The following is a 57,671-nucleotide window of genomic DNA, read 5'->3' as shown; positions in this document are numbered from 1 at the left end:
CGGCCCGTGCATGCAACACGAATCCAGCTGCACGATGCCGTCGGCGTTGGGCAGACCGCCGTAGCCGACGCTGGTGTCGGCCGGGTCCAGCTCGCAGTTGTTGACGCCCGCGACCAGCGCGTCGAGCACGTCGGTGCCCCTGGTGATCAGGTTGAACGCCTTCTGCACGCCGGTCTCGGTGCCGCCGTTCTTGTAAACGTTGCCGTTGTTGGACGCCACGACCACCGGCTTCACGGTGTTGGTCACGACCGCTGGCGCCTGCCCGAACACAGATGTCGAAGCGCCCAGGGCAACCCCTGCCGCAGTCCCGGCCTGAACAAACTCTCGACGACTCAGTTTTCTTGCCATGGAACACCCCTCCGCGGCCGATGCTACATCACCATGACCGCGGATGACGCCGACCAATAACCAGGGCCACAGATGACACCGATGACGCAGAAGGTCTGAAAGGCTTTGAGATCTGCGTAATCTGCGTCATCTGCGGCCCTGGCCGAATATCATCGTGTCATCTGTGAAGAAACAGGATCTGGTCTTTCTCTTCCTCATCCTCTGCGTAGCAGCCACTCTGCGTCTGTGGGCTCCGTGGGATGACGTGCTCGGCGGCGCCCGCGTCAACTTCCTCGAGACCGATGCCTGGTACCACGTCCGTCTCGCGGAGAGCCAGGTCCGCAACTTCCCGCATCGCGTCACCGTGGATCCGTACGCGTCGCCCAACGGCCAGTACGTCGCCGTCGCCCCGCTCCTCGACACCATCATCGCGACCGCGGTCGTGCTCACGCGGGGCACCGCCGCGTCCACCGCTTACATCGAGCGCGTCGCCGCCCTCGTGCCGGCGGTGATCGGCGTGCTGGCGGTGGCCGCGGTGTGGGCGCTGGGCACCATCGCGTTCGACCGGCGCGCGGGCCTGATCGCCGGGCTGCTCGCGGCCGTGCTTCCAGGCCACTTCCTGGATCGCACGCTCGTCGGCTTCGTCGATCACCACGCGCTCGAGGTCCTGCTGTCGTTCTCGACATTGGCGTGCCTGGCCTCCACCTTCGCCAAGGCTACGGTGGACAAGTGGCAGTGGCTGCCCCGGGCTGTCGCCGCCGGCGTCTTTCTCGGGCTGTACCTGCTCGCCTGGGGGAGTGGCGCGTACTTTGTCGCGATCCTCGCCGGCTGGGTCGTGCTCGCGCCCCTCATGGGTTTCACGCGCGAGGCGGTCGTGGCGGCTGCTCGCGCCGCGGTGGTCACCGCCGCGGTCGCGCTGGTCCTGGTTCTAGCCCTGCAGGACCCGGGCCTCTTCCGCTACAACACGCAGATCACCTCGTTGGTCGCATTGCTCGGCGTCTCTGCACTCATTGGGTGGATGGCGACGCAACCCGAGACCAGTTGGTTTTCTGTGTCATCTGCGTCATCTGCGGCTCTGATATTGCTATCGATGTCATCCGTGGCCGCGCTGGCGGTATCGGTGTTGGCCCCGGATCTCGTGCGGCAGGTGACGATCGATCTCGCGCGGTTCCGCCCGGATCCGACGCGCATGGCGGTGCTCGAAGCGCGGCCGCTCTTTCTCTACACCGGCAACTGGGTCTGGACGCAGCCGTGGACCTTCTTCCGCAGCGGCTTCTACACCGGCATCGTCGCCGTGGTCTTCCTGGCGGCGAGCTTGTGGAAGTCGCGCCGGCTCGATCACCTGCTCATCGTGATCTTCACTGTGGTGAACTACGCGGCCACGATCGGCCAGAACCGGTTCGGCTACTACCTGGTGCCGGCATCGGCGCTGGTGGTGGGATGGCTGTGCATGCGCCTGCTCAACTGGGGCGGCGTGCCGCACGCCGGGAATCCGCAGCCGAAGGTGAAAACCTGGCTGCCCATGCAGCGCGAGGTGGCGGTCGTGCTGGTCGCGGGAATTGCCGTCGCGCCCAACCTGGTGCCGGCCGCCCTCACCACCACGCGCGCGGGCGGCATGCCCGACTACTGGGCCGCGACCATGCAGTGGTTGCGAACCCAGACGCCCGAACCGTTCGATGCCCCCGGCTACTACCTGGCTCGCTACGGCACGTCCAATCCTCCGGCCCGCTACACGGTGATGAACTGGTGGGACCAGGGCTATTGGCTCGTCCAGGCCGCGCATCGCGTGCCGGTCTCGAACCCGACGCAAGGTGGCGCGCCGGTGTCGGCTGCGTTCCTGACCGCGACGGATGACGCCGCGGCGCTCGACATCCTGACGGCCGCTCGCGCGCGATTTGTCGTGGTGGACTGGGAACTGCCGTTCCGTGATGCCGGCAGCGGTGCGCTCGCCGGGCGCTTCCAGAACCTGGCGGACTGGGCCGGCATCCCGACCTCACGCTTCTACTCGCTCTGCTACACGCGCGACCGCGACACCGATCCGTGGCAGCCGAGTTGGATCTACAACGAGGCCTACTACCAGACGATGGCGTACCGGTTGATGGTGTTGGGCGGCCGCTCCGCGGCGCCGGTCAACAGCACGTGGGTGGTGCGGAAGCGCCAGTTGCGGGACGACACCGGACGCGAGTTCTGCGAAGTGTCGAACGCCCAGTCCTACGCGACCGCGGAGGAGGCGAAGCAGGCGGCGGCCGCCAGCGGTCCCGAGTTCGTCGTCGTTGGCCGCACCCCGTGGCAGCCGGCGTTTCCGGTGCCCGCGATTACCGGCTTGCGGGTGGCGCAGGAATTCCGGGAGTCGCAACAGAAGCCGAACGAGAGTCCCATGGTGCGCGTGTTCGAAGTGATCGAACGCTGATTTGGTGATCTCGTGAATTGGTGATCTCGTGAATTGAGGGCCAAATCTCCAGATCGCCAAGTCACCAAATCACTAAATCCGCTCACTCTGCGCGGAGCGCCGTCGCCGGGTCTGTGGCAGCGGCCCGCCTGGCGGGTGGCCAGCAGGCGGCGGCGAGCACGACGGCAAACAGCACTGCGGTCCCGCCGAAGGCAATCGGATCGATGGCCGGCACGTTGACCAGCAGGCTTTGCGCCAGCGTGCCGATGACACCCGCCAACACCAGTCCGATTACGCCGCCCGTCGTCCCCAACCACGCGGCCTGGGTCAGCACCATCGAGCGCATGTCGCCCTCGGATGCGCCCAGCGCCATGCGGATGGCGATTTCTCGCGTGCGTTGCGTGACCAGGAACGCCATCAGGCCGTAGAGCCCCAGTGCCGCAAGCAGGACGCCGATGGTGCCGACGCTCCCGGCGATCCAGGCCGTGAGCTTTTGCGGCAACAACCCAATTGCCGTGGCCTCCTCGAACGACTGGAGCAGCACGATCGGCACGTTCGGCTCGACCTGCGCGAACGCGGCGCGCAGCTCGTTCGTGATTGGCCGGCCTTCCGCGTGCTTGATGAAGAACTCGACTCGGTTCATTGGTTGCTGCGCCATCGGCACATATACGAACGATCGCGGTCCGTCGCTGATGTAGCGGTACTTGGCGTCAATGGCGACGCCGATGATCAAGATGGGCCGCCGTTCCGTTTCGCTCACGCCCTGTTCGAAGACCCTGCCGACGGGCGATTGCCCCGGCCAGGCGCGCTTCGCGAACGTTTCGTTGATGATGCCGACCATGGTGGATCCGTCGCGGTCGGTGTCGGCGAACGGGCGTCCTTCAACGATTCGCATGCCAACGGTCTGGAAGTATTCGGGTGACACGACGTCCCAATCCGCCTCCCAGGTTCCGTCGCGGTCCGGGCCCTGCCTGCCGGGCACATACACCCCCCCGAGGCCGAAGCCGCCGCCTTGCAGCGGAATCATCCGCGCCGTGGCCACCGAGGTCACGCCCCTGATCGAGCGCAACCGCTCCTGGAAGCGGTGCGTCAGCGCGGCGGCGGTCTGACCGCGATACCCGGACAGTCCGACGTCGACCGAGGCAATCTGGATGTTGGCCGTGTCGTATCCGGAATCGATGTGCGCGGCCGCCTGCAGCGTCCGCACGAACAGGAAGGCGGTGACGACGAGCATGAGCGACAACGCAACCTGCGCGGTGACGAGGGCGTTGCGCAGGCGGAAGCGCTTGCGGTCGGCTGTCGCGTTGGCGCCGTGCAGCATCGGCGCCAGCTCGCCGCTCAGCGCGTGACGCGCCGGCGCCAGGCCGAACAGCACCGCGGTGGCCAGCGCCATGCCCATGGCATAAGCCATCACCCGCAGGTTGACGCTCAAGTCGAGGTTGATCATCACGGGCAGCGCTGGCAGAAAACTCTCGAGGGCGTTGATCAGCCACATAGTGAGCGGGAGCGCGGCGACCGCGGCGGCCGCGAACAGGACCGCGGTTTCCGTTAGCAACTGGCCGATCAAGCGGCCGCGGCTCGCGCCCACGGCAAGGCGCGTCGCCATCTCGCGCCGGCGGCCCGCCGCCCGGGCCAGCAGCATGCCGGCGACGTTGCTGCAGGCAATGGCCATCAGCGTGCTCGATAGCGCGAACAGGAAGCCGAGAAAGGCGAGGAATGGCAGCCGCATGGGACCGGGGACGCGGCTGATCGGCAGCACCGAGATGCCGTGACGCCGGTTGGCCCGTGGTTCCGATGCCTTGAACGCCTCCATGAGGGTATTGAGTTCGGCCTGCGCCTGTGGGCGGCTGATACCCGGCTTCATACGCCCCAACGCTACGTGCCAGACCGCCCGCGGATTGGTGAGCATGTCGGAATTCGCGGCGCCGCGCACCGTGGCCATCATCGCCATGGGCACCCAGATCTCGGTGCCAATCATCGACGCGCCCTGGAAACCGGGCTCGGCCACGCCCACCACCGCGAAGTCGCGGCCGTTGAGACGGAGGGGCCTCTGCAGCACGTCAGGGTCGCCGTTGAACCGCCGCATCCAGAATGCGTGGCTCAACACCACGACCGGCTGCGCTTCGGGTACCACGTCTTCATCGGCGCGGAAGAACCGGCCGAGGGCCACGCGGGTGCCCAGGGTGTCGAAATAGTTGGCCGACACCATGGTGGCGAAAATGCGCTCGCTGGTGCCGTTGCCGCCCAGGCTCATGGGGCCGCCGCCAAAGTCCACGGCCGACATCGACGTAAGGCTTCGTGAGTGCTCGCGTAAATATGCGAAGGCCGGATGCGACATGTTGTCGAACCCGCTGCCCTCGGTGGAGCGGCCGATGTCGATCACGTCCCCCGCCGAGCGGACGCCCGCCGTCTGGGAGAAGAGCAACGCGTCGCCCAGGCTGAAAATCGTGGCGCTGGCGGCGATGCCAATCGCCAACGACAGGATGGCGGTCAGGGAAAAGACCGGCGTGCGCAGGAGCAGCCGGACGGCGTACCGCAGGTCGGACAGGATGGCCATGCCCCCAGTAGACTGAGATTGAGTCGGGAATGTTTCAGGGGCTCGAGATATGGCGTCCGCCGCCTGACGCCTCGCTTATTGCAGCTTCACGAGCGCCTGATACGAATCCACCCACAATCCGCCGTCAACGGCCGAGACGAATCCAAACGGCCAGTTGGGCTCAACGGTGGGACGTGAGAACGACCACAGGATCTCGCGCGTGTCGAGGTCGATGGCATTCAGGCGGCCGCCCGGGAGCACGGGAACCGTGGGCACAGGCTTGCCGCCTTGATAAACGATGCGATCCTGGACTTCCGATGCCGGCTCGGCGCCCGGATGGCCCTGGAAGTAGAGGACCTTGCCCGCAACCGCGGTCGAGGGATTGTTCGTGCGGTATTGCCCCTTCACTTCCCATGCGGTTTGCCCGGTCGCCTTGTCGAAGGCAATCAGGAAACCGGACGTGATTCCAGCCAGCACCGGACCAGCGTCCACCAGCCCACTCAGTTCGACGGCGCGCACGCGGCCTTCCACCGGCCGGCGGATCTCGACGGTCCAACGGCCTTTGCCGGAGGTCACGTCCACTGCATGGAGCGTCGATGCGGCCGTGCCGAACAGGGTATTGCCGGAGACGATCGGCTGTGTGAGGCACACGCCAACGTTGTTGCCGGCGACCGGCGCCGCTGGATAGCGCCAGCGTTCCTTGCCGGTGACCGCGTCGATCGCAAACAAGTGGGTGTAGTAGCTCGCCGCCTTGTTGGCATCCGCCGCCGTCACCAGGACCGCCGCACTCACGTAGACGGTGCCGTCGCGCCACACCGGCACGGCCTCACACGATCCGCTCCTGGCAAACGGCATCGTCCACTTGGTCCTTCCGGTGGCCGCGTCAACGGCATGGAAGACGCGATCCTCGCCCATGACGAAGGCCGTGCCTGCGCCGGCAGCCACCGCCGCGCCTTGCGCCGTCTGCGGACCGCGCCAGGCTTCTTTGCCCGTGCTCAACGTCACGGCCACGAGCGTGTGTGCCATGGGAGCGATCACGAGGTCGCCGGCAATTGCCGGCGCGGTCGCGACGAACGGATTGCCTCGCGCCAGTCCGATGGGCCGCGCCGTCCATTTCAGTTTGCCGCTCACGGTATCGATGGCATACAGGCCGCCGCGATTCGAAGAGTTGCCGGCCACGATCGTCGTGCCCGAGACGACGGACGGCGCCCAGTCCCTGAAACCGGGATTGACCGCGAACTTTTCAACCGGGCTGGTACGAAGGGCAGCGATCGGGGATGACGCCGGCTGAGCCAACGCGGTCGCGGTGCAAAGCATGGCGGCCGCCAGCTCCGCCAATCGACGTCGAGCGATTGTGATGAACACGTCGGCAGCATACGCGGTTCCTGGTTCCGCGACCGGCGAGCGGGGAGCGATAATGGAGACGTGAGCCGTCTTTCATCCTTCCAGCGCCTCGCCCTGTGGACGACGGCGACCACCTATTTCCTGATCCTGGTCGGCGGCCTGGTCCGCGCTTCGGGCGCCGGGCTGGGCTGCCCGGACTGGCCCCGTTGCTTCGGCGGGTGGGTGCCGCCGATGTCGGCGGCCGACCTGCCGCCGCAGTTCGAGCCGTCCCAGTTCAACCAGACGTTGATGTGGACGGAGTACCTCAATCGCCTGCTCGGCGTGACGGTGGGGTTCCTGATCCTGGCCACCGCGGTGTCGGCGTGGCGCCACCACCGCCGCGACCCGCGGATTCTCTGGACCACAATCGGCGCCCTGCTGCTCACGGGATTCCAGGGATGGCTCGGCGGCCGCGTCGTGGCGCACGAACTGGCGGCGTGGATCGTGACGGCTCACATGATCGTCGCACTGGTGATCGTGCAGATGTTGTTGTACGTCACGGTGAGGGCAACACCGCGGCAGGGTCAGACCCCTTCTTCAATCGAGCGCGGGGTCAGACCCTGGGTCCTCTCGCTCATCGTGGTGACGTTGATTCAAATCGCCCTCGGCACGCAGGTGCGCGGCGGCGTGGACGCCGCCTTCGACGCCGGCGTGGCGCGCAACAGCGCACTGGCCACCCTGGGTTCGATTAGCGTCATCCATCGCGACGCCGCCGTTGTTGTGCTGCTGGGCGCCTTCCTCCTGACGTTCTGGCTGGTGACCATGCGCGACCGCCACACTGCGTTGATTCGCTGGTCCTGGGTCGTGCTGGCCCTGGCGGCGGGGCAGGTGGCGCTCGGTGTGGTCATGGCGTATGTTTCTCTGTTACCGGGCGCCCAGGTGGGGCATCTAACCCTGGCAAGCCTGCTACTCGGCGCCGAAACGGTGATGTTGCTCGTGAGCTGGAGAGGATCGGCAGCGGTAGCGCCCTCCAGGAGGGCGGGACTTTAGTCCCGCCCATCCGGTAGAATTCGCGCATTGAGGGGAACAATGAAACGCATCAGCTTGTTAGTGTTCACGCTGGTCGCCACCAGTGTCGGCGCGCAGACCACCTATGACGAAGCCGCGCTCAAGGCGTTCCACGCCGAGCGCGAAAAGGCCCTGCTCGCCGACAACGGATGGTTTACCGTGGCCGGGCTGCACTTCCTGAATCCGGGCGAGAACAAATTCGGGTCTGACCCGCTCAACGACATCGTGCTCGAGTTCGCCGATGTGCCCAAGCAGGCGGGCGTGATCACGATGACCGGCAACACCGTCACCATCAAGGCGGCCGACGGCCAGACGCTGACCTACAACGGCAAGCCGGTGAAAGACGGTCCGCTGCGCCTCTCGGAGAAAGATCGGCCGGCCGATCTCATCACCTACAAGAGCACCTCGTTCTTCCTGCACTTCAGCGGCCCGCGCCTCGCCATCCGCGTGCGCGACCAGAAGGCGCCGCTGCGCACGGGTTTCAAGGGCCTCAAGTGGTTTCCGGCGAACCCGGCCCTCAAGGTGACGGGCACGTTCACGCCGCTGGCCGCGCCCAAGGTCATCCAGGCGCCGACCATCCTCGGCGACCTCGAACCGTTCACCGTGCCCGGCAACGTGGCGGTGACCATCGCCGGCAAGACGGCCAACATGGAAGCGTGGAAGTCCGGCGACCGCCTGTGGTTTGTCTTCCGTGACCTGACCAGCGCCGACGCGACGTATCCCTCGGCGCGGTTCCTCTACACCGACGCGCCCACCGCCGACGGCAAGGTGACGCTCGACTTCAACCGCGCGCAGAACCCGCCGTGCGCCTACAACCCGTGGACCACGTGCCCGCTGCCGCCCTCGGCCAACAAGCTGCCGGTGCGCATCGAAGCGGGTGAGAAGCGGTACCACGCCGAGGCCACGTCGAGTGCGGCCGTGCTGAGGAAGTGATCGCGACGGGACTGGACCCGAGCTTCTTCGCCTACCTCTCCTTCACCTTCATCCTCGTCGTGACCCCGGGGTCAACGACGGCGGTGGTGGTGCGCAACACGCTCGAGGGCGGCCGGCGTGCCGGCTACGTCACCGCCCTCGGCGCCGCGGCCGCCAACAGCGCCATCGCCACCGCCTGCGGACTCGGCTTGTCTGTGCTGGTCGCGTTCTGGCCCGGCTCGCTTTACGCGATCAAGATCGGCGGCTCGGTGTTTCTGGCCTGGCTCGGCCTGTTGAGCCTGTGGCGCGCGTGGCATGAGCCGGACGGCGGCATCCGGATGTCGCCGAATCCCGATGCGGCGCCGGCACGTTCGCACGCCGGCGCGTACTTCGGCGACGGACTCGCGATCAACCTGCTGAGCCCCGTCATCATCAGCTTCTACCTGTCGGTGGTGCCGACGTTCATTCCCGCCGGCGCGTCGCGGCTCTACTACCCGCTGCTCGCGTCATCGCATGTGACGATGGCGTTCCTCTGCCACTCGGCCTGGGCCACGGGCCTCGACGCCATGCGCCGCTGGTTCATCAGGCCATGGACGCGGCGCGTGCTGCAGACTGCCACAGGCCTCGCACTTATCGGCCTGAGCGCTCGCGTCATTCTCTGAGCACCCTCGCACCCTCGCACCCTAGGCACCCTAGGCACCCTAGTCCTCCTTGACCCTGGTCCACCCAATGCTGATCACTTGGCGCGTCTTCCTGGACTGCGCGAAGGCCACCACCCGAAGATGCTCGCGTTTCGCCTCGGACTTGAATGGCAGCGTCATGGCCGCTCGCCCGGCGCCTTTCGCGACGTCGCTCGACCGCAGCAGCCTGACGACGCCCGAATGATGCAACGTGCGCGAGGCATTCTCGCCGCGCTTCACGTCCACCACCAGGTCATCCTCGGCCACCGCCCACCACAACTCCGCGCCGGCGGCGCCGATGGCTTCGACGCCTGGGCCGGACGCGGTCATGGAGATCTCGCCGTCCTTCCAGGTCGCTGCGACTGTGATCTTCGGCTTCGGCACCCGCCCGGCATCAGTCAGCGCCTTCTCAATCCGGGGCGCGTCGCTGCCGACCAACTGCGAGACGCCGTCGATGATGAGTTGCGGCGTGTAGATGCTCTCGATGTTGAACCCGCGGCCGTAGGACGTCTGGCGGTTCGTTAACTGGTTGGACCCAAACGGATCGCGCCAGCCCTGGTGATCCCAATAAGTGACGTGCTCGCTGAGCGCGACCACGTAGACGCCGTTGATCGGTTGTTCTTTCAACAGCGTCTCGAGCAGATGATCCGCGGGCGGGCAACTCGAGCAACCTTCCGACGTGAACAGTTCCGCGAGCACCAATGTGGGCTCGGTCTCGCCGCCGGCGCGGGTTGACGCCACGCTCGCCGTGCCGGCAATCACGAATACAATCAGCCAGGCCCAACGCTTCATGGCGCCATCGTAGCACCAGGCACCTTGGCATTAGCCGCCAGGCACCCTTAGGCACCGTACGCACCCGAGGCACCTTGAGCATCCCCATCGATCCCGACCCCGACCCCGACCTCGTCGCGAAGTTCCTGCGAGACGCGGCCCATTACCCCGGTGGACGCTCGGCGGGGGTGGTGCGTCCGCGCACGGTCGAAGAGGTGGCGTCATTCCTGAGGGCTCTCCCGACGGGCGCACAGGTGTTGCCGGTGGGGGCGCAGTCGTCGTTGACCGGCGGCGCGACGCCCCTTGGCGATGTCGTGCTGAGCACCGGACGCCTCACGCGGTTGGAGATGCAGGGCGACCACGTTCGCGCGGGCGCGGGCGTGACCCTGCAAGCGGTGCAGGATCTGCTGGCCCCACGCGGTCGCTGGTTCCCGCCGGTGCCAACGTATTTGGGCGCCACCGCCGGCGGCGCCGTGGCCACTTGCGCTGCTGGCGCGGCCACGTTCAAGTACGGCACGGTCCGCGAGTGGGTGGATGGCCTGACGGTGGTGCTGGCCAACGGCGACATCCTGGACATCACGCGCGGATCGATCGTCGCCGACTCGGACGTGCTCGAGTTCGCGACGTCATCGGGATCCCACCGCATCACGCTGCCGGCGCTGCGCATGCCCGATGTCCCCAAGCGTTCCGCCGGCTACTTCGTCGCGCCAGGCATGGACCTGGTTGATCTATTCATCGGATCCGAAGGGACCCTCGCTGTGATCGCGGAAGTGGTGTTCCGGACCGCGCCGCTACCGGCCGCACGCTGTCACGTGTTGGTCCCCGTCTCGGATGAGGACGCCGGCATACGCCTGGCCGGAGACCTCCGCGCCGCCTCGCAGCAGACCTGGCGAACCAACGACCCGCTCGGCATCGACATCTCCGCCATCGAGCACATCGACGCGCGGTCGATTGCCGTGATCAGGGAAGACGGCATCGACAAGAAGCTCGACATCACCCTCCCATCCGGGACTGGCATCGTCCTCCTGATCGAGATCGAGCTCTCGCGGGAGGCAGCCGCAGCCGACTTGTGGAGTCAACTGGCCAATGCACGGGAGGAGGGCGCGGCTGATTCACCTCTCCGCAGGTTCTGCGCGTTGCTCGATCACCATGGCGCCCTGGACGATGCGGAGATTGCGCTGCCGGAGCATCGCGCCCGCGTGGTGGCGTTTGCGGAGTTGCGAGAGGCCGTGCCCGCGGGCGTGAACCGGCGCGTGGCGCTGGCGCAGCAGCAGATCGATCCGGGCATCTACAAGACCGCCGCTGACATGATCGTGCCGTTCGACCGGTTTGCCGACATGATGCGAACCTGCCGGCGCCTCTTCGAGGAGCGCGGGCTCGACCTCGCAGTGTGGGGACACATCTCGGACGGCAACGTCCATCCCAACGTCATCCCGAAGAGCGCGGACGACGTGAAGAAGGGGCAGGAGGCGATCCTGGCGCTGGGCGATGCCGTGATCGCGATGGGGGGATGTCCGCTGGCCGAGCACGGTGTCGGCCGCAACGCCATCAAGCAGGAACTGCTAAGGCGGCTCTACGGAACCGAAGGTGTCGATGCGATGCGCGCCCTCAAGCACAGCCTCGATCCTCACGGCTCGCTCGCCCCCGGCGTGATCTTCCCGGCGAACTAGCTGGCCACTCCGTTCCTTCCGCCGCCGCTCTACATCCGCAATGCAGCGGGCGGCTACGACCGTGCTGCGAAAACCTACGTGAAGTCGTTTCGGGCGGATTGGTTGTTCTCGTATCAACCGATGCCGGGCACGGTGCTGTTCGCGGGGTATGGCAACACGCTGGCGAACCTCGATGAAGATCCGCGCACCGCGAGGCTGCGGCGGACCAGTGACGGGTTCTTCCTGAAACTGAGTTACCTGTTCAGGCTGTAACAGGAGTCCAGGATCTTCTGTTTCGGTTTCCTCTGACCTCTTGTTACGTGCGCCGCATGCGGTTCACGGCCTTGACCATCAGGAACACGATCCACGCCAGGATGAGAAATTGCACCACCTGCGTGATGAAGGATCCGTAAGCAAACACGGCCGCGCCCGCCACCTTGGCCTCCGCGAGCGAGGCGTACGGCGCCGCGGCCTTGGTGCCTTCACGCAACACCACGAACAGGTTGGTGAAGTCGGTGCCGCCCAGCGCGAAGCCGACCAACGGCATCACCAGGTCATTCACGAGCGAGTCGACGATCTTCTGGAACGCCGCGCCGATGATCACGCCCACGGCGAGATCCATGACGTTGCCCTTCGCGATGAACTCTCGGAATTCGCCCAGCATCGGTTGCACCTGTTCCCGTCCTGTGTTGCGGCCCCGTCGACAAGTGTCGCCCCGTCACGTATTGCCGCCCCGCCGGTTACCGTCCCGTGAGCTTCAAATGCCCGATGTGATGCCGTCCGTGCCAGGCATATAGCTGCAGGAACCACTCCAGCGTCACGGGTCCATGGTCCGGGTGCACCGCGGCGCGCGCGAAGTCGGCGTCGGCCAGCGACGCCAGCATCACATGCCAGCGGTGGTGCAGGCCGTCGAGAATCTGCACCGACACCGCCGGATCCTCGGTGGTCGAGTCGGCGAGCTTGGCCCATGCGGCCTCGTTGTAGGGTTTGATCGTCGGCTTGTCTTCGGTGAGCGCGAGACGGAAGCGGACGAAGGCGTTCATGTGACTGTCGGCAATGTGGTGCACGACCTGCCGCCCGGTCCATCCACCCTCGCGATAGGGGCGGTCGACGTCGGCCCCGGGCAGCACGGCCTTGAGTTCGGCCGGAAAGCTGCCGATCGTGGTGATGGAAATACGCCGTGTTTCGGGTGTGACCTGGGGATCGAAGACAAACTTGCCGGTCGGATAGCGTGGGTCCATGGCCGAATGATGCCCTTCCAGTCAGTGAAATTTCAAGCGTAAAGTGTTGATTCTAAACGATAAAGCTCTGCTTAACCCGGCACTATAGCACCTCGGCACTCAAGCACCGTTTTGTGACCCAACCATTTCCCCCTGGACCCGTCCAAGTGACAGGGATGGATGAACGCGACGCGGCAGTAGTCGCCAAGGCCCGCGACGGCGACCGCGATGCGTTTCGGGCGCTGGTCGATCGCCATTCCCGCTACCTCTTCTCGCTGGCGCACCGGATGACCGGCAACGCCCAGGATGCGGAAGACGTGGTGCAGGAAGCGTGGCTCAAGGCGCACAAGCAATTGAGCCGGTTCGAGGCCCGGGCCGACTTTAGGACCTGGCTTCACAGGATCACGGTGAACTGTTCGATCGACCTCATTCGCGGCCGGCGCCATCGTGAAGACGCCCACGATCCGGTGGATCTCGAACAGGGCCCGCTCAGCGAGCGCGGCGCCGAAGCGCAGCCGACGCCCGAGCGTGTGGCCGCCAGCGCGCAAATCTCTGATCGCGTGAACGAGGCGCTCGCGCTGCTGACCGCCCTCGAGCGCGCCGCCTTCACGCTGCGCCACGTCGAAGGCATGTCGATCGAGGAAGTGGGCGAGAAGCTCGGGATGAAGACGAGTGCGACCAAGCACAGCATTTTTCGCGCCGTGAAGAAGATGAGGAACGCGCTCGGGCCGTTCGTGCAGCCGTAACCGTATGAACAACCACCTTTCTGAAGAAGACCTGATCCTCCATTACTACGGTGAGATCGATCGCGCGGATGAGACGCGCGTCGATGCGCACCTGGCCGGGTGTGGAGAATGCCAGGCCGCGAATGCGCAACTGCGTCGCGTGCTCACGCTGGTCGAGACGGCGGCTCCGGTGGAGGCGCGTCCCGGCTTCGAGCGCGATGTGTGGGCGCGGCTCGAGCCACAGCTTCCACCTTCGCGCTCCGCGCTACGGTGGACAAGCTCCCTCTTCTGGTTCCCGCAGTGGGCGCTGGCCGGCGGCGTCGCCGCGCTCGTGTTCGTCGCCTTCATGGCCGGCCGGTTCTCCGGTGGAGTGCCGGCCGGCGTCTCGCCCGACACCGCGGTGGCGGCCGACGCGTCGCCCGATCGCGTGCTGCACGCAGCCGTCGGCGACCACCTCGATCGCACGCAGATGATGCTCGCCGAACTGGTGAATAACGACGCCGACCAGGCCGGCGTGTTTGCCGGCGAGCAGGCGCGCGCCTCGGATCTGGTGGCGGCCAATCGCCTCATCCGCCAGTCGGCCACGCAGTCGGGCGACACCGGCGTCGCCGACGTGCTCGAGGATCTCGAGCGCGTGCTGCTGGAGATTGCCAACGCTCCGGCGGATGTCACGTCTAACGAGTTGTCTGACTTGAAATCGCGCATCACCGCCCAGGACCTGCTGTTCCGCGTGCGCGTGATTGCCTCGGAGATGCGTAACCGAACCCGTAGCGATCGCGAGGCTGGCGATCGGCCTCCGCAGCGGCTCCCCATTTCGTAGCGCCGCGGAGTGAATTGCGAAACTGAATACCGGTTGCCAGGAGGGCGGCACTTCAGTGCCGCCGTACCGCCCTGGCGCCGAACGGACATGGAGAACGAACGATGAGAGCAGTAATCAACACCTGTCGGATTGCGCTGGCCTGCGGCGTGCTGGCGATGCCGGCGATGGCCGTCGGCCAGGTCATTCCCCCGCCGCCTGCCATGCCCCCTATGCCGGCAATCCCCGCGATGCCGGCCATGCCGCCCATGCCCGACCTGTCGGCCCTGCCAAGGCTGGCTGACCTGCCGCGGCTGGCGGACTTCGCCAACCTGGCGAACCTCGCCGAGTTGCCGGCCGTGGTCGATGCCGCCCGGCTCGCCGAGGTGGTGGCCATCGATAGCGCGCGCGCCGTGCTGGCGCCCGGCGTGTGGCGCGTGGACGAACAGCGCTCGCCTGAAGAACAAGCGAAGCAGCGCGCTGAAGAGGCGAAGCAGCGGGAAACCGAGCGCCGGCAGCGCGTGGACGAGGCCTATCAGCGCGCCCAGGAATCGCTCGAGCGGCGCCAGTGGGCGCGGGCGGCGGAGCAGTTCACGTCGGTGATCGACGCCCAGAACGCGACGCGGGTGGACGCGGCGCTCTACTGGAAGGCTTATGCGCTCGACAAGCTGAGCCAACAGGCCGATGCCCTGGCCGCGCTTGGCCAGTTGATCAAGACCTACCCGCAAAGCCGCTGGGTGGCCGACGCCAAGGCGCTCGAGTTGCAGGTCCGCCAGAACGCGGGGCAGGCGCCGCGGCCAGAGGCCGAGTCTGACGAAGAGCTGAAGCTGCTCGCCATCCAGGGGCTGCAGCACTCGGATCCCGAGCAGGCCGTGCCGATGCTCGAGAAGCTCCTGCAGGGAACGGCGTCGCCACAACTGAAGGCGCGCGCGCTGTTCGTGCTGGCGCAGAGCAACTCGGTCCGCGCCCGCACCGTGCTCGCGCAGGTCGCCCGCGGCGGCTCCAACCCGGACGTACAACGTCGCGCGATCCAGTACATGGGCGTGAACGGTACCCGTGAGAACCGCGCGGTGCTCGCCGAGATCTACACCGGCGCCACCGACGTGGACATCAAGCGCCAAATCCTCCGCTCCTTCATGGTGGCCGGCGACAAGGAACGCGTGCTGGCGGCGGCCAACACCGAGAAGGTGCCCGAGCTGCGGCAGGAAGCCGTGCGCCAGCTGGGCGTGATGGGCGCGCGTGAAGAGCTGTGGCAGATGTACCAGAAGGAATCGGTCGTTGACGTGAAGCGCCAGATCCTCCAGTCGCTGTTCGTCGGTGGCGATGCCGCGCACTTGATCGAGGTTGCCAACACCGAGACCAACCCCGACCTCCGCCGCCGCGCGGTCTTGCACCTGGGGACGATGGGGCGCGACAAGACCGGCGACGCGCTGGTCGGCATCTACGCGAAAGAGAAGGACGCCGACATCAAGCGCTCGGTGATCAACTCGCTGTTCATCCAGAACAACGCCGAGTCGCTGGTCGCCATTGCCCGGAAGGAAAGCGACCCGGCGATGAAGCGCGAGATGGTGTCGAAGCTCTCGTTGATGAAGTCGAAGGTCGCGCTCGACTACCTGATGGAGATCCTGAACAAATGAGGGCGCTGGTTGCGACTCTCGCGCTTCTGACCTTGTCGCTGCCGGTTGCGGCGCAAACGCCGCGGTTGAGCAACGGGCGTCTCGAAAACCACACGGTGTCGGCAGGCCTCGCGAAAGACCTGCCGGCCCTCGCCGCCAGGCTCACCGAGCCCACGTGGATTGGCTACGCCGTGCCGGTGATCGACGGCGACCGCCACATGTGCGACTTCTGGAACGACAACTTCCGCAACACGGTGTCGACTGCGCCCGTGCTGCTCGAGCCGGCAGACTTCTTCTTCGTGCTCTACCGTGTCGAGGGCGGGCAGGTGTCGCGGATTCGCAGCTACTCCGCGGAGTGTCCGCTGGATGCCGGCGGCAAGGCGGTGCACTGGTTCACCAACGTGTCCGCCGCCGACAGCCTGAGCTACCTCAAGACCTTCGTCGCGCCATCGTCCGCCACCAACCGCCTGGTTGACTCGGCCGTCACGGCCATCGCCATGCACGAGGGGCAGGCCGCGCTCGACAGCCTGGTGGGCCTGGCCCGCGATCACGCCAGCACCAGGGTCCGCGGCTCGGCGCTCTTTTGGCTGGCACAGCGGGCAGGGCAGAAGGCGGTGGGCACCATCACCGCCGTCATCGACAACGATCCCGACACCGAGGTGAAGAAGAAAGCGGTGTTCGCCCTGAGCCAGCTGCCCAGGGACGAAGGGGTGCCGCTGCTCATCCAGCAGGCCCGGACCAACAAGAACCCGGCCGTGCGCAAACAGGCCATGTTCTGGCTCGGCCAATCGAAGGACCCCCGGGCCCTCAAGTTCTTCGAGGAAGTTCTGCGGTAGGAATTCCAACCCTCCGGTGACCTCGAACCATCCAAAGGCTCGAGGTCACCGTTATGCGAAGACTCGCCGTTCTAACCCTCACTCTTCTGTCAGCGCAGGTCGCCTGGTCCGCTGTGATCCAGGCCCAACCTGCCACGTATCGTGGTGACTGGACCGCGGATTCCCGCAACACGTGGCGGGACGACGATGGGGGGCCGCGCGTGCAGTTCAACCTGCGCGGCAACGCGGGCGACAGTCGATGGGGCTTCGGCGTCAAGCTCCGCGACCTCGCGGGGCTCCCCTCGTCGGCACTGTCGAGCACGGCCAACAACATCCAGTTCAGTTGGACGCGCGAGGCCGGCACGTTCCGCTTCACCGGGTCGTTCGACCAGGGCCGCGGCAGCGGCACCTACACGTTCACGGCGGACCAGGCCTTTATCACCAACATGAGTGCGGCCGGCTACCGCAACCTCTCCACCGACGACATCGTGCGGCTCGCGATGATCGACGTGACGGTGGCCCACGTGCGCGGCCTCTCGCAGGCCGGCTATCCGAACCTGCCGATCGACGAGGTGGTGCGCACGCGCATCCACAAGGTGACGCCGGAGTTCATCCGCGACCTCGCGGCGGTGGGTTACAAGGGCATCCCGGTCGATGATCTCGTGCGCATGAGCATCCATGGCGCGACGCCCGCCAACATCAAGGCGCTGCAGGCCGCCGGCATCCGCGGCCAGTCGGTTGAGGAGGTGGTCCGCCTCCGCATTCACAAGGTCACGCCCGAGTTCATCAAGGCGCTCGACACCCGCGGCTATCGCAACGTGCCCGCCGAAGACCTCGTGAAGATGCGCATCCACAAGGTGACGCCCGAGGAGATGGATCAGCTGAAGGCGCTCGGCTTCGGCGGCATGAGCATCGACGAGCTCGTCAAGTTCCGCATCCACAAGGTGACGCCCGACTACATCCGCGCCATGCGCGAGGTCGGCTTCGTGACCATCTCGGAAGAGCAGCTCGTGCGCATGCGCATCCACAAGGTGGACGCCAAGTTCGTCCGCGACGCCCGCGCCGATGGTTTGGCCGTGCAGTCGCCGGGGGACGCCGTCGATCTCGCGATTCACGGGCCGCGCTGGCGCAAGCGCGGGTAGCGAGTGATGTCAGCAGGGCGGCACTTCAGTGCCGCCCCTGGCGGGAGTAGAATCCCCGCATGCGCACCAGAATCCTCGCCACCGTGGGCCTGCTCGGCCTGGTCCTGACGCTTCTCGTCCAGACGCCCGTCGCCGCCCGGCAGGGCGTCCCGGCGCCCGAACAATACTTCGGGTTCAAGATCGGCACCGACGGCGAGCTGGCGAGGTACCCCAAGATCCTCGAGTACTTCCAGCTGCTGGCGAAGCAGACCGATCGCGTCAAGTACGAGGAGCTGGGCAAGACGACGATGGGCAACAGCTATCCGCTGCTGCGGATCAGCTCGCCGCAGAACCTGGCGAAGTTCGACCGGCTCGTCGAGATCAACCGGCGCCTCGCCGACCCGCGCGGGCTGTCGGACGCCGAGGCGCGCACGCTGGCCGCGGAAGGCAAGCCCTTCTACTTCGTTTACGCCACCATCCACTCCACCGAAGTCTCCAACGGCCAGGCCATCATCAACATCGTGCACCGGCTGGCCACCGAGAACACCGTGCAGATCAGGGAGATCCTCGACAACTCGGTGGTGTTGATGGTGCCGTCGCAGAATCCCGACGGGCAGCACCTCGTGATCGATCACTGGTACAAGACCAAGGGCACCCCGTTCAACCGGGTGTATCCGGACCTGTACCACAAGTACGTCGGACACGACGACAACCGCGACTGGTTCATGTTCACGCAAAAGGAGACGCGCCTGAACATCGAGGCGGTGCAGAACAAGTACAAGCCGATCATCTCCCACGACATGCACCAGCAGGGACCGAACGGGTCGCGCATTTTCGTGCCGCCGTTCACGGATCCCTTTGACCCCAACATGCATCCGCTGCTCGCGCTGGGACAGGCGACCGTGGGACAGGCCATGGCGTCGGCGTTGATCGGTGAAGGCAAGGAGGGTGTCGCGTGGACGGAGAACTACGACATGTGGTCGCCGGCGCGGCAGTACATGGTCTATCACGGCCAGCCGCGCATCCTGACCGAGATTGCCAACAGCAACCTGGCGGACGCTTACGTCAATCCACGGAAGGGGCAACCGCTCGGGCCGCAGGATTCGCGGGCGACGTTCCCGGTGCCCTACTCGAAAGACACGTGGACGCTCGGCCAGCAGGTGGACTACGGCGTCACGGCCGCATTGGCCGGCATGTCGCACGTCGCGAAGTACGGGCGCGAATGGCTCTACAACTTCTACACCGTTCACAAGGACTGGGTGAACTACAGCAAGGGGCCCTACGCGTTCGTGGTGCCGGCCGCGCAACGAGATCAGTTCGCGACCTACGAGATGCTGGAGATCCTGGAGTTCGGTGACGTCGAGATCCATCGCGCCACCGCTCCGTTCAGCGCCAACGGCAAGCCCTACGCCGCGGGATCCTATGTGGTGAAGACCGCGCAGCCCTATGGCGGGTTCGCCAAGACCATGCTCGAGAAGCAGGTCTACCCGGACCTCCGCATCTTCCCGGGAGGGCCGCCCGAGCCGCCCTACGACGTGACCGGCCACACGCTGTGGATGCTGACCGGTGTGACGGTTGACGCGATCGACAAGCCCTTCGACGCGTCGCTGGAGATGGTGAAGAAGGTCGCGCCAGTGCCGACCGCGGTGGGAGCCAGGCCGAAAGGCGCGTATCTCGTCGATCCCGGATCGTACGGGTTCTTCAAGGCCGTTGCCGAGCTGCAGAAGGCCAACGTGCCGGTGTATCGCGCGGCCAGCGCCTTTGATGGCCACGCCGCAGGCACGTGGGTGATCCCGTCAACGCCGGCGGCGCAGCCGATCATCGAGAAGGCCGCGAAGGAGCTGGGCGCGCCGGTCACCGGTGTCGATCGCGTGCCCGCGGTGGATGGCTTCCGCCTCAAGCCCGCCACCAAGGTGGGCCTGTGGAAGGGCGCCGGCAACATGCCCGGCGGCTGGCTGTTGTGGATGCTCGAGCAGTACGGCATCAATCACGAGGTGGTGAAGTCCCAGGACTTCGCCGGCGACCTCAACGCGAAGTACGACGTCATCCTGCTGCCGTCGAACACCACGAAGGCCCGCATTGTCACCGGCCTGGATCCGAAGAGGAACGACCCGGCCGAGTGGTCGTGGGCGTTTGGCGTGGGTGAAGAGGGCTGGAAGAAGCTGCACGCGTTTGTCGAGAACGGCGGCACGCTGCTCGCGATTGGCTCAGCGGTGGAGACGGCGCGCGAGCTGCTCGACCTTCCGATCGAGAAGGCGCTGCCGGAAGGCCGGCCGCGGTTTGGTCCGCAGGCCGCGCCCGCGGGCGGTGGTGTGGCGGCATCGACGGACGCGACGTTGCGCGACGCGTTCAGCAGTCCCGCGCGACTCATGCAGACGCTCCGCGATCGCGTGGCCGATCCGGAGTCGCTGTTCTTCTGCCCCGGCTCGCTGCTGCAGAACGAGTTCGACACCAACAACCCCGTGGCGTGGGGCATGCCCGCGGCGTGGCCGGTGTTCTTCGAGGGCGACCAGGCCTATCGCCTGCGGCCGGGCTTTGGCATCGAGACGCAGGTGGTGTCGCGCTACCCGACCAAGGACATCCTGCAGAGCGGGTGGTTACTGGGCGAGGAGTACTTGCGCGATCAGGCCAACATCCTCTCGTTCCGCATCGGCAAGGGCTACGTCGTGACCTATGGCAGCCAGGTGGACTTCCGCGCGCAGCCGCGCGCGACGTTCAAGCTGATCTTCAACGCCATCTTCCATGGGCCGTCCACGGCGGTGACGGCCGGGCAGATCGGCCGATGATCTCGTGATCTGGGGATCTTGTGATTTGGTGATTTGGAACACTGATTGAGGGATGTGGTGATTTGGTGATTTGGAATCGCCAGATCGCCAGATCGCCAGATCGCCAGATCGCCAGATCGCCAGATCGCCAGATCGCCAGATCGCCAGATCGCCAGATCGCCAGATCGCCAAATCGCCAAATCGCCAAATCCTGATCCCAAATCACCAAATCACCAAATCCCCAAGTCACTAAATCCGCATCCCCGCACCCGTGGTACGGTGGGGCCATGACCTCGGCACTCGCGACCCAGCCGCTCACGCTGGCCGCCGCGCTCCTCGGCGTGCTGGGTGGCATCCTCCTGGTCGCCGGGCTGGTCGCCCTGCTGCGGAAGCGGCCGTTTCGCTTCATCCTGCGCACACTCATGGGATTGCTCCTGCTGTCCCTCGGCGCGCTGGCCGGAGCAGTCGGGGTCGGCATGCAGGGCTATCGCGCGCTGACGCGCGAGGATCTGGCGGCGCGCATCGTCGTGCAGCCGCTCGGGCCCCAGCTGTTCTCGGCGACCGTTCACATCCCCGGGCGCCCGCAGGCGAGTTACTACGAGCTGGCGGGGGACGCGCTGTATGTGGACGCGCACATCCTCAAGTGGCGCCCGGTGGTCAACGTGTTGGGCCTGCATACCGCCTACGAACTCGATCGCATTGCCGGCCGCTATGACGACGTCGAGCGGGAGCGATCCGCGGCCCGCACCGTGCACTCACTCGCGCCGGATCGTCGGGTTGACCTGTTCGGGTTGCGCACCCGCTACGCGTTCCTGGCGCCGCTGCTCGACGCCGAGTACGGATCGGGCACGTTCGTGCGCGTGACGGAGCCCGGCGAGTTCGAAGTCCGTGTCTCGACCACGGGACTGTTGATGCGGCCGCTTGAAGTACCCTGAAAGGGTGACCACCGACCTGGTCCGACGGCTGCTGGACGCGCTGTCTCAACCCCTTCCCGGTCTCGACGCCCAACTGCGGATGGCGCCGAGCCCCCGCTTGGGCTGGAATCCCCTCGAGTTCCCCGAAGGCAGCCGTCAGGGCGCGGCCCTCGTGCTGATCTATCCGCACGACGACACGTTTCACATCCCGCTCACCGTGCGTGGCGCCGAACTCCGGAACCACACCGGGCAGGTGTCGTTGCCCGGCGGCCGCGTGGATGAGGGCGAGACGTTCGAGGCGGCGGCGGTGCGCGAGGCGCAGGAAGAGATCGGGGTGGATCCGGAGTCGGTCGAGATCCTCGGGCGGTTGACGCCCCTCCACATTCCCGTCAGCGGCTACATCCTGCACCCGATCGTCGGCCTCACCCGCGTCCGGCCGTCGTTCCAGCGCGCCGAGTGGGAAGTGGCGCGCATCATCGAGGCGCCGGTTTCGTTGTTGTCGGATCCCACGGTGATCAAGCGCGAAAGGCGTCAGCGCACGGTCAAGGGCGAAATCATCGAGGTGGACGTGCCGTTCTACGACATCGATGGCGAGAAGGTCTGGGGGGCCACGGCCATGGTGCTGGCCGAGTTTTGCGCTATCCTCCCTGCACCATGAGGCGCATCGCATTTGCCTTCGCGCTGGCCGTGTCGGCGGGCCTGGTCGGCTCCGGCCAGTCGGCCACCGACACGCTGTTCGAGAAGTTCTTCACGGCCGAGAACCCCGCCGACGCGCAGGTGGCCGCCGATCAGATCGTGGTGGCCGGCGTGGATTTCGACGCGGCTTACCAGCGCCTCCAGAAGGGCCGCTTCTACGGCGATGAGAAGCGCGGCGAGTACTCGCTGCGGTGGAAGTCGAAGTCGGGACCGTTCTTCAACAACGTCGTGGATGTGCCGGCGGATTACGACCCCGCGCGCAAGTGGCAGTTGCGGGTGCAGCTCCATGGCGGCGTGGCCCGGCCCTCACCCAATGCGCAGCCTCCCGGCCGCCCGGGAGCGCCTGCCGGCGGCGCGAATGGCCGCGCGCCGAATCGCATTGAGGGCGAGAAGCAGATCTACCTGCATCCCAGCGGCTGGGCCGCGGCGCAGTGGTGGGACGAGGATCAGATCGACAACATCCTTCGTGCCGTTGATGCGTTGAAGCGCAAGTACAACGTCGACGAGGCCAGGATCTACATCACCGGCATCTCCGACGGCGGCACCGGCGTCTATTACGTGGCGCTCAAGGAGCCCAACCTGTGGTCGTCGTACCTGCCGCTCAACGGCAGCCTGTCGGTGCTGCGCAATCCCGACAACGGCGCCGACGGCGAGATGCACGGCAACAACCTGATCAACGCGCCGCTCTACGTCGTCAACGGCGAGAACGACCCGCTGTATCCGGTGGCGCAGGTCGAGCCGCACGTGAAGTGGCTCGCGGGGATGGGCGTCACCCTGACGTTCCGGCCGCAAGCCGGCGCGGTGCACAACACCGCGTGGTGGCCCACGGAGAAGGAGCCGTTCGAGGCCTTCGTGCACGAGCATCCGCGCCGGGCCTATCCGACGGCGCTGTCGTGGGAAACCGAACGCGTGGACCGTTTCAATCGCAATCGCTGGCTGCAGATCGACCAGCTGCGCACGGATGCGTCGCGCCAGACCGAGCTCAAGGACCTGGGGTTCTTCCGCCACCTCAAGCCGTCGGGGCGCGTTGACATCAGGAAGAACGCCAACACCTTCGACGCCATCGTCCGCGACGTGGCGGCGTTCACGCTGCTGCTCTCGCCCGACGCCGTCGATTTCGGCAAGCCGGTCATCGTGACCGTGAATGGCAAGCAGGTCTTCAGCGGCGCCGTGAAGAAGGACCTGCCCACGCTGCTGCGCTGGGCCGCCCGCGACAACGACCGCACGGCGCTCTATGGCGCCGAACTGAAGATTACCGTTCCCTGACCTCATCGCAAGGACCGCAATGATTCGCTACAAGACGATTGTGCTGACAGCGCTCGTGATCTCGATCGCCGGGCCCGCCGTGGCCCAGCGCCGCGCCTTCGACCTGACCACGCCCCGGCCCATTCCGGCGGCGGACAAGGTCTGGATTGAAGAGTTGACGTGGATGGAAGTCCGCGACGCGATGACGGCCGGCAAGACGACGGCGATCATCACGGCCGGGAGCACGGAGCAGAACGGGCCCTACGTGCCGACCGGCAAGCACGTGTTCGTGCTGCGCGCCACCGCGGAGGCGATTGCCCGCAAGCTGGGCGACGCGCTGGTGGCGCCCGCCATTCCGTTCGAACCCGGCAACTTCTCGACCACGCCCGGCACCATCCAGGTCCGCGACACCACCTACGACGCCCTGGTGGAGGACCAGGCCGAGAGCCTGAAGGCCAACGGCTTCAAGCACATCATCCTGATTGGCGACAGCGGCGGCAACCAGCGCGGCCTCGAGCGGGTTGCGAAGAAGCTGTCGGCCGCGTGGGCGGGCAGCGACGCGACCATCCACTACATCAAGGAGTACTACGACAGCTGGACGGCCGCCGATGGCGCGTGGGACTCGCTGGGTGTGCCGAAGACCAAAGACGAGGGCATCCACGACGACTACAGCGTGAACAGCATCATCGCAACGGTTGATCCGGAGAAGATTCGATTCAAGCAGCGGCAAGACACCGGCAAGGCTTCGATCAACGGCCAGACCCTGCTGCCGCTCGAAACCACCATCGCCAACGGCAAGAAGCTGGTCGAGATCCGCGCCAACATCACCGTTGAGGCGATCAAGAAGGCGCGGTCGGCGAAGTAAGTAGTGCCAGGAGGGCGGCACCGTTGGGTCGTGCCGGGAGGGCGGCACTTTAGTGCCGCCGATCGCCCGGCATTCCAATTGCAATTTCGATCGGCCATGGGCCGACCACCCCGCCTCGATCGCACTTCTTACACCGGACGTTCGACGTACTTGGTGACCTCCGTAACCCGCGACCGGGTTAAGGCCTTTCACGACATCGAGTTCGGACGATTCGCCGAACACGCGTTGATCGGTCACGCCACCAGTGCAAAATTCGCAATTCCTGCGTACTGCCTGATGCCCGATCACGTCCATTTGGTCGCCACTGGCCAGACGCCCGAATCCGACCTCCGGCGCTTCGTGGCGCGATGGAAGCAGGCAACGGGCTTCGCGTGGAGCCGGCTCGGGCACGGGCGGTTGTGGCAGGCGGGATATTGGGACCGGCTTGCGCGATTCGACGAGCCCATAGACGAGATGGTGCGATATGTCGTTGAGAACCCCGTGCGCGCGAAGCTCGTGGCGGATTCGGCGCTCTACCCGTTGACGGGGTCAACCGTCGGTCGCCGCCATCCTGACGGGAATCGGCGGCACTAAAGTGCCGCCCTCCTGGCACTTCTTGTCGTCAACATCCCGACAAACCCAATCGCGCTGGCGACGAGGCCCCACAGGTTCGGGTTGGACCATCCCGTCCGGTCGGTGCCGAACTGCACCGCCAGCAGCACGGTCATGCCGCAGATGATCGACGCCAGCGCCTCGCGCGTGCCGGCACGCTTCACGAACAGCCCGCCCACCACCGGCACCAGCAGCGTCGCGCCGATGATCGAATAGAAGATCGACAGTGCCGTGATGATTTCGCCCACCACGAAGATCGCGAGCGCCATGCCCGCGGTGCCGCCGGCAAGGGCCGCCAGCCGGGCCACCTTCAGCACCTGTTCTGGCCGCGCGGCCGGGTTCACAAGGCGCTTGTAGAGATCCTGTGACAGCGACGTCGAGAGCATGAAGAGAATGGCCTCACATGCGCCGACTTCCGCTGAGAACACCGCCGCCAGCGCCATGGCGCCGAGCCACACCGGTAGGCCGTGCAGAAGCAATGTCGGCAACACCTCGTCGCGAGCGGCAATGCCGGGGAACGCTGCCCTCGCGGCAAGTCCCAGTAACACCGGGATGAACGCGAACAGCATGAGCGCGACGGCATTCATGCCGACGCCGGCGCGCACGTCGCGTCCGCTCTTCGCCCCGTAGGTCTTCTGAAGCAGGCCAGGCGACACCACGAAGTTCGGCCCCGAGAGCAGCAGCAGCGTAAAGCCGGATCCGGCGCCCGCGGAGAACAACGGGTTGAAATACTCCTCGGGCAGCCCCGGCAATTGCGCAATGCCCCCGAAGCCGCCCGCCGCGCGCATTAGGATGGGAATGGCAATGGCGAAGCCGGTGAACTTGACCACCAGTTGCACAACACTCACACCGACCGAGCTGAGTAGCCCGCCGGCGCTGAAATAGCCCGTCATGGCGGCGCCGCCGATCAGCACGCCCGCCCACTTCGGCAGACCGGCGACCACCGCGAAGACGGCGGCGCCGAGCAACAGCTGGCCGGCGAGGATGAACAGCGCGCCAAACCAGATCAGGGCCGAGATGATCACGCGCACGCTCTGTCCGTAGCGATCCTCGAGAAAATCGCCGACCGTCATGTAGCCGCGTTCCGACGCCAGGCGCCACATCCGCGGACCGACCACCAACGCCAGGATCAACGAGCCCATCGCGGCGGAGCCATTCCAGAACCACGCGCTGACGCCTTGTTGATACGCCAATCCGGTGGCGCCGACCGTGGCGCCCGCGCCGATGTTGGCCGCGAGCAGGGTGGCGGCGAGGTACGGCCACGACAGGGTGCGCCCGGCGACGAAAAAATCGGCCGGACCGCGTACGCGCCGGGCGATCCACAGCCCGAGCGCCGTCAGCGCGGCCGAATAGGCGATTAGCAGTGCAACGTAGACGTTCACGGGCGCCGCAAGTCGCGCACAGCCGGAATGTTGGGCAGGCCCGTGGCCTGGCGCACGCCGCGCAGGATGGCGTCGGCCATCACCTCCGCCGCCAGGCCGCCGATCAGCGACACGTTGGCATCGCCCGCATGCGATCCGGTGGCGATGGCGAAAATGGTATCGCCGTCACCCATGGTGTGGGCCGGGACAATGGCGCGGGCGAAGCCGTCGTGCGCCATGTCGGCCATCTTCTTCGCCTGCGCCTTGGTCAGCTTCGCGTTGGTCGCCACCAGGCCGATGGTCGTGTTCTCGCCCGGACGCGGCTTCTCGAGCGAACCATTTCGCATCACCACCCGCGCATCGAGAAAAGTCTGGCCATCCGCGCCGCGCGCGCCCGCGACCAGGCGCCCGGTTGCGGGATCGACGATGTCGCCACCGGCATTCACCGCGACGATGGCGGCCACGGTGAGCCCGCTCGGCAGGGTGATCGAGGCGGTGCCGATGCCGCCCTTCATGGGCTTGCCGCCGCCCGCGAACTTGCCGACCGTGGCGCCGGCGCCGGCGCCGACGCTGCCTTCCGCAATCGCACCGGTGGTCGCCGCCTTCGCGGCCTCGTATCCGCACGATGCATCGGGCCTGATCAGCGGCTTGCCGGCGATGGGAAGGTCGAACAGCACGGCCGCGGGGACGATGGGAACGTAGGCGCCGCCGAACTGGAAGCCCACCTTGCGTTCTTCGAGATAGCGCATCACGCCGCTGGCGGTGTCGAGTCCGAACGCGCTGCCACCCGACAACACCACCGCGTGCACCTGCTCCACGAGGTTTGATGGATCGAGCAGGTCCGTCTCGCGCGTGCCCGGCGCCGACCCCCGCACCGAGACGCCGCCGGTGGCGCCTTTCTCGACCAGGATGACCGTGCAGCCGGTGGGCTTCTCGGCGAGCGTGAAGTGCCCGACGCGGATGCCGTCGATGGCGGTCAACCCAGATGGCCGCGCCTGACCGGCCACAGATGACGCAGAAATAATCACCAGGGCCGCAGATGACACGGATAACGCAGATCTTAAGGCTGTCTGCCGCATGGCGTCAGGATACACGGTCACCTGAAGATCCTCTGCGTAATCTGGGTCATCTGTGGCCCTGGTGTTACTTCGGTTCTGTGTTCCACCAGAACTGCTTGGGCAGCGGCTTCGCCACCGGCCAGATCACGTTCAGCGTGTCGCCCTCGTAGAGCTCGCCGTTCTTCATCACGTAGCGAATCGAATTTGTGTTCCTGATGTTCTCGAGCGGGTTGCGATCGAGCACGAGCAGGTCCGCCAGCTTGCCCGGCTCGAGCGAGCCGACGTCCTGCTGCAGCCCGATGGCCTCGGCGCTGAACAGCGTGATGATGCGCAGTGTCTCGTGCGGCGTGAGTCCGCCTGAGGCGAGGTTCCACGTCTCCCAGTGCGCGCCCAGGCCTTGCAGCTGGCCATGGCTGCCCAACCCGGCGCGCCCGCCCGCGCGGATCACGTCGGTGACGCCCTTCGCGATCAGGTTGTGCCCGTACTCCTCCGGCAGGAACCACTGCGGCCGCCGGCGCACCATGCCGTCCAGCAGTTCCCACGGAATCCATTTGCGCAGCTTCGGATCCTGCGCCGGGTTCTCGTTCTCGAACCAGTAGTTCTCGGACCACGGCGCGCCGTAGGCGACCAAAATGGTGGGCGTGTAGAACGTCTTGGTCTTCGCCACGAACGTCGTCACGTCCTTGTAGAGCGGCGCAATCGGGAGGCTGTGTTCCTGGCCTGAGTAGCCGTCGGCCATCTGCGTCAGGTTCAGCTTGAGGTCGAGCGAACCCTCGATGGTGGCGGTGATGCCGTATTCCTTGCAGGCCTCGATGATCCACTGGCGCACGATGCGGTCGCCGGCCACGTACTGCTTCAAGGTGTTGGTGCGATACGCCTCCTTGTAGCGCTTGACGAAGCGGAACGCGGCATCGCGGTCTTCGATGCCCGAACCTGCGAACACGCCCGGCCCGGTGGCGTAGATGCGCGGGCCCGGCATCAGGCCGCTGTCCACCATGTCGGCGTAGGCGAACACGTCCGGCGTCGAGGTTTGCGGATCGCGCGTGGTGGTCACGCCGTAAGCGAGGTTGGCGAGGTACTGCCAGACCTCGGTCTGGTGCAGGCCGCGCGGCGCCCACATGTGCGAGTGCGCGTCCACGAAGCCGGGCATGATGGTCTTGCCGGCGACGCTGATCGTCCGCGTGCCGGCGGGTACCGTGAGCGAGCCGCGGCGGCCCACCGCGGCGACGCGGTTGTCGGTGACCAGGACGTCGCCCTGCGCGATCACCTCGTCGCCCTTCATCGTGATGATGCGCGCGCCGGTCAGCAGCACCGAACCCTTCGGCTTCGATCGCGGCATCTCGACGACCACCTCGGTCTTCTGCGGCTCGGTGGCGGTGAGGTCCTGCCGGAAGAACTGCGCGCCCCAGGCCCAGGTCACGGCGGTGCCGTCGGCGGTCCAGTCCAGGTAATCGCCGCCGTCGAGAGACATCCGCTTGACCGGCACGGTGGTGTTGTCGGCGCGCCCCTGGATGCGCACTTCCACGGTCTCTCGGCCGGCCCGCGGGACCGTGACGAGGTAGTGCTTCTCCTGCAGGCTCACGAACGCGCGCGAACCATCCGGCGACAGCCGGATGTCGTCGGCCGCCGGCGGATTGTTGCCGGGACCCACGCCGGTGATCCGCAGGTGGGTGCGGCGATCGTAGCCGTCCATGGTGATCGACTGCAGCCCGCGGTTCGTCGTCAAGTACACCCGCGACGAGTCGTTGCGGGCGAAGTGCGGGCCGCGGCCGCTTTGCGCCGATCCGACCAGGGTGGAGGCGCCACCGGCCACCGGCAGCCACCGGATCTCGAGCGTGTTGGGCGGGCTCACGCCGCCAATTTCGCGCGGCGACTCTTCGTCGCCTTCACGTTCGTTCTCGGGCGGCGTGTCCATCAGGATCGAATAGAGCTGATCGGACGCCGCGCCGGCCAGGAACACGATGCGCGTGCCGTCAGGCGTGAACGTGGGGTCGAGGTAGTAGCCTTCGCTGCGCGTCAGGGTCTCCGGCTGCCCGCCGGCGGCCGCCACTCGCTTGATCAGTCCGCCGGTCGTGGTCCACGTGGTGTAGACAATGGAACGGCCATCAGGAGACCACGATGGCATGAATTCGCCCTCGACGATCCCGGCCGCACTAGTGAGCAGCCGCGGACTGCCACTTGGCATGTCCTTGATGTAAAGCCGATTCATCGCGCTGAACACCATCTTCGAGCCATCGGGCGAGAGCGTCGGCCAGCGAATCAGTCGCGCGCGGACCGCGGGGCCGTCTTCCACGCGCACCGGCGTGTACACGCGCGGGGCGATCTCGGCCTGCACCTTCGCGGTGAACGGGATCGGCGTCGCGGCACCGGTCTCGAAGTCGATGCGCTGCAGCTTGCCGCCCACCGGCACGATCAACGACTTGCCGTCCGGCATGAAGTCGTAGCGGGGCAGGGTGTCGCGGCTGGCGCGTGATTCCTGGTCGTCGCGCGTCACCGGATACGCCAGCCAGCGCTCGGCGCCGGTCTCGAGATTGCGCACCCGCAGGCCAGTCTGCGACTTGTGACGCGTGCCGAACACCATCCACTTGCCGTCCGGTGACAGGGCCGGGCGAATCGCGCTGCCCTGGGCGTTGGTCACCTGCGTGACGTCGCCCGTCTCGCGGTCGTGGCGATACACCTGCCACAGCGGGAACCGCGCGTTGTAGGTGAAGGTGCCCGTGCGCTGGGTGTAGTAGATGAAGCGGCCATCGGGCGTGACCACCGCGCCCATCTTGTTGGTGGGCGGCGCGGGCGGCGGGCCCGGCGGCGCATCCGGTCCGGGCTGCGGCGGCGGCGCGGGGCCCACGCGCACGCCGGTGCCGCCATCGCGGTGGTACATGAACAGGCCGAACGTGCCGGGCTCGGGCGGCCGCGACTTCGACACGATGATGTACTGGCCGTCGGGGGTCCACGCCGGCGACACCATGATCTGCGGCCGATCGTTGGTCTTGCCGTCCTTGCTTACCGCGCGCGGGTTTGATCCGTTGGCGTTCGCGATCCAGAGGTTCTCAACGCCGGTACGGTCGGTCAGAAAGGCGATGGTGCCGCCATCCGGCGACCACGTCGGCTGGCTCTCGAACGACAGCCCGCCCATGATGCGCGCGGCCTCGCCGCCGCCGATCGGCATGGTGTAGAGATCCCCCAGCAAGTCGAACAGGATCGTCCGCCCGTCGGGCGACACGTCCACCTGCATCCACGTGACCTCGTCGGTCGTGAACTCGATGGTCTCGGCCGTCTTGAGCGTGAACCCTTCGCCGGGCTTCGCCGCGTCGTCGGCCTGGCGGTCCTGGCCGCGCAGCGTGGCGAACCCGATCAGGCAAACGGTCAGCAGGCAGGCGGGCAACGTTCTGGTGCGCATCGCGAAAGTATAGGGGCCTCGATATACTTCGCGCCATGAGAACTCTCAAGGCTTTGGCGACCGCAGTGACCGGTGCCGCGCTTTGCGTGATGACGGCTGGCGCCGTGACGCGCGTGCCGTCCGGTGACGGGCAGTTCTGGGACATCCAGGACACCTCGCCGTGGGCGCAAGACAGCGGCGGCATTGCCACCGGCGGCCGCGCCAACCCGTTCAACGGCTTCGGCTACCTGAAGCTCCAAGTGCGCCGCCCCGACAACACGTTGCTGATCAGCAATCATTACCTGCACGGCTTCGGCCTGCACCACGACGGCGGCGGCCGCTTCGATTCGGTCATGCCGGTGCTGAGCGAGGGCATCCTCGCCTCGCGCGCCATCACGACCACTAAAGACACCGCCTATCTCAGGTATTTCGACGCCTTCACCAACACGGCCTCCGAAGATCGCATTGTCCGGGTCGCCTGGGGCGGCGCGGTTGGCGCCTATGAGGATGGCGGGCGGGTGGCGGTGGCCACGACCTCGAGCGGCGACCGGCAGATCGACATGGCTGACAGCTTCGTCACCGTGATGCAGAACGCGAAGGCCGCCGACAATCCGATGGACGGCCCTTCGGCCCATGGGCCCTCGGCCCATGTCCTTGGCACGCGGCGCGGCCCACTCACGTCGGTGGGCGACATGTATGGCGATCCGTTTGACGGCGTGTGGCCGGGTTTCGACACGTCGCACATTGGCTACGTGTTCACGCTGCGGCTGCGTCCGGGCCAGACCGCCGCGCTCGTGACGTTCGTCGTGAAAGGGCTGAGCGAGGTCTACGACCCTCGCGGTGGCTATCCCATTCCGATCAAGGACGCGCTGGTCACCGGCGAGGCGGTCTATGCCGGCGCCGACGCAAAGGTTCCGGCGGCGGGCTCCGAGATTGCGCGCGTCACCGAGATGGCGAAGCAACTGGTCAAGGAGCCGGACCTGCGCGGCCTGACGGCCCTCCAGCGATCGCAGATCGTGAATTGGCCGGCGAGCGCGCCGGCGCCGGCGGCGTTCACCGTGTTCGAGAAGACCGTGTCGGAACTGCAGGACGCGATGACGCGGAACCTCATCACCTCGGAAGACATCACCCGCGAGTACCTGGCGCGGCTGACACTCTACGACCGGCACGGGCCGGCGTTCCGCGCGGTGCTGTCGATCAATCCGCGCGCCATTGCCGATGCGCGCGAGCGGGATGCCGAGCGAGCAGCCGGCCGCGTCCGCAGCCCGTTCCATGGCGTCCCGGTGGTGTTCAAGGACAACATCGACGCCACGGAGCTGCCAAGCACGGGCGGCTCGCTCGCGCTGCTCGACCACCGGCCACGCCTGGATTCACGGGTGGCGGCCGGCATGAAGCAGGGCGGAGCGGTCGTGCTCGGCAAGGCCAACCTCGATGAGTTTCCCTTCGGCGACTTTGGCATCAGCTCGGTCGGCGGCACGGTCGGCAACGCCTACGATCCGTCGCTGAGCACCGCTGGATCGAGCGGCGGCAGTGCCACCGCGGTGGCCGCCAGCCTGGCCGCGCTCGGGTTCGGCACCGACACCTGCAATTCGCTCTCGAACCCCAGTGCCTTCGCCTCGCTGGCTACCATCCGTGTAACGCGCGGTTTGACCAGCCGTGCCGGCGTCATGCCGCTCAACACCTTCAACGATGCGGTGGGACCGATGGCGAAGTCGGTGCGTGACGTGGCCCTGGCCCTCGATCTGGTGACCGGCGCGGACCCCGAGGACCCGGTCACGGCCGCGGCGGCATCGCACATCTCCGGATCGTTCGCCCAGGGCCTCGATGCGGCGTCGCTCAAGGGCAAGCGCATCGGCGCGCTCCGCCAGCGGTTTGTCGGCTTTACCGGCGAGCGGGAAGTGGCGGCCAACATGGAGCGCGTCATCAAGGAGTTGCAGTCCGCCGGTGCCGTGGTGGTTGACGTCGCCATTCCCGATTACGACGCGAAGTATGCGGCGGCGCGCGGGGCGGCGCCGGGATCGCTGCGCGCGGCATGGACGGCGTACCTGTCGCGCGGCGCCAGGCCCGGCGACAAGGTGCTGACCATCCAGGACCTGCTGGCCTCTGGCAAGCTGGCGCCCGTGAGCGCGCGGCGGTTCGAAGGCGCACTCGCCCCTGCGCCCACCGGCGCGGAGCTCGATCAGGCCACGCGCCGCTTCCTGGCCGGCCGCGAGACGTTCCGGCAGATCTTCGTGGACCTGATGGATCGGCAGAAGATCGACGCCATCCTGTTCCCCGCCAACCAGGCGCGCCCGCACACGCACGAAGGCGGCCTCGAGCGCTACGGATCGGAACCTGGCACGTGTGAGGAAAGCGCCGCCACCGGACTGCCGCAGGTGACCGTGCCCGCCGGCTTCGTCGGCGGACGCTACCCGGTGGGCATCTCGCTGCTGGGCAGGATGTGGGATGACAGGCGATTGCTGGAACTGGCGGCGGCCTACGAGCGCGCCACGCGCCATCGGCGGCCACCGACGACGGTCAGATAGCGCGGGAAGCAGAAAGGGATGATCCCTAGTACAGGACTGCGTTTTCGCCGAGGTCCGCGATCAGCTTCTTGAAGTGCGCCACAATCACATCGCGGCGCTTGAGCACGGCTTCGATCTCCGATGTCGTGAGGGAGTCACGCGCCGCCTGCTTGATGCCGTCCCTGCTCAGGGCCTCAATCCGGGGCAGCAATGCGCGATCGATTTTGGCCAGATCCTTGGCGTAGAGCAGTTCCGTCTGCAAGCGGAAGGCGCGGGTGAAGTCGATCATCATCACCTTCCACTCCGGCGTGATCAGCACGTTGCCCAGGTTGCGGTCGGTGTCGCGGGTGAGCGCCGCAAACACGCGCATGCGGTACATCTGCTGGTTCCAGTCCGTGGCGTTGGGCGGCGGGATCTTCTTTTTCAGCCGCTCACCCTCATCCATCAGGGTGTCCACCCACCAGCTGAGTGACCCGCTCTTGCCCGCCCACCGGCGTTCCACGTGCACCGGCATCATGTGATCGAGACCCAGCATCTCCGCGATCGCATACGCGCCCAGGTTGTAGCGATAGGCGTCAACGAAGTTCATCTCGACCGCGGCGTTCCGGCCGCCGCCCGTCAGGTTGGCCACCGTTTGCCGCAGGTCCACTGCTTGAAACGCGGCGTCGTGGGTCAGCGTGCCGTCGGTCAGCGTGAGGCGCTTGGGGCTGGTGACGCCCTTGCCGATGTCGCGTGAGCGGGTGATCTTCGCCGTGAGCAGGAAGTCGCGCATCTGCTCGCGCGTGAGCGCGGCGGCAGCCGGCGGCGAAGCCGGCTGCGCGACGGACGGAAGGGGGACGAGTAGCGAACCCGAGAGCAGGACGGCGACGAGAACGTCGGCCCCCCTCATGGCGTGAGGACTACTGGTAGATCTTGGTGAAGTTGATCGAGGCGCCGCCTGCCTGGGGCTGTACGCCGAGGGCGAACTTGCTGCCGCGCACGTTCATGGTGACCGTGCGGGCCGCGGCGAGGCCGAAGCCGGCGCCCATCACGACGTCGGTGGCGTGGTGGCGGTTCCAGGCCATGCGGGCGAGGGCCACGTACGAGCCGAATGCATACGCCGGCACGCCGGCCTTCCAACCGTAGTGCCGATGCAGGACGGCCGCCGTGGCGAACGCGCTGGCCGAGTGGCCCGAAGGGAACGACAGGTTGTTGCTTCCGTCGGGACGCTGGCGGTGAATCGTGACCTTCACACCCTGCACAAGGACCTGCGAGAGGATCTGCGCGCGCACGATGTCGCGTCCGACCATTGCCATCTTCTCGTTCTTGAACGCTTTGCCGACGCCGTAGCCGGCAAAGCCCGCGACCGCCTGGAATGCGAAGCCGCCCATGATGTTGCCGGACTCGAAGAGGGTGGTGGGAATGTTGAAGCCATTGTTCACGCCCTCGCGGTCCCACGGGGCCGTGGCAACGGCGGCGATCGACGTGTAGGCCATCACGTGCGCCGTGTCGCGGCTGAAGAAGTGCCTGAAGTCGCTGGCGACCAGCTTGAACAGGTTGCCGGATTCGCCATTGCTCGTGCGCGGAGCGAAAGGGCCGGTCGGCAGCGGCAGTCCGGGACGGGGAAGCTGCGGCGTGAGCTGATCGCCGGCGCCAGGCGCCGTGTCGGCGGCGCGGGCCGCATCGGCCGGCGCCACCTCTTGGGCAAATGCCGGCGTGGCCAGGGCCAACGCAATCACGGAGCAAGCGGCGTAACGCAGGATTCGCATCAAAAAACTCTCTTTTTAATGGACGAAACGGGTCTTTGAGTATCGCATGGAACCTGCGGGTCCCATCGAATTTGCCCTCTCAGAACGTATCGGCCGGTCGCCGCATCAGGGTAGCCGTTCCAGCCCGACCAGCGTCCAACCAGCCAAATTCCTTCGAAAATACACGGAAATGGGACGGGTCCAGGCTTCGGGACCACCCACCGCCGCAATATCCACCTTGATGAACTCGGATGCCGGCATTGGCGGCATCGGCAGCGGGCTCTGGGTTTCTTCCGTCGTCGCCACCAGCGTGGCCTTGTCGGCGGCGTTGTCGAACGCGTACCACAGGGCCCGGTAGCCGGGCACACGATCAGATACGGCCGCGTCTACCGCCGCGTTCCGGAACGTCAACCGGCCCTGCGCGTCGAGGGCCGGGTCCACGATCGGATTCACCTTCGGCAGGAACGCCTGCAGGATGCGCAGCCGCCGATCGGCGATCGCCTGCGCGAGGAACGCCTCGGACGCCGGGTCGCCGAACCGCCCTTCGGTGACGGCCGCCTTGATCATCTCGTCGGTGATGGCGGCCAGTTTCGTCGCCGCCCAGAACGTGTCGTCGGCGCGCATGTGCCGGAACGCCGCGTTCGTGATGTGCGGCCACCACGACTCGGGATCCCACTCCGAGTGATCGCGCGGGAGCCGCCCGATGCTCGGCGACTCGAAGTAGTCCTGCGTGCGCCACCGAGGGATCTTGAAGCCGAACGACAGCACGCGCTTGCCGACGTCGCCCGGCAGTTCCAGGAGCGGCTCATACCCTTCCCATCCCTCGCGCGGGCCGACCGCGGCGCTGCCGAGCGCCGATCCGAAGTCGAGCAGGTAATGGCGGATGAAGCTGCGCCCGTTCTCGGTGACGAGCGACGACAGCGAGTTGATGCCCTTGGCGTCCACATGGTTCAGCCATGCCGCGAACACGAAATAGCCGCGCAACTCGCGACGATGCTCGTGCGGGACGACATCGTTGGGGTCGTCGGCGCGGGTGCCGTGGAAGCCGATGCGCCCGACCGGACGGCCGGGCGTGGCCTTGCTGAGGATCACGCGGTAGCTGCCGTCGGGGTCGCCGTCGGCGCGCGACAGCAGCCACGCGAGGTCGCTGTGCTGCATCGGCCGCGACGTCTCGCCGGACGGCGTGATGCGCGTGTCCTTGTCAATCGACAGGTTCTCCGGCTTGAGCTGCGCGATGTGGTATTCGGCCGTGTGATAGCCGGCGGCCCAGAACAGCTTGGCGGCGACAATCTCGCTGCCGGTCGCCATGGCGCGCCAGCCGGGCGGGTCGAACTTCACGAACCAGATCTGGCGGGCGGAGTCGCGAATGGTGAAGCCCGGCGTGATGCCGTCGCTCTTCGCCGACACCACGGTCCACGGCCCGGGCGCGGGACCTTCGCTGGTGTTGGCGGCGCGGGCCACCTCCGCGGGCGTCAAGGGCATGCGTCCGGCGCGGTTCACGAAGAACGGGCCGTCCGGCACTTCGTCCACGGTGTTGAGGTTCTTCGCCCGCTGCCCCACCTGGCGATCGCCGGGGAACCAGAACAGGTTCTCGAGCGTTTGGTATGCCAGGTCCGGCTCGTAGCGCTTCGCGTTCTTCACGTCCTGCGTGATCGGCTCGCGCCAGATTGGATCGTCTGGAAAAAAACGCCGCGACTGCGCGCTCACGGTCCAGGTGATCGCGGTGACGACGAGCAACGCCAGGGTGATGCGTGGGCGCGTCATGATCAGAAAATCTGGCTGCCGGCGAAAATCAACCCGAGACCCTCGCGGCCGCGGGCCACTTCCACCCGCAACGCGGTGAACAACGGCCCGTGGAAGCGGGCGCCGAGGCCCCAGCTGGTCTCGAGGTCACCGGCGCGGAACTGCTTCCGGTCGGCCGCCACCTGGCCGGCGTCGAGAAAGATCGCCATGTCGAGGTAACGCGACGGCCGCCAGCGGTACTCGCCGGTCAGCAGCACGCGGTTGCGATCGGTGAATCGCCGGTTCGCGAAGCTGCGCAGCGTGCTGCCGCTGCCGAGGAACGGGGCGAGCATCACCGGCACCTGGTGGCCCGCGTCGGTGTTGGTCAGGGTGACCACGCCGCGGCCCGCGAGCACGAATTGCTCGCGCAGCAGCGGCACCAGCTGCACCACTTCGTACTCCTGGGAATCAAACGAGAACGGACGATCGTTCATCTCGCGGTGCCGTTCCCACGTCGCCCGATAGAAGCCGCCGCGCGTGCTGTAGCCCGGCGACGTCCGCCAGTCGATGGCCGCCCCGGCGCGGACGACGTGGTAGCGCAACCCCTCGCCGAGGCCGGGGCCGGCATTCGCGAGCGAGCCCGGACCATCGCTCGTCGTATCGAGACTCACGAACGAGTAGCCGCCCTGGAACGCCAGCCACTTGGCCGGTGTGAGGGCCGCGTTGCCGCCGGCCTCGGTGGGCTGGTAGTGGTAACGCACCCGCGCGTCCTGGTTCGATGACGGGCCGAGGCCGTAGAACGACACGCCCCGGGCCTCGAGCCGTTGCGCGCCGACGTCAACCCGCAACATCCCGTGCCACAGCTCGGGCGCCGCCAGCCGGGTTTCGAACAGCGTCGAGCCGTTCACCGACACGCCGGCGAGCAGGTTGATGGCGGCGGCCTTCTCCAGCCGCTTGAGATAGCCCGCGCCGGCCGCCATGCCGGCGCCGCCGAAGACGCTGCCGAACCACGGGTAGACACCGTCGCCGCCGCTGAGCAGCGGCGAGATCAGGATGCGGCGGATGACCCGCTCCGCGTCCGACGGGCCTTCCTCGCCCAGTCGCTTCGCCTTTTCGGCCTGCTGGTCGGCGATGGTCTCCACGCGCGTGGACTGCGCAGCCGCTGGTGTGCTGAGCAGGGTCGAGAGCAGGAGGGCGGCCGTGCCACGGAACATCCCCGTGATTATAGAGGTGTGCCGCCTGAAACCGTCACTCGGTCGCCAGCCTCTGGAGCTGCCACTTGGTGCGGGTGTAGGCAATCCGGAAGCCGTTTCTTTCCGCATTCCGCTGCGACGCGCTGCCGGGCGCTGCACAGATCATGGCCAGGTCGCACCCTTGCGCCGCCAGTTGCCGCAGGCGCCAGTCGAGCAGGGCCTGCTGCGCGCCCTGCCGCCGTCCCTCCGGCACCGTGCTGGCGCCCGCCAGCAGGCCGACGCCGTCCCAGGCAAACAGCGCCGCCGTCGCAATCGCCGCGTCGTCGATCTCGGCGACGATGCACGTGGCGTACTCGACGCTGGTGCGCGCGAAGCCGTCGATGAACGCCTGGACCTCCGCTGATTCGCTCCAACCGCGCGCCGACACGGATGCATACAGTGCGGCCTCCGCCGGGGCGATCATGCGCACGCGAATCCGCGGATTCACGTCGCGCCCGTCCACGTCGCCGCCAGTCGGCCGGAACATCACGCTCGACAGCTCGACCGGCCGGTATCCGCGCTGCGCCAGCTTGGCGAACACTCCGATACCCGCCAGCGGGCTGACTTCGTGGATGACATCGGAGCCGCGCGTGGTGAAGAAGCTCTCGAGCGCATTGAGATCGTGGTCGGTCAGGGCCGTGGTCACGCCCAAGCCGAAGGTCTGCGTCAGCGGCGACCCGACGCCCGAAAACATCGCCAGCGTGCCGCCGACCTCCGTCCACGTGGCCCTGGAGGCGGGGTCCTGCCTCGCCTGGGTCTCGACAAACGCGGCGTTGCTGCGGCCCTCGGTCAGCTCGAGCCGTCGCGACAAGGCGAGATCGCAGAAGATGGCAGCTTCTGGTTGGGTGGACATTCGAGCAATAGTCACTGCAGCGCCTGGTACACCAGGTTCGGGAATGCCTCGCGGATGTCGCTGGCGTTCGGCAGGAGCTGCATCATCAGCACCATGACCAGGCGCGCTTCGGGATCGACGCGATACATCGAGCCGTAGGCACCGCCCCAGCCGAATGAACCCTCGCCCGACATCCCGTTGGCCCCGTAGCGGTCAACGGTTTCGAAGCCAAGTCCAAAGCCCAGTCCCGTCGTCGAATGCACGGTGCCCACCTGGTTGGTGGCCATCAGCCGCACGCTGCGCGGCGACAGCAGGCGCACGCCGTCGAGCGTGCCGCCAAGCCGGAGGGCTTCGAGGAAGCGCGCGTAGTCGTGAGCGGTCGACAGCAAGCCCGCGCCGCCGGCGAAGTTCTTGCGCGGGCCGTCCACGTAGTGGCCCTGGCCGCGGGCGCCGTCTGGCGCGCGTACGTAGCCGCCGGCGCCGCCGGCGTAGACCGCCGACAATCGCGCGCGGTCGGCAACTGGCAGGAAGAACCCCGTGTCCTTCAGGCCGAGTGGCGTGGTGATTCGCGTTCGCAGGTACTCGTCCAGCGGCATCCCGGAGATCTTCTCGACGATGCAGCCGAGGATGTCGGTGTTGTAGCCATACACCCACTGCTCGCCGGGCTGCGCCACGAACGGCAACGTGCCCAGCCGCTCCATCGTCGTGCAGACGGATTCGTCCTTGTCGGCGGTATACCAGCCGAAGCCGGCTGCGGGTCCGAGGCCCTTGGCTTCATAGAGACGGGCCACCAGCGAATCCGTGCCGTAAGAAATGCCGGCCGTGTGCGTGAGCAGGTCACGAATGGTGATGGGGCGCTTGGCCGGCGCGGTGATCAGCGTGACCCCCTTCTTACCCGTGGCGACCGTCGTCTTCGCGAAGGTGGGGATGAACTCTGCGACCCGCCTCCCGAGTGACAAGCGGCCTTCTTCGATGAGCTGCATGACGGCGACACTGGTCAGCGCCTTGGACTGCGAGGCAATGCGGAAGATCGTGTCGGTGGTCATCCGGCGCCCGGCTTCTTTGTCGGCCCATCCGAACGCCTTTTCGTACACCGGCTTGCCGTCCTGCAGCACCAGGGCGACGACGCCGGCGACGCGGTTGTCGTCCACGTAGCGCTGCAGCCCGCGATCGATCACCGCCGCGCGATCCGCCGCGAACCCGCCCGGCCGAGTCTGCAGAGACGCCGGCACCGGCAGCAACACCAACGCCAACAGCACGACGAGATGGATTCTGCGTTTCAACCTCTGACGCCCCTGAAGCCGTCGCGCGCTGTTGCCGCCGATCGCGGCGGCCCCGGTGCCCGCGCGTTACACTGCTTACGACGCCTTCAGCGCGGTGAGCACCGCGTCGATCATCTTCTTGGCGTCGCCGAACAACATCTGCGTGTTGTCCTTGTAGAAGAGCGGGTTATCCACGCCGGCGTAGCCGCTGGCCATGCCGCGTTTCATCACGATGCAGGTCTTGGCCTTCCACACCTCGAGAATCGGCATGCCGTAGATCGGGCTGGACGGATCGTCGAGGGCGCCCGGGTTGACGATGTCGTTGGCGCCGATCACGATCACGACGTCCGTGCTGGGGAAGTCCTGGTTGATCTCCTCCATCTCGAGCACGATGTCGTACGGGACCTTGGCTTCCGCCAGCAGCACGTTCATGTGGCCGGGCAGACGGCCGGCCACCGGGTGGATGGCAAACCGCACGTTGGTGCCGCGGTCGCGGAGGATCTTGGTGACCTCGTACATCGGGTGCTGCGCCTGCGCCACCGCCATGCCGTAGCCGGGCACCACGACCACGCTCTTGGCTTCTTTCAGCAGTTCGGCGGTCTCTTCCGCCGTGATGCTTTTCACCTCGCCCGCGGGCTGCGCGCCGGCCGCGGGGGCCTTGCCTTCCTCGGCGCCGAATCCGCCAAGGATCACGCTCACGAACGACCGGTTCATGGCGTGGCACATGATGTAGCTCAGGATCGCGCCGCTCGAGCCGACCAGCGCGCCGGTGATGATCAGCAGGTCGTTCTCGAGCATGAAGCCGGCGGCGGCCGCCGCCCAACCCGAATAGCTGTTGAGCATCGACACCACGACCGGCATGTCGGCGCCGCCAATCGCCCACACCAAGTGGATGCCGAGCAGCGACGCGATCACCGTCGCGATGATCAGCGGCTGCAGCGCCGAGCCGTGCGCCGCGCTCACGAACTGGAAGCCGAGGAACACGCACGCGAGCAGCGCCACGAGGTTGAGCAGGTGCCGCGCCGGCAGCAGCAGCGGCCTGCTGCCGATCAGCCCCTGGAGCTTGCCGAACGCGATGATCGAGCCGGTGAACGTCACCGCGCCGACAAACACGCCGATGAACGTTTCCACGGAGTGGATCGTGGCCTCGACGCCGGTGAGCGTGTTGGTGGGGTCGAGCGTGCCGCCAAAGCCGACCAGCACGGCGGCCAGGCCCACGAAGCTGTGGAGCATGGCCACCAACTGCGGCATCGAGGTCATCTCGACGCGCGCCGCCAGCGTCGCGCCGATGCCGCCGCCGACCACCAGCGCGCCAATCAGCACGCCGTAATTGCTGCCGTGCGGGCCGAAGGCGGTGACGCCGACGGCCATCGCCATGCCGATCATGCCGAACAGGTTGCCGCGCCGCGCCGATTCCTGCGCGGAGAGCCCGCCGAGGCTGAGGATGAAGAGGACGCCGGCGGCGAGATAGGCGATGGTGACGAGTGTCTCAGGCAAGGTAATCATCGGCGGAACATCCGCAGCATCCGCTGCGTCACCATGAAGCCGCCCACGATATTGATGGTGGCGAGCAGGATTGCGGCGGCGCCGACCAGCACCACCGGTGACGAGATCGGCCCGCTCAACTGCAGCATGCCGCCCACCACGATGATGCCGCTGATGGCGTTGGTCACGCTCATGAGCGGCGTGTGCAGTGCCGGCGTGACGTTCCACACCACCTGCCAGCCAACCACCACCGCCAGCGCGAATACCGTGAGGTGTGACAGGAATGCCGGCGGCGCCACCATCCCCAGGCCGACCAGGGCGGCGGCCGCAATCAGCGCGAAGATCGGACCGGCAACTCCGCCGCCAGCCGGCGCCTTCGCGCCCGGCGCGGCGGCCGTCTTCGGCGCCACCACCTTCGGCTCCGGCGGCAGCACGACCGGCGGTCGCGGCGGCGGCGGCCACAGCAATTCGCCCTCGCGCAACACCAGCGCGCCGCGCACCACTTCATCCGCCAGGTCGAGGCGGAAGTGGCTGGCGCCGCCAAGGTCGGCGAGCAGGTGCGTCAGGTTGTTGCCGAACAGCAAGCTGGCCGTCGGCGCCAGGCGGCTGGGCAGGTCGGTGTAGCCGAGGATGTGGACGCCGTAGCGTTCCACCACCTTCCCGGGTTCGGTCAGCGCGCAGTTGCCGCCGTTCTCCGCGGCCAGGTCGACAATCACCGACCCCTTCTTCATGGCCTTCACCATGTCCTCGGTGATGAGGACCGGCGCCGGCCGGTTCGGAATCAGCGCGGTGGTGATGATGATGTCGACTTCCTTCGCCTGCGCGAGGAACATCTCCATTTCGGCCTTGATGAAGGCCGGGCTCATCTCCTTGGCATAGCCGCCCGCGCCCTCGCCGTCTTCGACGAACTTGAGCTCGATGAACTCGGCGCCCATGCTCTTGATTTGCTCTTTCACCGTGGGGCGCGTGTCGAACGCGCGCACGATGGCGCCCATGCCGCGCGCCGCGCCAATCGCCGCCAGCCCGGCGACGCCCGCGCCAATCACCAGGACCTTCGCCGGCGGCACCCGGCCCGCCGCCGTCATCTGGCCCGTGAAGAAGCGCCCGTAGAAGCTCGCCGCCTCGATCACCGAGCGGTACCCGGCGATGTTGGCCATCGACGACAGGGCGTCCATCTTTTGCGCGCGCGTGATGCGCGGGATCTGGTCCACGGCAATCGCGGTGGCCTTGCGCGCCGCCAGCCGGTCGATGATGTCCTTGTTCTTCCCGGGATACAGGAAGCTGATCAGCGTGCCGCCCTCGCGGATCAGCTCCGCCTCGTGCACGCCGAGCTCCGGGTGCGGTGCCGGCGGCTGCACCTTGAGGACGATGTCGCCCGCCAGCCAGATGTCGCGGGTGCCGGTGATGACCTCCGCGCCAGCGGCGGCGTAATCGTCGTCGCCGAACGAGGCTGCGGCGCCGGCGTCGTGTTCGACGGCCACCGAAAAGCCCAGCTTGATCAGGCGCGCGACGTTTTCAGGGGTGACCGCGACCCGGCGTTCACCGGGGCGGCATTCTTTCGGGACGGCGAGCTTCATGTACCCGGCGATTATATAGGGGTCCGGCCCCGTCTCACGCCAACTTCAGCCGGAATTCCCTCTGCAGCAGGGTCAGGTTCAGCGCCATCTGGAGGGCGGTCGAGAGGACGGTCAGCCACCAGATCCAGGTCAGGGCGAAGTCGGGCCGGCGCGACAGGATGATGGCCGGCACGATGCTGATGACGATGCGCAGGAACGAGGTCACGAGCGACGGCACCGTGTTGCCCATCCCCTGGAACATGCTCGCCGAGACGAAGGTGATGCCCGAGGCCACGAAGTTGATGGTGACCACGTGCAGGTAGTCCACGCCGACGTGGATGACCTCGGCGTCGGCACTGAACAGCCCAATCAACGGCGCCGCCCCCAGGTAGATGCCCACCGCCAGCACCAGCATCCCGGCCGCGGCGATCGAGGCGGCGGTCTTGAACACCTCGCGCACGCGCTGACCCTTACCGGCGCCAAAATTCTGGCCGGCCACCGGCGCCACCGCAAACCCCAACGCCACGACCGGCAGGAACGCCGACTGCACGATGCGGAAGCCGACGCCGAACCCCGCCTGCGCCGCCGCCCCGAACGGACGGCTGATGGCGTAGACGACGACCATGTAAAGGCCCATCAACGCGAACTCGGCACCCGCCGGCAGGCCGATCTTCAGCATCTGCCCCCACACCTGGAACTTCGGCCGCCAGTCGGCGAGGCGGAACCGCAGGTAGGCGTCACGGTCCATGAAGTAATACGAGATCCACACCACGCCGATCGCAATCGCGATGAACGTGGCGAGTGCGGCGCCGCTGACGCCGTGGGGATCGAACGGGCCCCACCCGAAGATCAGCACCGGCGCCAGCACGATGTTCAACACCACGGTGCCGGTCTGCACGATCATGCCGGGCTTGAAGTTGCCGGTGCCGCGCAACGCCGCGCCCATCGCGACCATTGCGAACTGCAGCGCCATCGCCGGAATGAACCACAACAGGTACTCTTCGGCTTGGGCCTGCATGCTGGCGTCGGCGCTGAGCGCGGCGGCGTAGGCCGTGCGAGACAACATCGCCAGCGCCAGGAACAGCACGCCCGCCACCATCGAGAGCACCTGCGACTGGTTGAACAGGAAGATGGCCCGGTCGTGTTCCTTGCGCCCGGCCGAATGCGACACCATGGTCGTGGTCCCGACCCCGAGCATCTGCGAGACGGCCAGTACCAGGAACGACAGGTTGGCGCTGATGCCGACGGCGGCCACCGCGTCGGTGCCGAGGCGCCCGACCCAGAACAAGTCCACCAGCACGTAGAGAGCCTGGAAGACCATGCTGACGAGCATGAAGCTGGTGGTCTTGAGGAGGTGGCCGGTGAGCGAGCCTGTCGTGAGATCCTGCATTCCGCAGCGATTATACTGGCCGATACTTGCCAAGACGCCTTCGATCGGAGCGGCCGCGCACGCGCCCGTGACCCAGGTGGCCTCGTGATTCACGACGTCCGCACGGTGCTGCGCTGGCTGACGCCGCGCGAGCGTTGGCCGTGGCTGGCGCTGGTGCCGCTGGTCAGCCTGAGTGCCCTGATCGAAGCCGCGGGCGCGCTCGCCACCTTTGGACTCCTCCGCCTGGTCGTCGAGCCCGAACAGGTGCGCACCGCGCCGGTGGTCTCGCAGGTCTGGCGCGCCTGGCCCACCGACGATCCGCGGGCGGTCGTCGCCGCACTGGCGCTGGGCGTCGGCGTGTTCTACCTGGTGCGCGCCCTGTTCCTGTCGTGGGTGGACTGGGTCCGGCAAGGCGTGGTCTTCAACTCGTCCGCCGCCGCGGCCGAGCGGCTGCTGGCGCGCTATCTCGCCGCCGATTACCTGTTCCACGTCAGGCGCCGGTCGGCCTCGGTGATCCAGCCGATGACGCGCGCCTCCGACGTCGCGTTCGAACTGGTGGCGGGATCGGCCGTCAACATCCTGGCCGAAGTGGTCACCATTGCCGCGCTGGCCATGGTGCTGGTGGCGTCGGCGCCGCCCATTACGTTGATTGCCGTCATCATCGTCCTGGCTGTCGTCGTCGGGCCGATCGTCCTGACCCGCCGGAGCTGGGAGCGCATCGGCGAGACCGAACGCGCCTTGCTGCAGGAGCAACTCCACGTGCTGCAGCAAAGCCTGGGCGCGATCAAGGACGTCAAGGTGTCGGGCCGCCAGCCGTTCTTCGAGGAACAGTTCCGCCACGTCAAGCGCGCCTTGTCGCGGACCAAGCAGCGCCGGTCGTGGTCGGCCAGCGCCGCGCGGCACGGCGTCGAAACCACGCTGGTGCTGAGCATGCTGCTGGTCGTGTTCCTCGTGATGCGCGAGAGCGCCTCGGGCGGCAGCACCGTGTCGGTGCTCGCGCTGTTCGCCTACACCGGGTTCAGGGTCATCCCGTCGGCCAACCGCATCATGATGAACGTCGGCTACCTGCGCGAGGCACATCCGTGGGTGAAGACCATGGACGACGACATGCGGGCGCTTCGCGCCCCGGTCGCGCGGCCGTTCTCGCCCGAGCCGGCCCTGCTGCACGAGGCGCTCGTCTGTGACGAGGTGTCGTTCCGGTATGAAGACGGCGCGCCCCTCGCCCTCGACCATGTCTCGCTGACCATTCGCCGCGGGCAATCTGTCGGCATTGTCGGCCCGACGGGTGCGGGCAAGACCACGCTGGTGGACGTGCTGCTCGGCTTGCTGACGCCGACCTCCGGCCGCGTCCTGATTGACGGTATCCCGCTGGAAGGCCTCGAGCGCACGTGGCAGCGGCAGATTGGTTACGTCTCACAGGACGTCTACCTGCTGGACGACTCGCTGCGGCGCAATATCGCGTTCGGCATTCCCGACGGCGCGATCGACGAAGACCGGCTGGCGGCGGCGATCGCGCTCGCCCGCCTCGACGAAGTGGTGGCCGCCCTCCCCGGGAAGCTGGAGACGGTGGTGGGCGAGGGCGGCATTCGCCTGTCGGGTGGCCAGCGGCAACGTGTCGCCATCGCCCGGGCGCTGTACCACGACCCGCCGGTGCTGTTCTTCGACGAAGCGACGGCGGCGCTCGACAACCAGACCGAGCGCGAGGTGACCGAAGCCATCGCCGCGGTTCACGGGACGCGCACCGTGATCGCCATCGCCCACCGGTTGTCCACGGTGAAGAGTTGCGATCAGTTGATTTACCTGCAGGACGGCCGGGTGGCCGGGGTGGGGACCTACGACGCGCTCCTGAGCGATCCGGGCTTCCGGCGGCTCACCTGACGATCCAAAAAGAAAAGGGGCCGCCAGGTGGCGACCCCTTCTCGCTTGTGATCGAGCGCGTTACTTGCCGTCGGCGAACACGTACCACGCGGTACCGTCGCTGACCAGCGTGACGTAGTCACTGCGGCCCTCGAGCGCAATCGCGTCTTGCGAACGCTCGCGGCCGCGGCCCTCCAGCGATTCGCCATTGCCCGGCACCACGTGCACCTGGCCGCGTGAATCCATCCGCCGAATGGTCAGCGTGCGGTTGATGCCGTCGGCGGCCGGCGGCAGTGTCACGACGATTCGGTTGTTCCGGTTGGACCGCGAGTTGGACTGGCGGACCAGGTAGATCATGCTCGCGTTGCCGGGGCCGAGCGTCAGCGGACCACTCTCAGTAATCGTTTGCGAGACGAACGACATGCCGAGACCGGTCGCGCCCGTGGCGCCAACCGGACCGGCTGCACCGATCGGGCCCACAGGGCCGATGTTGCCTGGTATTCCTTGTGGGCCAACCGGACCGATCGGACCGTCCTTGCCGGGAGGACCCGGTTCTCCCGCGATGCCCGCCGGGCCGATGTTGCCGGGGATACCTGGTTTGCCAGTCAGCCCGATTAGACCCTCGTTGCCGGGCGCGCCCGGTTCACCTTGAATGCCCGGAGGGCCGGTGGGACCTTCAGGACCCTGGGGACCCGCGGGACCAGCCACCGCGCATGCCGTCACGGTGTCTTGATCAGCCACCGCGAGCTTGGTCCCGCCGTAGTAGGAATCCGCCAGCAGCCACTGGACGGCGTCGCCCGCCTGGAATCGGACCGAGAACTGGAACTGGTGCAGCCCGTTGGTGAACTCCACCGGAACGCCAATAGTGGCCGGCAGGATTCCGGAGCCGTTCCCCGAAAAGTACTCGACGCTGTTGCCGGGACCATACGGGTTGCTCGCCACCACTGGCGACTGGTTCACGGCGCGTTCGTAGCCAAACGACGCGATGAAGAAGCCCGGCATCTGGACATCCGGGACCACGCAATCGACGCGCGGGGTCAGCGTCATCGTTGGCGTCCCGTTCCCGGGCTTGGGTCCCGACGATGTCCCGTTCGTGGATGTTTCGTTCGTGGGAGCAGACGGCGTGTTGTTGGCCTGTGCGTAAGTCGTCGTGCTCGCGGATCTCAACAGGAAGCCGGAGACCAGGACCACAATCGCCACGCTGAGCCACAAGTCTCGCTGGCCGGAGACACGCCGATTCAGTCGGTGGAGCATTCGGGGGATCCCACTACCGGCCAGTACGCCCTAATGCATAGAGGCGGCAGTTCGGCGCGAAATCTATCATGGCAAGCGTCCATGAGTCGAGTTTGAGGCGAAGCCCACCCGCGCCGGGGATGGCGTGGGCGCGCTATTCCCTGAAGCTGTCCACGATGTCGCGGACTTCGCGAATGAAGCGGTCCGTCGAGAACATCTCGGCGCGGGCGGCGAGCAGCCGGCGCAGGCGGTCCTGTTCGGCGGGGTCGGCCAGCACCGCGGTGATCTTGGCGACGGCCTCATCGTCTGAGTCGTACATCAGCGACGGCTCGTTGCCGACGATCTCCATCTGGCCGCCACCCTTCGGCACCCACACGATGACGCCGGCGCGCGCCAGTTCCGCGGGCGCCATGCCGAAGTGCTCTTCGCGCATGCCATGAAGGCCGTACCGGTGGGAGCCCATCAAGCCGCGAATCTCATCGCGGCTCACATTCTGCCGAAACTGGATCCAGCTGCCGATCGACTCCGCCAGCGCCTGCAAGCCCCTGGCGTACCGCGCGGTGTGCCGGTCCCACGTGCCGACAATCGTGAGCCGCAGGTCGGGGACGCGCGCGCGCACCCGCGACAGGATTCGCATGATGCGCTCGTAGTCCTTTTCGGGCGAGATGCGGCCGATGGCCAGGAAGTCTGGCGCCCGCTCGCTCCACGGCAGGCCGGCCCCCGGATCCGCGACGGGAGGGTAGAGCGTGCGTGGGTCCCCGCCGAGGAACCCGCGGACGTGCTCGCCCGTCCAGTTCGAGTTGACCAGCGTCAGGTTGGCCTTCAGGCGGTCGATCGAGAAGCCGGCGATCCGATCGGTCAGCGAGTAATAGGCGCGCAGTGCTGCTCTCGGCTGGTGGTACCAGCGGAGATCCACCTGCGGCCGCGGCCGCAGGTACGAAGGGTAGTGGATGTACTGGATGCCGCGCCGGCCGTAGTCGGTCTCGTTGTGGACGCCGAAGATGACGTCGAAGCCCGCGCTCACCTTGCGCGTGTAGCGCATGAGCAACGCCAGCTTCACGAGCGTGGCCGGCGTCGGCAGCAGGTCCGGTGTCACGGTCCAGTGCCGCGGCACGACGATGGTGTCGAAGTCGCTGCGCTGCAGCCGGGTGTCGTAGAACCGGTTGATCGGCCCGACGTCCACGGGCTGCCACGACAGTACCGTGACGCGGTGCTCGGGCACCAGCGCCTGCAGCACCCATGACGCCACGCCACTGCTGCCGCCCGGCGGCTGCAGCGACGGCTGCACCAGCAGGACGCGCTTCATGGCGTTTGCGCCGTTGACAGCGCAAGCAACGAAAGGGCGGCGGTGACGGCATACAGGATCAGCACGGTCCGCCGCGGCGACCAGCCGAGCGCCAGCAGGCGATGGTGGATGTGTTGGCGATCCGGTTCGAACAGCTGCCGGATTGCCGTGGGGACGGAGGGGCGGCCGTTCGCCGGCTTCGCCATGGCCCGCCGGAAGACGGTGGTGACGATGTCGGCAATCGGCAGCGCGAAGATCAACAGCGGCACGCCGGTGGCGAGCGCGGTGGCGCCCTTCTGCCAGCCGGCGATGGCGGTCGCGGCCAGGATGAATCCGAACAGGAGGCTGCCGCTGTCGCCGAGAAAGATCGAGGCGGGCGGGAAGTTGAACACCAGGAAGCCGAGCGCCGCTCCGACCAGCGCCGCGAGCATCATGGCCTCGGCCGAATGGCCGCGCACGATCAGGATCGCGCCGCAGGTGGCGCCGGCCAGCACCGCGATGCCCGCCGCCAGGCCGTCGATGCCGTCGATCAGGTTGAAGGCGTTGGTCAGGCCGACCATCCACGCCGCCGTCACCGGCCATGCCAGCCATCCCAGATCCCATGACATGCCGAGCAGCGTCACCCGCTGGATCAGCAGGCCCGAGGCCATCACGATCAACGCCGCCAGGATCTGCACGGCCAGCTTCGGCCAGGGTCCGACGCCGCGGACATCGTCCACGAGTCCGATCCCGAAGATCAGGCCGCCCGCGGCCGCCAGGGGCATCAGTGCCTGCCAAATCGCGGGGTCCAAATTGCCGGGCGCGAACGCCAGGACGAGTATCATCGCGAGGATTGTGGCGGCCACCACCGCCACGCCGCCCAGCCTCGGCACCGATTGGGCATGAACCTTCCGGCCTCCCGGGGCGTCTACCAGTCCGAGCCGGATCGACCCCCGCGACACCAGCGGGGTCAAGAGCAGGGCAAGCGCCGCGCTACTGAGGCCGAGCAGCAGGTACACCATCAAATGCGAACCGCCGTTATCGTACTCGGAGATTTGGGTCGCAGCCCGCGGATGCAGTACCACGCCGCGTCGCTGGCCGCAGCCGGGCACGACGTCGATTTGGTGGGGCTCGAAGGCGCCCCGCCAGTACCGGCCGTCGCCACTCATCCGCGCGTGACGTGCCATCGCCTGCCGGATCGCGCCTTCCAGGGACGCGCCACGGGGGGCATCCGGCGATTCGTGTGGGGCTCGATGGCTCGCGCCGCGGGCCAGGCACGCCGGCTGTTTGCAATGCTGATGCGGTTGCCGAAGGCCGACGTCATCCTCGTCCAGAATCCGCCGGCGGTGCCGAGCCTCGCCGTGGCGTGGGCGGTGGCGCGGCTCCGCGGGTCGCGCCTGGTGATCGACTGGCACAACCTCTCTCACACCGTGGCGGCGATTCGCCTCGGGGAATCGCACCGCGCCGTGACCGCGCTGTCGCGCAGCGAACGCCGCTGGGCCCGGCGCGCCGACGGCCACTTCGCCGTCTCGAAGGCCCTCGCCGCCTGGCTGCGCGGCAACTACGGCATTACCGCCACGGTCCTCTACGATCGGCCGGCGTCGTCGTTTGCGCCGACCGTGCCATCCGCCGCCGTTGCGCTGTGGACCCGGCTCGCGCAAGAGATGTCCCTCGGCGGCGACCGGCTGCCGCTGATCGTCTGCCCCACGAGCTGGACGCCGGACGAAGACTTCGACTTGTTGCTCGAGGCGCTCGAGCGTGCCGAACGCCAGCTGGCCAGCGAATCGTCGCATCCTCACCTTGCCGTCATCCTCACCGGCCGCGGTGCGCTACGCCAGTCGTTCGAAGCGCGGGCCGCGCGCCGCTCGTTCAAGGCCATTGCCGTGAGGACGCTCTGGCTCGAAGCCGCCGACTATCCCGTCCTGATCGGCATGGCCGATCTCGGCCTGTGCCTGCACCAGTCGTCGTCCGGACTCGACCTGCCGATGAAGCTTGCCGACTTCCGTGGCGCCGGCGTGCCCGCGGCCGCGTTCGACTACGCACCGGTGTTGGCGGAGGTGCTCACCAACGGGCACGAGGGAGTCACGTTTCGCGATCCCGGCGACCTGGCCAATGTGTTCCTTGCCGTGGCGTCGAAGACCCTCGATCCGGCGTCAGCGCTCGGCAAGTCAAAGGCGTGGCTGTTCGAGAACGCCGCTGAGCGGTGGGACACCGAGTGGCCGTCCGTCGCCTTGCCGGCGCTGCTTTCCAAATAGTGCGCCCCGCGCCTGGCCCAGCCATGACCCAGTAAGATGAAGGGGTCCCTATGCTGCCCATTACCGACATTGCCAAGCGCCTCGGCCTCTCCGAGGACCTCCTTGAACCATACGGCCGCTACATTGCCAAGATCCGGCTGGAAGCGCTCGACCGCTTTCCCACCCGCAAGGGCAAGCTGATCCTGGTCACGGCGATCACGCCGACCACGAGCGGCGAGGGTAAGACGGTCAATACCATCGGCATCACCCAAGGCCTCGTGAAGCTCGGCTACAGCGCCGTGGCGGCACTGCGCGAACCGTCCCTCGGCCCGGTGTTCGGCATGAAGGGCGGCGCCACGGGCGGCGGCAAGGTGTCGGTCGAGCCCCTCGACAAGATCAACCTCCATTTCACCGGCGACTTCCACGCCATCACCACGGCCCACAACCTGCTGGCGGCGCTGCTCGACGCGCACCTTCACTTCGGCAACGACCTGCGGATCGACGCCAAGGAGATCCTCTGGCCGCGCTGCATGGACATGAACGATCGCGCGCTGCGTCGCATCGCCACCGGCCTGGGCGGGCGCGAGAGCGGTCCCGCGCGCGAGACCGGTTTCGTGATCACCGCGGCGTCGGAGATCATGGCCATCCTCGCGCTGTCGGAGGGCCGCGCCGACCTGCGCCGCCGCCTGGCGCGCATCGTGGTCGGTTTCAGCTACGACGGCAAGGCCATCACCGCCGAGGACCTCAAGGCGGTGGGCCCGATGATGGTGCTGTTGAACGACGCCGTGCTGCCCAACCTCGTGCAGACCACGGAGGGCGCTCCCGCCATCATCCACTGCGGCCCGTTCGCCAATATCGCGCATGGGACCAGCAGCGTGCTGGCGCAGCGCATCGGCCTGCACCTGGCCGACTACGTCGTCAACGAGACGGGGTTCGCCGCCGACCTTGGTGCCGAGAAGTTCTTCGACATCGTGATGCCGATGTGCGGGCACGTGCCCGCCGCTGCCGCGGTGATCGTTACGTTGAAGGCGCTGCGCACGCAGGGCGGGTCGCCTGATGGTCCAGTGGACGCCGGCTTCCCGAACCTGGCCCGCCACCTCGAGAACATCAGGCGATGGGGCGTGCCCGCGGTGGTCGCCTTGAATCGCTTCCCCGGCGACACCGACGCCGACCTCGAACTGGTGATGAGCTACTGCCGCTCGATCGGCGCCGACGCCGCCCTGGCGGAGGGATACACCAAGGGCGGGGACGGCATGACGACCCTGGCGGCGAAGCTCGTGGCGGCCGCCGAGTCGTCCGATCCGTCGGCGGTCAAGCCGGTGTATTCGGCGGCGCAGACCCTCGTCGAGAAGATCACGGCGGTGGCGACCAAGGTCTACGGCGCCGGCCGCGTGTCGTTCAAGCCCGCGGCGAAGTCGCGGCTTGCCAAGCTCGAGGCGCTGGGCTACGGCGCGCTGCCGGTGTGTATCGCCAAGACCCAATACTCGTTCACCGACGATCCGAAGCAGATGGGCGCGCCGACCGGATGGACGCTCAGCGTGAACGACGTGTCCCTCTCGGCCGGGGCCGGTTTCGTGGTGGCCATCGCCGGCAGCATGATGCTGATGCCGGGCCTGGGCAAGGTCCCCCAGGCCCAGAAACTGGACGTGGATGACCACGGCGCCGTCATCGGCATGGACTACTGAACCTGCGCTGCCGCCTGACGCATCTCGTATAATCGTCCGACCCGTGGAGTACCTGATCAAGCAGTACGCGCTCGAGCCAGGCGCGTTGGAAATTCAGTACATCGAGGAGTACTTCGGCGAGTTCCCGCGCCGGAAGACGGCGGCCGAGATCATCGAACGCCTGCGCGATCGTGAATCGCTGATCCTGATGGCGGAGGCGCCGCTGCCCGAGGATCCGACCGGCGCGCTGGTGCCGGTGTCCTACAAGATTGTCCATGAGATCCGGAACACCGAGTCGGTGCCGAAGCTCCGCGACCTCGTCGACCGGCTCACCGGCCCGGTCAGGTTCGACGGCCGCCGCATTCTCTACTCGTGGATCGGCGGCACGCGCCGCGACTGGCGCGGCCAGGGCCACTTCCGCGCGCTCACCGAGGAATCCGAGGTGTGGGCGCTGGCCGCGGGCTTTGAAGAGGTCGTCGTCAAGACCAAGAACCGCTACTACGACATGCGCGCCGTGCTCGCGCAGTTGCACTTCAACGTCGTCAAGCACGAACCGAACGAGGCCGACAGCGCCGAATCAAAGGTCTACCTGAGCAAGCCGTTGCCGGCGGAACTGGCCCGGCGGCACCGCAGCGTCCGCACGGTCGTCTACTCGGAGTAGGGGCGCACTCTCGCGCGCCCGGCCGGCCTTCACTCCACCTTCAACGTCACGACCGGATCGATGCGCGTGCCGCGGTGCGCCGGCAAGTACGCCGCCACCACCGCCACCAGCGTCAACGTCACGCCGATCGCGATGAACGTAGCCGGGTCGTTGGGCCCCACCTGGAACAGCAACCCTCGCAGGACGCGCGTGGCGGGAACGGCGCACAGCAGCCCCACGGCGATGCCCAGTGCCACGACCCGAAGGTTCTGGCCGACGACCATGCCGACGATCTGCGCCGGCCGCGCGCCGAGAGCCACCCGGATGCCGAACTCCCGTGTCCGCTGCGACACCGAGTAGGCCACGATGCCGTAGACACCGAGGGCGGCCAGCAACAGTGCGGCCGCGGCGAACACGCTCATCGCCGCCGCGATGAGCCGCGGCCGCGCGATCGATTCCGCGAACACCGCATCGAGTGGCCGCACCGCCGATACCGGCAGCAACGGATCGATCTCGCGGACTACGCGCACCGCCGCGGGCGCCAGCCGCCCGGGGTCGGACGTGGTTCGTACCACGTAGGTCATCATCCCGAATGCGTACTGGCGCGACGACAGGTAGGCCGTCGGCCGGATCTCGCCCTCGAGCGATGCGAGTTTCACGTCGCCGACCACGCCGATGATCTCGTGAGGCCTGGCGTTGCCGAGGTTCAGGATGAAGCGCCGGCCAATGGGGTTGTCGCCCGGATAGATTTGCCGCGCGAACGTCTCGTTGATCACTGCGACCGGATCATGGTCCTCGGTGTCAGCCTCCGCCACGTCCCGTCCGGCCAGCAACCGGATGTTCATCGCCTCGAAGTAGCCGGTGGTGACCGGCCGCGCGTCAACGACCGGGCGCTCGGCGGGTGGCGGCTGGGGCGCGTCGGCGCGCCAGAACGACGTCGCCGGACCGACCCCGGCGAGCGGCAGGAAGGACGTGCCGCCGGCCGCGGTGGCTCCAGGCAAACCTCGCAGCCCCTCCATGACGCGCATGTGAAAGGCGTGCTGCGCATCGGAATTGGCATATGACCGTTGGGGCAGCGTCACGCGCAGCGACAGCGCCGAACCCGTCGAGAAGCCGGGATTCACGTTCTGCAGTTCGAGCAGGCTTCGGCCCAGCAGGCCGGCGCCGCAGAGCACGGTGAGCGCCAGCGCAATTTCGCCGATGACAAAGCCCTGGCGCACCACGCGTCCGCGCGCGGTCCCCGACAGGCTCGGCGCGCCGTCACGAAGTGCCGTCACCAGCGAGCCGCCGGTGGCGCCGAGCGCCGGCGCCAGGCCGCAGACCACCGTGGTAAAGAAGGTGACCACGGCTGCGGACGCGAGCACGCTCGGATCCATCGACACCTGCGAGAGCAGGGGAATCGGTAGCCGCGTCGCCACCCAGGACGATAGGCCGCTGAGAATCCAGCCGGCGAGTAGCACGCCCAGCGCACCGCCCGCGAGCGACAGCATCAGCGACTCGCACGCCAATTGCGTCAGCAGGCGGCCGGTGCCCGCGCCCACGGCGGAGCGGATGGCCAGCTCGCGCCTTCGCCCCGACGCGCGGGTCAGCATCAGGCTGCCGATGTTGCCGCACGCGATCAACAGCACGGCGCCGACGGCGCCGAACAGCACGAGCACGGCGAGGCGCACGTCACCGACCAGCTGTTCGCGAAGGGGCACGACGTTGGCCGTCCACCCGGTGTTGAAGTCGGGCTGCTCGCGGCGCAGGTCGGCCATGACGCTTTCCATCTCTGCCTGCGCCTGGTCGCGCGTCACGCCGGGCTTGAGGCGGCCCAGCACGACGATGCTGCGTCCGGAGAATCGCCGTGCCGATGGGCCCAGGCGGAATGGCGTATACACATCCGCCGGCAACCCGAAAACCTCGAAGCTGCGCGGCATCACGCCGACCACGGTCATCGGCTCGCCGTTGATGGTGACGGCCCGGCCCACCACGCCGGGGTCGCCGCCAAACTGCCGCAGCCACGTCGCGTGCGACACGATCATCGTGCGCGCCGCGCCTTCCTGGTCCTCGCCTTCGACAAAACCGCGCCCGAGCATCGGCGCCACGCCCAGCACATCGATCAGGTCGCTGGTGACGACGATGGTGGCCAGTTCCTGGGGATCGCCGTTGCCGGTCAGGGTGACGCGGTTCTGCGTGAACGCCGCCAGGCGTTCAAACGAGCGGTTGCGGGACTTCCACTCGAGGTAGTTGGCGGGACTCACGACATTGCGCGCGCGGTTGCGAGGCAGGTTGTGCTCCCACACCACGACGAGCCGGTCGGCGTCGGCATAGGGCAGCGGCTTGATGAGCAGCGCGTTCACCACGCTGAACAGGGCCGTGGTCGCTCCAATCCCGATGGCTAGCGCCGCAATCGTGCACAACGTGAAGAGCGGCGTGCGCACCAGCACGCGCAGCCCATGCCGCAGATCCGACAGGATGCTGGTCACTGGCGGAGTCCCAGCAACACCAGTCCGGCCACGGCCTTCTCACGAACCTGGGGATCCGGATCGGCGGTCGCCCGTTTCAGTGCCTCGTACGCGCGCGGGTCGCCGCTGGCGCCGAGCGCGATCGCCGCCTTCTCCCGCACCTGACCGTCGTCGTCGGTCAGGGCGCCAAGCAGGGGCTCGATGATGCGGGGGTCGCGACGGAACGCCAGGCCGATGGCGGCCTTTTCGCGCACCTGCGAATCGCGGTCCTTCAGCGCCGTCAGCAGCGGGTCGATGACGTCATTGCCGGGCGTGAGCGCCAGGCCAAGGGCGGCCTGCTCACGGACCTGTCCGCTGGCATCCCCGAGGGCGCGGACCAGCGTGTCGGTGAGGCCCGGCGCGGCGTGGACGTCATCAAGTTGCAGCACCTCCTGCGGCCGTACGATCGCGGCGGGCTCGGCGGTCGCGACCGCGGACGGTCGGGGCGCCGGCGAGCTCTGATCGACCGGCGCCGAGGGCTGGGCGCCGAGGATGGCAGTGGTCAACCCCGCCACCGTCGCGCCGACGAGCCACTTGGTTGAGCGCCGCGGCGTGTGGACCACAGCCGCGAGGATCATCAGGAGCCGGCCCTCGACGGCCGCCGGTCGCGCCATGCTGAGTGCGGTCGCCGGTGTCCACGCCGCCGGCCGGCGCGCCAGGTCAAGGAGCAACGTCGCATACGCCGACGGCTTCACGCCGAGGCGCAGGACTTCGTCGTCACAGGCCCGTTCCCGCTCGCGCGCGAGGCCGGCGGCGGCGTGCCACACCAGCGGGTTGAACCAGTAGATCGCGCACGCGAGTTGTGCGATGGCCTGCGTCCGGCGATCGCGCCGCCGGATGTGCGTGAGTTCGTGCACGAAAGCGGCCTGGCGCTCTTCAGCGGACCACTGCGCCGCAGACGGCGGCATCATCACGACCGACTGGAACAGCCCGGCGACGTGTGGGCTGCCGTCCTGGAGCGTCTGGCGGACATCGAGCGAGCCGGTGAAGCCGAGGCGTGCCGCCGCGCTCCGTGCTTCGGCGATCCATTCACCAGGCGCCGGCTTCGAACCACGCCTCACCGAGAGACCGCTCGAGACCCAGCACACTAGGAACCACGAGCCCACGACCCAAGTGCCGAGCGTGCGTACGGTTCCGAAGGTGCCCAGTGCATCGGTGCCAACAGTACCAAGGGTGCCAGGCGTGCCGGGCACCGGCGCCAATGCACTTGGCACACCAGGCACCGGCACCACAGCACTTGGCACCTCCGGCACCGCACGCACCATGAGCACCTTGATCTTGGGCACCCTTATTGGGGGCGCGAACGGGGCGAGCAACGGGGCGAGCACCACGAAGACGATGGCGAGGTGCCAGACCAGATGGCGCGTGGAAGGCGCGGCGCGGTGGAGCAATCGCGCCAGGACGGCAGCGGCCGCCAGCAGCATCGACGTCCGCAGGATCAGCTCGAGGTCCATCAGCGTCCTTCCTTCCGCGCGCGTTCGATGAGCGCCGACAGGTTGGTCAGGTCTTCGTCAGACAGCGATCCGGAATCGACCAGCGCGGCTGCGGCCTGCGCGGCCGAACCATCGAAAAACGTCTTGACGATCCGGGTGAGAGCGGAGTTGCGCGCCCGCTCGCGGGGCACCATCGGCAGGTAGAGGTAGCGCGTGCCCTGCGACTGGTGGCGGGCGTGGCCCTTTTCTTCGAGGATCCGCAGGAGCGCGCGCACGGCGGAGTAGCTGGGCGGATCGGGCAGGGCGTCCTGCACGTCGGCCACGGTCGCCGTGCCCTTGGCGTAGAGGATGT

The 57,671-nt window shown here is 67.3% G+C and carries 46 protein-coding genes (2 of these 46 only partly in view); 22 read left to right on the top strand and 24 right to left on the bottom strand.

Annotation, left to right across the window (positions count from 1 at the left end):
- On the bottom strand, positions 1-246 hold the 5' portion of the coding sequence (locus tag WC815_16060) for a N(4)-(beta-N-acetylglucosaminyl)-L-asparaginase (GenBank protein MFA5910296.1). It extends 768 nt beyond the left edge of the window; the window shows 246 of its 1,014 coding nt (coding positions 1-246); the start codon lies at positions 244-246; the stop codon falls past the left edge of the window.
- Between the two features lie 265 nt (positions 247-511).
- Here WC815_16060 and WC815_16055 point away from each other — a divergent pair, with 265 nt between their 5' ends.
- Positions 512-2,737, top strand: coding sequence for an STT3 domain-containing protein (locus tag WC815_16055; protein MFA5910295.1), 2,226 nt, complete (start codon positions 512-514; stop codon positions 2,735-2,737).
- Positions 2,738-2,819: 82 nt separating this feature from the next.
- On the opposite strand, the gene WC815_16050 is transcribed toward WC815_16055, so the two are convergent.
- Together WC815_16050 and WC815_16045 are read right to left on the bottom strand one after the other, a co-directional pair.
- Positions 2,820-5,273, bottom strand: a complete 2,454-nt coding sequence (locus WC815_16050) for an ABC transporter permease (GenBank protein MFA5910294.1) — start codon at positions 5,271-5,273, stop codon at positions 2,820-2,822.
- A gap of 75 nt (positions 5,274-5,348) precedes the next feature.
- Positions 5,349-6,617 carry a PQQ-binding-like beta-propeller repeat protein gene (locus tag WC815_16045; protein ID MFA5910293.1) on the bottom strand — a complete coding sequence of 423 codons (1,269 nt, stop codon included), beginning with the start codon at positions 6,615-6,617 and terminating at the stop codon, positions 5,349-5,351.
- Positions 6,618-6,677: 60 nt separating this feature from the next.
- On the opposite strand from WC815_16045, the gene WC815_16040 reads away from it, so the two are divergent.
- From WC815_16040 to WC815_16030, 3 genes are read left to right on the top strand one after another with little or no spacing between them, the layout of a single operon-like run.
- Entirely contained in the window at positions 6,678-7,625 is a 948-nt protein-coding gene (locus WC815_16040; protein ID MFA5910292.1) for a COX15/CtaA family protein, read from the top strand.
- A gap of 39 nt (positions 7,626-7,664) precedes the next feature.
- The gene (locus WC815_16035) at positions 7,665-8,576 is read left to right on the top strand and encodes a DUF1684 domain-containing protein (GenBank protein ID MFA5910291.1); all 912 of its coding nucleotides are present in this window, start codon (positions 7,665-7,667) and stop codon (positions 8,574-8,576) included.
- Positions 8,573-9,217: a LysE family translocator gene (locus tag WC815_16030; GenBank protein ID MFA5910290.1), complete on the top strand. Its 645-nt coding sequence runs from the start codon at positions 8,573-8,575 to the stop codon at positions 9,215-9,217. Before WC815_16035 ends, WC815_16030 begins: the two co-directional genes overlap by 4 nt.
- Before the next feature lie 39 nt (positions 9,218-9,256).
- Here WC815_16030 and WC815_16025 read toward each other — a convergent pair whose 3' ends face one another.
- Complete coding sequence (locus WC815_16025) at positions 9,257-10,027, bottom strand: DUF1223 domain-containing protein (protein MFA5910289.1); 771 nt, start codon at positions 10,025-10,027, stop codon at positions 9,257-9,259.
- Between the two features lie 74 nt (positions 10,028-10,101).
- On the opposite strand from WC815_16025, the gene WC815_16020 reads away from it, so the two are divergent.
- Positions 10,102-11,676 carry an FAD-binding oxidoreductase gene (locus tag WC815_16020; protein MFA5910288.1) on the top strand — a complete coding sequence of 525 codons (1,575 nt, stop codon included), beginning with the start codon at positions 10,102-10,104 and terminating at the stop codon, positions 11,674-11,676.
- A 78-nt stretch (positions 11,677-11,754) separates the two neighbouring features.
- On the top strand, positions 11,755-11,928 hold the full coding sequence (locus WC815_16015; protein MFA5910287.1) for a hypothetical protein: 174 nt from the start codon (positions 11,755-11,757) through the stop codon (positions 11,926-11,928).
- 43 nt (positions 11,929-11,971) lie between these two features.
- Here the strand turns inward: WC815_16015 and mscL are convergent, their stop codons facing one another.
- Both mscL and WC815_16005 read right to left on the bottom strand, forming a co-directional pair.
- On the bottom strand, positions 11,972-12,319 hold the full coding sequence (gene mscL, locus WC815_16010; protein MFA5910286.1) for a large conductance mechanosensitive channel protein MscL: 348 nt from the start codon (positions 12,317-12,319) through the stop codon (positions 11,972-11,974).
- Between the two features lie 76 nt (positions 12,320-12,395).
- Positions 12,396-12,896, bottom strand: a complete 501-nt coding sequence (locus tag WC815_16005) for a putative metal-dependent hydrolase (protein MFA5910285.1) — start codon at positions 12,894-12,896, stop codon at positions 12,396-12,398.
- Positions 12,897-13,051: 155 nt separating this feature from the next.
- Here WC815_16005 and WC815_16000 point away from each other — a divergent pair, with 155 nt between their 5' ends.
- From WC815_16000 to WC815_15950, 11 genes are all read left to right on the top strand, one after another.
- Positions 13,052-13,621, top strand: coding sequence for a sigma-70 family RNA polymerase sigma factor (locus WC815_16000; GenBank protein MFA5910284.1), 570 nt, complete (start codon positions 13,052-13,054; stop codon positions 13,619-13,621).
- A gap of 4 nt (positions 13,622-13,625) precedes the next feature.
- Complete coding sequence (locus WC815_15995; protein ID MFA5910283.1) at positions 13,626-14,420, top strand: zf-HC2 domain-containing protein; 795 nt, start codon at positions 13,626-13,628, stop codon at positions 14,418-14,420.
- Positions 14,421-14,521: 101 nt separating this feature from the next.
- Positions 14,522-16,033, top strand: coding sequence for a HEAT repeat domain-containing protein (locus WC815_15990; GenBank protein ID MFA5910282.1), 1,512 nt, complete (start codon positions 14,522-14,524; stop codon positions 16,031-16,033).
- The gene (locus WC815_15985; protein MFA5910281.1) at positions 16,030-16,848 is read left to right on the top strand and encodes a HEAT repeat domain-containing protein; all 819 of its coding nucleotides are present in this window, start codon (positions 16,030-16,032) and stop codon (positions 16,846-16,848) included. The genes WC815_15990 and WC815_15985 overlap by 4 nt, the downstream gene beginning before the upstream one ends.
- Positions 16,849-16,961: 113 nt before the next feature.
- Complete coding sequence (locus WC815_15980; GenBank protein ID MFA5910280.1) at positions 16,962-17,969, top strand: hypothetical protein; 1,008 nt, start codon at positions 16,962-16,964, stop codon at positions 17,967-17,969.
- A 59-nt stretch (positions 17,970-18,028) separates the two neighbouring features.
- Positions 18,029-20,734: a M14 metallopeptidase family protein gene (locus WC815_15975; GenBank protein ID MFA5910279.1), complete on the top strand. Its 2,706-nt coding sequence runs from the start codon at positions 18,029-18,031 to the stop codon at positions 20,732-20,734.
- Between the two features lie 266 nt (positions 20,735-21,000).
- Positions 21,001-21,648 carry a hypothetical protein gene (locus WC815_15970; GenBank protein MFA5910278.1) on the top strand — a complete coding sequence of 216 codons (648 nt, stop codon included), beginning with the start codon at positions 21,001-21,003 and terminating at the stop codon, positions 21,646-21,648.
- Complete coding sequence (locus tag WC815_15965; protein ID MFA5910277.1) at positions 21,635-22,285, top strand: CoA pyrophosphatase; 651 nt, start codon at positions 21,635-21,637, stop codon at positions 22,283-22,285. The genes WC815_15970 and WC815_15965 overlap by 14 nt, the downstream gene beginning before the upstream one ends.
- Complete coding sequence (locus WC815_15960) at positions 22,282-23,589, top strand: prolyl oligopeptidase family serine peptidase (GenBank protein MFA5910276.1); 1,308 nt, start codon at positions 22,282-22,284, stop codon at positions 23,587-23,589. Before WC815_15965 ends, WC815_15960 begins: the two co-directional genes overlap by 4 nt.
- Positions 23,590-23,608: 19 nt before the next feature.
- Positions 23,609-24,433 carry a creatininase family protein gene (locus tag WC815_15955; protein ID MFA5910275.1) on the top strand — a complete coding sequence of 275 codons (825 nt, stop codon included), beginning with the start codon at positions 23,609-23,611 and terminating at the stop codon, positions 24,431-24,433.
- Between the two features lie 153 nt (positions 24,434-24,586).
- Entirely contained in the window at positions 24,587-25,006 is a 420-nt protein-coding gene (locus tag WC815_15950) for a transposase (GenBank protein MFA5910274.1), read from the top strand.
- Here the strand turns inward: WC815_15950 and WC815_15945 are convergent.
- From WC815_15945 to WC815_15935, 3 genes are all read right to left on the bottom strand, one after another.
- Positions 25,003-26,406: a sodium:solute symporter family protein gene (locus WC815_15945; protein ID MFA5910273.1), complete on the bottom strand. Its 1,404-nt coding sequence runs from the start codon at positions 26,404-26,406 to the stop codon at positions 25,003-25,005. The genes WC815_15950 and WC815_15945 overlap by 4 nt on opposite strands.
- Positions 26,403-27,431 (bottom strand): P1 family peptidase, encoded by a 1,029-nt coding sequence (locus WC815_15940; protein ID MFA5910272.1) that lies wholly within the window; start codon positions 27,429-27,431, stop codon positions 26,403-26,405. The genes WC815_15945 and WC815_15940 overlap by 4 nt, the downstream gene beginning before the upstream one ends.
- Before the next feature lie 97 nt (positions 27,432-27,528).
- Positions 27,529-30,840 (bottom strand): amidohydrolase family protein, encoded by a 3,312-nt coding sequence (locus tag WC815_15935; protein ID MFA5910271.1) that lies wholly within the window; start codon positions 30,838-30,840, stop codon positions 27,529-27,531.
- A gap of 35 nt (positions 30,841-30,875) precedes the next feature.
- On the opposite strand from WC815_15935, the gene WC815_15930 reads away from it, so the two are divergent.
- Complete coding sequence (locus tag WC815_15930) at positions 30,876-33,344, top strand: amidase family protein (GenBank protein ID MFA5910270.1); 2,469 nt, start codon at positions 30,876-30,878, stop codon at positions 33,342-33,344.
- Positions 33,345-33,369: 25 nt separating this feature from the next.
- Here WC815_15930 and WC815_15925 read toward each other — a convergent pair whose 3' ends face one another.
- The 9 genes from WC815_15925 to WC815_15885 all read right to left on the bottom strand — a co-directional run bounded on the left by WC815_15925 (position 33,370) and on the right by WC815_15885 (position 44,529).
- Positions 33,370-34,212, bottom strand: coding sequence for a hypothetical protein (locus WC815_15925; protein MFA5910269.1), 843 nt, complete (start codon positions 34,210-34,212; stop codon positions 33,370-33,372).
- A 10-nt stretch (positions 34,213-34,222) separates the two neighbouring features.
- On the bottom strand, positions 34,223-35,071 hold the full coding sequence (locus WC815_15920) for a phosphatase PAP2 family protein (GenBank protein MFA5910268.1): 849 nt from the start codon (positions 35,069-35,071) through the stop codon (positions 34,223-34,225).
- A gap of 105 nt (positions 35,072-35,176) precedes the next feature.
- Positions 35,177-36,814 carry a hypothetical protein gene (locus WC815_15915; protein ID MFA5910267.1) on the bottom strand — a complete coding sequence of 546 codons (1,638 nt, stop codon included), beginning with the start codon at positions 36,812-36,814 and terminating at the stop codon, positions 35,177-35,179.
- A gap of 2 nt (positions 36,815-36,816) precedes the next feature.
- A complete protein-coding gene (locus WC815_15910) occupies positions 36,817-37,986 on the bottom strand; it encodes a BamA/TamA family outer membrane protein (protein MFA5910266.1) in 1,170 nt (389 codons plus the stop codon).
- 34 nt (positions 37,987-38,020) lie between these two features.
- Positions 38,021-38,857, bottom strand: a complete 837-nt coding sequence (locus tag WC815_15905; protein ID MFA5910265.1) for a GNAT family N-acetyltransferase — start codon at positions 38,855-38,857, stop codon at positions 38,021-38,023.
- An 11-nt stretch (positions 38,858-38,868) separates the two neighbouring features.
- Positions 38,869-40,119 carry a serine hydrolase domain-containing protein gene (locus tag WC815_15900; protein ID MFA5910264.1) on the bottom strand — a complete coding sequence of 417 codons (1,251 nt, stop codon included), beginning with the start codon at positions 40,117-40,119 and terminating at the stop codon, positions 38,869-38,871.
- A gap of 75 nt (positions 40,120-40,194) precedes the next feature.
- Complete coding sequence (gene pntB, locus WC815_15895) at positions 40,195-41,595, bottom strand: Re/Si-specific NAD(P)(+) transhydrogenase subunit beta (GenBank protein ID MFA5910263.1); 1,401 nt, start codon at positions 41,593-41,595, stop codon at positions 40,195-40,197.
- Between the two features lie 5 nt (positions 41,596-41,600).
- On the bottom strand, positions 41,601-43,160 hold the full coding sequence (locus WC815_15890) for a Re/Si-specific NAD(P)(+) transhydrogenase subunit alpha (protein MFA5910262.1): 1,560 nt from the start codon (positions 43,158-43,160) through the stop codon (positions 41,601-41,603).
- 34 nt (positions 43,161-43,194) lie between these two features.
- Complete coding sequence (locus WC815_15885) at positions 43,195-44,529, bottom strand: MATE family efflux transporter (protein MFA5910261.1); 1,335 nt, start codon at positions 44,527-44,529, stop codon at positions 43,195-43,197.
- An 84-nt stretch (positions 44,530-44,613) separates the two neighbouring features.
- Between WC815_15885 and WC815_15880 the strand changes: the two genes are divergently transcribed.
- Positions 44,614-46,386 (top strand): ABC transporter ATP-binding protein, encoded by a 1,773-nt coding sequence (locus WC815_15880; protein MFA5910260.1) that lies wholly within the window; start codon positions 44,614-44,616, stop codon positions 46,384-46,386.
- Between the two features lie 60 nt (positions 46,387-46,446).
- Here WC815_15880 and WC815_15875 read toward each other — a convergent pair whose 3' ends face one another.
- The 3 genes from WC815_15875 to WC815_15865 all read right to left on the bottom strand — a co-directional run bounded on the left by WC815_15875 (position 46,447) and on the right by WC815_15865 (position 49,884).
- Positions 46,447-47,412: a hypothetical protein gene (locus WC815_15875; protein MFA5910259.1), complete on the bottom strand. Its 966-nt coding sequence runs from the start codon at positions 47,410-47,412 to the stop codon at positions 46,447-46,449.
- Positions 47,413-47,752: 340 nt separating this feature from the next.
- On the bottom strand, positions 47,753-48,904 hold the full coding sequence (locus WC815_15870) for a glycosyltransferase (GenBank protein MFA5910258.1): 1,152 nt from the start codon (positions 48,902-48,904) through the stop codon (positions 47,753-47,755).
- Complete coding sequence (locus WC815_15865; GenBank protein ID MFA5910257.1) at positions 48,901-49,884, bottom strand: MraY family glycosyltransferase; 984 nt, start codon at positions 49,882-49,884, stop codon at positions 48,901-48,903. The genes WC815_15870 and WC815_15865 overlap by 4 nt, the downstream gene beginning before the upstream one ends.
- Before the next feature lie 51 nt (positions 49,885-49,935).
- On the opposite strand from WC815_15865, the gene WC815_15860 reads away from it, so the two are divergent.
- The 3 genes from WC815_15860 to WC815_15850 are packed head-to-tail and all read left to right on the top strand — an operon-like array spanning position 49,936 to position 53,421.
- Positions 49,936-51,117 (top strand): glycosyltransferase, encoded by a 1,182-nt coding sequence (locus WC815_15860; GenBank protein MFA5910256.1) that lies wholly within the window; start codon positions 49,936-49,938, stop codon positions 51,115-51,117.
- A 50-nt stretch (positions 51,118-51,167) separates the two neighbouring features.
- Positions 51,168-52,781: a formate--tetrahydrofolate ligase gene (locus WC815_15855; GenBank protein ID MFA5910255.1), complete on the top strand. Its 1,614-nt coding sequence runs from the start codon at positions 51,168-51,170 to the stop codon at positions 52,779-52,781.
- A gap of 43 nt (positions 52,782-52,824) precedes the next feature.
- On the top strand, positions 52,825-53,421 hold the full coding sequence (locus WC815_15850) for a hypothetical protein (protein ID MFA5910254.1): 597 nt from the start codon (positions 52,825-52,827) through the stop codon (positions 53,419-53,421).
- A gap of 29 nt (positions 53,422-53,450) precedes the next feature.
- On the opposite strand, the gene WC815_15845 is transcribed toward WC815_15850, so the two are convergent.
- The 3 genes in view from WC815_15845 to WC815_15835 are tightly spaced (each overlapping or abutting the next) and all read right to left on the bottom strand, a layout consistent with a single transcriptional unit that may run on beyond the window.
- Positions 53,451-55,868 carry an ABC transporter permease gene (locus WC815_15845; protein ID MFA5910253.1) on the bottom strand — a complete coding sequence of 806 codons (2,418 nt, stop codon included), beginning with the start codon at positions 55,866-55,868 and terminating at the stop codon, positions 53,451-53,453.
- Positions 55,865-57,340, bottom strand: a complete 1,476-nt coding sequence (locus WC815_15840) for a HEAT repeat domain-containing protein (GenBank protein ID MFA5910252.1) — start codon at positions 57,338-57,340, stop codon at positions 55,865-55,867. Before WC815_15840 ends, WC815_15845 begins: the two co-directional genes overlap by 4 nt.
- Positions 57,340-57,671, bottom strand: partial view of a BlaI/MecI/CopY family transcriptional regulator gene (locus WC815_15835; protein ID MFA5910251.1) — the 3' portion only. It continues 46 nt past the right edge of the window; only the last 332 of its 378 coding nucleotides appear in the window; its start codon lies off the right edge, out of view — the gene reads right to left on this strand; the stop codon is at positions 57,340-57,342. Before WC815_15835 ends, WC815_15840 begins: the two co-directional genes overlap by 1 nt.

This window comes from Vicinamibacterales bacterium (genome assembly GCA_041659285.1).
Classification (GTDB): domain Bacteria; phylum Acidobacteriota; class Vicinamibacteria; order Vicinamibacterales; family UBA2999; genus 12-FULL-67-14b.
This window is presented reverse-complemented; position numbering and strand designations above follow the sequence as displayed.

Coding starts and splice junctions, on each gene's coding strand:
- WC815_16000 (MFA5910284.1), top strand. CDS start 13,052: ATGGATGAACGCGACGCGGCAGTAGTCGCCAAGGCCCGCGACGGCGAC.
- WC815_15970 (MFA5910278.1), top strand. CDS start 21,001: ATGACCTCGGCACTCGCGACCCAGCCGCTCACGCTGGCCGCCGCGCTC.
- WC815_15840 (MFA5910252.1), bottom strand. CDS start 57,340: ATGGACCTCGAGCTGATCCTGCGGACGTCGATGCTGCTGGCGGCCGCT.
- WC815_15930 (MFA5910270.1), top strand. CDS start 30,876: ATGAGAACTCTCAAGGCTTTGGCGACCGCAGTGACCGGTGCCGCGCTT.
- WC815_15985 (MFA5910281.1), top strand. CDS start 16,030: ATGAGGGCGCTGGTTGCGACTCTCGCGCTTCTGACCTTGTCGCTGCCG.
- WC815_15915 (MFA5910267.1), bottom strand. CDS start 36,814: ATGACGCGCCCACGCATCACCCTGGCGTTGCTCGTCGTCACCGCGATC.
- WC815_15990 (MFA5910282.1), top strand. CDS start 14,522: ATGAGAGCAGTAATCAACACCTGTCGGATTGCGCTGGCCTGCGGCGTG.
- WC815_16005 (MFA5910285.1), bottom strand. CDS start 12,896: ATGGACCCACGCTATCCGACCGGCAAGTTTGTCTTCGATCCCCAGGTC.
- WC815_15955 (MFA5910275.1), top strand. CDS start 23,609: ATGATTCGCTACAAGACGATTGTGCTGACAGCGCTCGTGATCTCGATC.
- WC815_16035 (MFA5910291.1), top strand. CDS start 7,665: ATGAAACGCATCAGCTTGTTAGTGTTCACGCTGGTCGCCACCAGTGTC.
- WC815_15935 (MFA5910271.1), bottom strand. CDS start 30,840: ATGCGCACCAGAACGTTGCCCGCCTGCCTGCTGACCGTTTGCCTGATC.
- WC815_15995 (MFA5910283.1), top strand. CDS start 13,626: ATGAACAACCACCTTTCTGAAGAAGACCTGATCCTCCATTACTACGGT.
- mscL (MFA5910286.1), bottom strand. CDS start 12,319: ATGCTGGGCGAATTCCGAGAGTTCATCGCGAAGGGCAACGTCATGGAT.
- WC815_16050 (MFA5910294.1), bottom strand. CDS start 5,273: ATGGCCATCCTGTCCGACCTGCGGTACGCCGTCCGGCTGCTCCTGCGC.
- WC815_15960 (MFA5910276.1), top strand. CDS start 22,282: ATGAGGCGCATCGCATTTGCCTTCGCGCTGGCCGTGTCGGCGGGCCTG.
- WC815_15925 (MFA5910269.1), bottom strand. CDS start 34,212: ATGAGGGGGGCCGACGTTCTCGTCGCCGTCCTGCTCTCGGGTTCGCTA.
- WC815_15865 (MFA5910257.1), bottom strand. CDS start 49,884: ATGGTGTACCTGCTGCTCGGCCTCAGTAGCGCGGCGCTTGCCCTGCTC.
- WC815_15860 (MFA5910256.1), top strand. CDS start 49,936: ATGCAGTACCACGCCGCGTCGCTGGCCGCAGCCGGGCACGACGTCGAT.
- WC815_15920 (MFA5910268.1), bottom strand. CDS start 35,071: ATGCGAATCCTGCGTTACGCCGCTTGCTCCGTGATTGCGTTGGCCCTG.
- WC815_15875 (MFA5910259.1), bottom strand. CDS start 47,412: ATGACGCTGACCCCGCGCGTCGATTGCGTGGTCCCGGATGTCCAGATG.
- WC815_15905 (MFA5910265.1), bottom strand. CDS start 38,857: ATGTCCACCCAACCAGAAGCTGCCATCTTCTGCGATCTCGCCTTGTCG.
- WC815_16025 (MFA5910289.1), bottom strand. CDS start 10,027: ATGAAGCGTTGGGCCTGGCTGATTGTATTCGTGATTGCCGGCACGGCG.
- WC815_15910 (MFA5910266.1), bottom strand. CDS start 37,986: ATGTTCCGTGGCACGGCCGCCCTCCTGCTCTCGACCCTGCTCAGCACA.
- WC815_15870 (MFA5910258.1), bottom strand. CDS start 48,904: ATGAAGCGCGTCCTGCTGGTGCAGCCGTCGCTGCAGCCGCCGGGCGGC.
- WC815_15885 (MFA5910261.1), bottom strand. CDS start 44,529: ATGCAGGATCTCACGACAGGCTCGCTCACCGGCCACCTCCTCAAGACC.
- WC815_15975 (MFA5910279.1), top strand. CDS start 18,029: ATGCGCACCAGAATCCTCGCCACCGTGGGCCTGCTCGGCCTGGTCCTG.
- WC815_15890 (MFA5910262.1), bottom strand. CDS start 43,160: ATGAAGCTCGCCGTCCCGAAAGAATGCCGCCCCGGTGAACGCCGGGTC.
- WC815_15855 (MFA5910255.1), top strand. CDS start 51,168: ATGCTGCCCATTACCGACATTGCCAAGCGCCTCGGCCTCTCCGAGGAC.